The organism is Clostridium sp. HMP27 (assembly GCF_000765165.1).
Classification (GTDB): Bacteria; Bacillota; Clostridia; order Clostridiales; family Clostridiaceae; genus Clostridium_AK.
Map to the genome: position 1 here is coordinate 1 of NZ_JMFY01000001.1, position 57,671 is coordinate 57,671.

Below are 57,671 nucleotides of genomic sequence, written 5' to 3' on the forward strand. Positions count from 1 at the left end.
GGGAGAGTAGGTCGTTGCCAGGTAGGAAACACATCAGTTAATCTGATGTGTTTTTTAGTTTTTTGTTGTCACTTTAAAGCCGCTGGGTATATAATATTTATACTAATATATGCTGGGAGTGATTTTATTGAATAGCACTGAAAAGTTAAAAGAGATTATTAAAAATAGTTCCAATATAGTATTTTTTGGAGGAGCAGGTGTTTCTACAGAAAGCAATATACCAGATTTTAGGTCTTCACAGGGACTTTATGAGATAAAGAATAACTATAAGTATTCTCCAGAGGTAATGTTAAGCCATAGTTTTTTTAAAAAACATACAGATGAGTTTTTCCAGTTTTATAAGGAAAAGATGATATATAGAAATGCTAAACCTAACAAGGCACATTATAGTTTAGCTAAATTAGAGGAGTTAGGAAAACTAAAGGCTGTTATAACTCAAAATATAGATGGATTACATCAAGAGTCAGGTTCCAAAAATGTTATAGAACTTCATGGGAGTGTACATAGAAATTATTGTACTAAATGCAAAAAAAGTTTTGATTTAGATTATGTAATGAACTCTGACCAAGTAATTCCACATTGTGATGAGTGTGGTTCTATTGTAAAGCCAGATGTAGTTTTATATGAAGAGGCTTTAAATATGGATGTTATAAATAAGGCGATATATCATGTAAGAAATGCAGAAGTACTTATAATAGGGGGAACATCTTTAGTCGTATATCCAGCAGCCAGCTTAGTTCAATATTTTAATGGAAAGCATCTTATATTAATTAATAAGACAACAACTGATTATGATAATAGAGCATCCTTAGTTATATATGATAGTATAGGTAAGATATTAGGTGAAGTAATAGAAGAGGTGTAATTTATAAATACCATCTAAAAGTTGTTGACAAGTGAGCATTTAGATGGTATCATTTATAAGTAATGTAAATGATATATGGCGCTATGGCCAAGTGGTAAGGCAAAGGTCTGCAAAACCTTTATTCCCCGGTTCAAATCCGGGTGGCGCCTCCATAGAAGAATCCCAATCAATATGATTGGGATTTTTTATTTAAAGATATGTTTTAATATTATTAAAACATATCTTTTTTATTAAGAATAATTATAGCAATTAGTGATATAAAACTCATTATTGCAAATACTGCCCAAAATCCGTAAGCATACTGACCAAATGGAACACCACCTACATTCATACCAAACATACCAGAAATCATATTTGGAATGGACATTACTATAGTTACAGAAGCTAATAACTTCATCACAATATTTAAGTTATTAGAAATTACCGAAGCAAAGAAATCCATGGTTCCTGTAAGTATATTACTATAGATATTAGCCATTTCTATTGCCTGCTTATTTTCTATAATAACATCTTCTAATATGTCTTGATCCTCTGGATACTTTTGCATTATTTCTAACTTTAACATTTTTTCTAAGGTTATTTCATTAGATTTCAATGAAGTTGAAAAATATACTAGAGATTTTTCCAGAGAGAGCAATTGAATTAGTTCTTTATTCTTCATAGATTTATGAAGTCTTTTTTCAACCATTGAGCTTTTTTTATCTATTTGCCTTAGGTAAATTAAATAATAACCTGCAATTTTATATAATATTTGAAGTATAAATCTTGAGCGTTTAAAGGTGAAGAAAGACTTTACTTTACCATCTATAAAATCAAGTAGTATTTTACTATTTTTAAGGCAAATTGTTATAAGCATAGTTTCTGTGTGTATTATAGCTAGTGGATAGGTATCATAGGTTAATGAATTCTCTTCCATTTCAGTAAATGGAATATCTAAGAGAAGTAATATATTTTTATTTTCATCACTATCTATACGAGATGTTTCTTCATCATCCATTGCTGCTCTTAAGAATTCTATAGATATATTAGCCTTTTTAGAAATTAACAATAACTCTTGATCTGATGGAGCAACAATATTTACCCAACATCCTGGTTCTATATTATCTAATTGGTGTAAGGTACACATGTTGTTTTCCTCAGAAGTTTTGTATATTGATATCATGTTATCCCTCCTTATGCTGAAGTCTAGTTGTAATTATATTATAACTAAAAGTTAAGTTATGTCTATAACCTAATGTCATAATGAATAAATTTATTCATTTAAGTGTCAATAAGAAACTTTTAATTCATAAAAAATATTAAACTCTATAGATAAGCTTAGCATATTCAAGTTAATATGTACAACTCTATATCATGCTAACATAGTTGTCCTATATGACAAATTAAGAATAATTATAGCGTAATATGGACATGGATTAAACTTTAAATCCCTAGTATAATCTGTATGTTAAATCAATTAAGAGGACAAAGTGTATGGAGGTTTATTATGGGCAATATGCATAAAGAAACAATTTGTAGAAGAAAGCTTGCTTCTTTAATTAAATTGTTTACTTTAATCTTAATAGTATTGTTCTTTACTGAAGTAATTGAAAGATTGTATATAGGAAGTATATTGATTGTGCTTACAAGTGCTTTAGTTACATTAGTTTTAGTGTTAGAAGTAACAAAATGTAGAGTTAGATATACCTATTCATTAATAGCAGATCAATTTATAATTCATAGGATTAAGGGTAATGATGATAAGGTAGTTGAAAATATAAAAGTTAAGGATATCGAATATATAGAAAAACAAAAAACTATTAGTATAACAACTATAAATAATAAGAAGTATATATGTTCCCTATTAAATTTTAATCCTTATTGTTGCGTTTATAGGCAGGGAGATAAATTAAAGAAATTTTACTTTGAGCCTAGTAATAATTTGATTGAAAAGTTAAAGTTTAATAGAAATAAAAGATTAGCCTCATAATGAAGGCTAATCTTTTCGTTTTTCTAAGGAATTATTAAGTACCTCTCTAGATTCTTGAAGTAAGGTTTCCTTTTGTATAATATCTATTGCAGTAAAAGCTAAGGAATGAGATGCTTTTAATCCTATGTTTTTAGCAAAGTCAGATATAGTTGCTAGAGCAAATTCTTTAGATGAATATTTAATACTATTATCTTGTACTATAGATATATAAGGATGTATACATGGAACTGAATGACTAACAGTACCTAAACTAAGACCGGAATAAGTATCCTTGGGCCCTTGAATGTCTATAATACCTGCTTCTTTTAGGTTATGGGAGAATAACCTTGATAATGTGGAATTGGTAATAAGCTCATCATAGGGTATTTCATAAATAGAACACTCAGCATTTATATTCATAATTTCACCCAGACACTTAGAAAGTGAGCGAATTTTATATTCAACAGCTTCAGCGTAGTGCATTTTTGTAGCTCTTATATAAAATTTTGATTCAGCTTCATTAGGAAGCAAGTGAGGATCCTTGCCACCCTGAACTATAACCCCATCAATACTGCAAGCAGGACCGAAACCCTTTGATAATATGTTTAGTGAGTTAAAGGTGAGCATACAAGCATCTAAGGCAGAATAATTACCCTTTCGCCTGTAACTTAATCCATAGTCGCTTTTATAATTTATTTTTAGTGGAATAAGCGCCATAGAAGTGCCACTTTCAGCTGTAATTATATCTGGATGTGCAACTAGCACCACATCAATATCTTCAAATATACCCTGTTTTGCCATTGTAACTTTAGAACCACCTAAAAACTCACCTGGACAGCCAAGAACTATTATGCTTCCTCCAAGTTTTGATATTACCTTTGATAGCCCTAATGCTGCGCCCGTGGATATAGCAGATAACAAATTGTGGCCAGTTATATGACCAAGATCCTTTACTGCATCATATTCGCATATAAAACAAATTTTTGGATGACCGCTTCCAATCTCAGCTGAAAAAGCAGTAGGCATGCCTATAATATTTTTTTTAACCTTAAACCCAAATCTCTCATAAACATTGCATAGGTACTCACAAGAGCTATATTCTTTAAAACTTTCTTCAGGATTGTTATATAAATAGGAACTAATTTCAAATAGATCTTCTTTTATGGATTCTAAGTAACCAATAATTTCTTGTTTCATAATATATTACACCATCCTTTAAAATTCAATATATATTATTTCCTAAAAATTTATATATATTTATGTGGACAAAATAAATTTGGACAATGTAGTGAATAAAATATATTATGAGAGGCAATAATTAAGGCAAGAAATCTTAAGGGGGATATTTATGAAAAAATTACATTGTATAATATGCGGAAAGCCTCTGGGTAATGGTATAATGATAAATGGAAATGGTGTTTGTTTAGATTGTGAGAAAAGAATAATTAATACTGATATGAATACAGATTTTTATAGATACTATAAGAACTGTATAAGAAAATATATGATATACCCTATGATAAGAGGAGAGGATAATAATTGTCAAAATTACCACTTGTAGAAGGGGTTTTAAGTTATGTAAAGGAAAATAATGCTTCATTTTGTATGCCTGGACATAAAAATGGCCGGGGTTTTTTAGCCACTGATATAGGAAATGAAATGGCAAGCTTAATTATAAATTGTGATATTACCGAAGTAGACGGTTTAGATAATCTTCACAATGCTGAAGGAATTATAAAGGAGGCAGAAGACCTCCTATCACAATTATATAATAGCAAAAGATCCCGCTTTTTAGTTAATGGAAGTACTAGCGGAAATTTAATAATGATATTTTCCGCACTCCAAGAAGGCGATAAAGTAATAGTAGATAGAAATTGTCATAAATCTGTTTATAATGGAATTATTTTAAGAAAGCTAAATCCAATATATGTAGGAAGTAAACTTCATAAGGAATTTAATTTGCCAGTATGCATGGATATGGAAGAATTAAAAGGAGCTATAGAACAAAATACAGATGCTAAAGCTATAATTCTAACATATCCAAATTATTATGGTATAGCTTGTGATTTGAAATCAATAACCCTTATGGCAAAAGAAAATAATATGTATTTATTAGTAGATTCAGCTCATGGAGCACATTATGGTATTCATGAAAAATTACCAACTAATGCAGTACATTTAGGAGCTGATATGGTAGTTATGAGTTGTCATAAAACGTTGCCGAGTTTTACTCAAACTTCATATTTACATATAAATAATAGTAAGCTGATAGATAAGGCTCAGTTCTATTTTACTATATTTAATAGTACAAGCCCTTCTTATATGCTTATGGCATCTATGGATTATGCGAGATATTATATGCAAAGTTATGGAAAGGAAGCATATAGGAACTTGATTAATTTATCTAATAAGTATAAGGAAAAGCTAAAAAGGTTAAATTATCTGCGTATATTAGAGGATAAGGATTTAGGTATATATGAGTCCAATTTAGATACAACTCGTTATGTTATAAACTTTAAAAACAATGTAAGTGGAAATTTAGTTTTAAATTATTTAAGAAAAAATCGTATACAGGCAGAAATGAGTGACTTATATAATGTAGTACTTATATTTTCACCATTTAATACTGAAGAAGAGTTTCAACATCTTTATGAAGTACTTTCCACGATGCCATATAAAGAATTTCTTATGAAAGATGTGCCATTGCTATCATATAAGATTCCAAAGGCATATATGGCACCATACGAGAGCTTAGATAAGGATAAAAAACTGATAAAAATAGAAAATTCAGAAGGACATATATGCGGGGAAAGCATCATACCATATCCCCCAGGAGTACCGATTCTAATGGCAGGGGAGTTAATAGATAAAGAAGCCATAAATGTGTTAAAATATTATATAGAAAATGATATAGAAGTAATTGGAGTACAAAATGGATATATAAAAATTTTGCATATGTAAATTTAATTTGGAGGAATATATGTTGAAAAGTGAGATGTATAAGGGAAAACTAATAGTGCTTGAGGCAGGAGATGGTAGCGGTAAAGCTACGCAAACCAATAAATTATATGAAAGATTACTTAAAGAAGGATATAAGGTGTTAAAAATAGAATACCCTAATTATAAAAGTAATTCATCAGCACTTATAAAGATGTATTTAAATGGAGAGTTTGGTCAAAATCCAGAAGATATAAATGCCTATGCAGCATCTACTTTTTATGCAGTAGATAGATATGCGTCATTTAAAAAGGAATGGGAACAGTTTTATAAAGAGGGAGGCATAGTACTCGCAGATAGATATACTACCTCTAATATGGTACACCAAGCATCTAAAATAAATGATATAAGTGAAAAGGAAAAGTTTTTAGATTGGCTATGGGAGTTAGAGTTTAAATTAATGGGGCTACCAGTGCCAGATAAAGTATTGTTCTTAGATATGCCGCCTGAATATAGCTTTAAGCTTATGATGGAGAGAAAAAATAAGTTTACAGGGAACAAAGAAAAGGATATACATGAAAGAAATAATAGTTATCTTATACAATCTTATAATAATGCCTGTTATATTGCAGACAAGTATAATTGGGATAAAATTAAATGTGTAGAAAACGAAAGTATAAAGACCATAGGTGAAATTCATGAAAGTATATATAAATCATTAGCAGAAATAATTTAATATTTCTATAATAATGTTAAAAGGGTATAATAAAGTATATATAATTTTATTATGAGGGGGTTGGTATATATGAAACTTGTAATTGCAGTAGTACAAGATGATGATGCAATAGATCTAGTTGATGTATTAACTGAAGCTAATTATAGGGTAACAAAGCTTGCAACAACAGGAGGCTTTCTAAAGTCAGGAAATACTACTTTAATGATAGGTGTGGAAAAGGAAAGAGTTGATGAGGTAATAAAAATTATAGAGGAAGTTTGTAAGACAAGAAAGCAGATTGTGACTTCTCCATCACCTGTGGCAGGCTCTACAGGTGTATATGTACCTTATCCTATAGAAGTTCAAGTAGGTGGAGCTACAGTATTTGTTATAGATGTAGATAGATTTGAAAAGATCTAATGGAGGAATATATATTTGTTATTTAAGGATATTATAGGACATGAAGCTATAAAGAAACAGATAATGCATTCTATAGATAATGGACGTTTTTCACATGCATCCATTATTACTGGAGAGGATGGATTAGGAAAGAGTTTAATTGCCAGAGATATAGCATATGAATTATTGAATAAGGATAGAAATAGACAATGTGTAGATATTATAGAGGCAAGAATTAGTGGAAACAAAAAATCCATTGGAGTAGATGAAATAGAAAAGTTAATAGAAGAAATTAACTCAAAGCCTTATGAAGGCAATAAAAAAGTAATAATTATATATGAAGCTGATAAGATTACCAATCAAGCTCAAAATGCTTTTTTAAAGACAATAGAAGAGCCACCAAGTGGGGTGTATATTATGCTATTGTGTGAGCATTTAGATTCATTGCTTGATACAATACGTTCTAGATGTCAAGCCTATAAGTTACATCACTTAACATGTGAAGAAATGGAAAGGTTTATAATAGGTAGGTATTCAAACTTAAATAAAGAAGAAGTGCATTCTATGATGGCATTTAGTGATTGCATTCCAGGAAGGGCAGAAAAGTATATTGAAGATAAGTCTTTAAAGGAAATAAGAAGTTTAGCCTTAGATATACTATTAAATATAAAAGGTAAGGATTTTGATATATGGCATTATGAAGATATACTTGTAAAGTATAAAGGCCAGTGGAATGAAGTGCTTACGTGGTTTCTTTCCTTTATAAGAGACTCTTTGATATATAAAGAAATAAATAATATAGATATGATTATTAATGTAGATAAGATAGAGGACATAAAGAAGTTATCTGAAATGTTTTCTTTTAATGAGTTAAATGATATTATAGATATAATAAAATCTACAAGGGTTAAACTTGAGAAAAATGTAAATGTAGGATTAGTATTTGAATCAATGCTACTTGATATACAGGAGGTATAATCATATATGGTAAAGGTTGTAGGAATACGTTTTAAAAAGGCTGGAAAAATATATTATTTTTCCCCTGGAGAACTTAAGATAAATCAAGGAGAAAATGTAATAGTAGAGACTGCAAGAGGAGTAGAATTCGGGGAGTGTGTTATAGGAGAAAAGAGAATTGGTGAGGATGAGATAGTAAGCCCACTAAAGAATGTTATAAGAAAAGCTACAGAAGAAGATGAATTAAGACACTCAGAAAATAAGACTAAGGCTTCGGAAGCATTTAAGATATGTGCAGAAAAGATACAAGGGCATAATCTTCAAATGAAACTTATAGATGTAGAATATACTTTTGATAATAATAAGGTGATATTTTACTTTACTGCAGATGGAAGAGTGGATTTTAGAGAGTTAGTAAAGGACTTGGCGTCTATATTTAGGACTAGAATAGAACTAAGGCAAATAGGAGTAAGAGATGAAGCAAAGATGATAGGTGGACTAGGACCTTGTGGTAGAACTATGTGTTGTTCATCATACTTGGGTGATTTTGTTCCAGTATCTATAAAGATGGCTAAGGAGCAAAATTTATCATTAAATCCTACTAAGATATCTGGAATATGTGGGAGACTTATGTGTTGCCTGAATTTTGAACAGGAGACTTATGAGGGAATTAGAAAAAGGCTGCCTAAAATAGGATCAGTAATTAATAGTGAATATGGCCAAGGAGAGGTTATTGGGAATAATACAGTTAAAGAAAGTGTAAGAGTGAAGATAAAGCCTCAAAATGGAGAAGAATTTATAAAGGACATTTCAATAGATGAAATTACTTTAATATCAGGTGCCTATGAAGGAACTGTAAGTGAAGAAGACATAAAAATAGAAGTAGAAGAAGAGGATAAGGATATACTTAAGGAATTATTCAAGGAAAACTAGGAGGCAATTATGAAAGCTGCTTTAAAGATATGTAATATGAAAACCATGGTAGACGTGAACAAGATTAGAAATGGTATTTCTAATAATGAGGGAGTCATAGCTTGTCAAATAAATCTAGAAAATAAGGAAGTTAATGTAGTCTACGATGAGTATTTTTTATCTTTAGACAATATACTGGAATCAGTAGAAGATTTAGGGTATACTATTTTGTAAAAATCTCTTTAAAAATTTTAAGGAACGTGGTAAAATAGAATTCGGATATACTTGTCCAAATTATTAAGGAGGTGTTTACATAATGGCATACGTAATTAATGATACTTGTATAAGTTGTGGAGCATGCGCACCAGAATGTCCAGTTAACTCAATAAGCCAAGGAGATTCAATATTCGTTGTAGATGCTAACACTTGCATCGACTGCGGAAACTGTGCTAATGTTTGTCCAGTAGGAGCTCCAGTAGCAGAATAATAAAAAAGACCACTTTGAAGTGGTCTTTTTTTTATTTATAATATATTTGACATTTCAACCTTCTTAATAAATAATTATCTAGAGAAACTTTTCTATGGAGAGGAATTTAGGATGAAAAATTATAATTTAATAAAAGATGATGAAACATTAGATGATCTTAATTTAAAGGGTATATATGTGATACAAAAAAAACATGGATTTAGATTTGGAGTAGATGCGGTACTTTTAGCTAATTTTGCAAAGATAAAAAGAAATGATACAGTAATTGATTTTTGTAGTGGAACAGGAATAATTCCATTTGTAATAACAGGAAAAAATCAATTAAAGTCTATTAAAGGTATAGAGATACAGGAAGAAATGGTAGATATGGCCTTAAGAAGTGTTGAGTATAATAACTTACAAGATAAGGTATCTTTTTTATGTGGAGATTTAAAGGATGAAGCAATGCTAAGTGGCTTAGAAAAGGTAGATGTAGTTACAGTAAATCCTCCATACAAAATTTTAAATACTGGTATTATAAACTTAAGTAATAAAGATGCTATTGCTAGGCATGAAATATGTTGCACATTAGAAGATGTTATTAAGGCTTCAAAGGCAGTACTTAAACACAGAGGAAGATTATATATGGTACATAGGCCAGAGAGAATAGCTGACATACTTTGTATTATGAGAAAATATAAAATAGAGCCTAAATCTATCAGGATGGTTCAACCATCAGTAAACAAAGCTGCAAATATTGTTCTTATTGAAGGGCAAAATAATGGAGGAAGGTTTCTAAAGTGGGAAAATACCCTTTATGTTTATGATGAAAAGGGTGATTATACAGAGGAAATCAATGAAATATATGGAAGAGAGAATGATAGAAATGAGTAAAGGCAAATTATTTATAGTTCCTACGCCTATAGGAAATTTAAAGGATATAACTTTTAGAGCCCTAGAAGCCTTAAAAGAAGCGGATATAATAGCTGCAGAGGATACAAGACAAACTTTAAAATTATTAAATCATTATAATATAAAAAAGTCACTTATAAGCTATCATATGCATAATGAAGAAGATAGAAGCGGTAGTATTATAGAACGCTTAAATGAAGGAAATACCATAGCGTTAGTAAGTGATGCAGGTACTCCAGGAATTTCAGATCCTGGAAGCGTAATAATTGGGAAGTGTATAGAAAAAGAAATACCTTTTGAGGTACTTCCAGGGGCTACAGCTATTACAACAGCATTAGTTTCGTCAGGTATGGATACTACAAAGTTCTTATTTAGAGGTTTTTTGCCAAGGGAAAACAAGGATAGAAAGGTTATAATTGAGGATTTAAAAGGTAGAACTGAAACACTTATATTTTATGAAGCTCCACATAGACTTTTGAACACTTTAACATTTCTAAGAGAAAGCTTAGGTAACAGAAAAATTGCTTTATGTAGGGAGCTTACAAAACTACATGAAGAAGTATTAAGACTAACATTAGAGGAAGCTATATGTCACTATGAAAAAATATCTCCGCGAGGGGAATATGTATTAGTGCTACAAGGAAAGACCGTAGAAGAAATAGATAGAGAAGAAAAAGCTTTATGGGAAAATATGAGTGTAGAAGAACATATAAAAAGTTATATAGATCAGGGGCATATAAAAAAGGAAGCAATAAAAATGGTAGCTAGGGATAGAAAAATGCCAAAATCAGAAGTATATAAATATTCTTTGGATGTTTAGTATACTAAATAAATATATTACGGGAAATTAGTAGGTAGATTAAGATTAATATAAAAAGATCCAGCTCTTTAGGAGCTGGATTTTTACGGTTAGAGTTATAGATGATAATAGAATACCTATGATTTTAATTTTTATCCTTATTAAGAATGTTTAAATAGCGATAAATACTTGGCTCTGAACAGTGGAGTTGTTTAGCAACTTCACTAACTGCTCCTTTTAACATAAATATTCCCTTTTGATTTAATACATCTACTATATTAAGGCGTTCATCTTGAGTAAGACGATTAACAGGAATGTTTTTGTCAGATAAAACTTCATTTAAAACAGTTTCTGTGACCTCTGCAATGGACTCAGAGAAATTCTCAGGAACATCGCTTAAAACTGAATTAACTGAATCATATGACTTATTTTGTAGGATTAACTCATTAGGGTGGCAGAGTTTTAAAATTTCTTCACTGATGGCCACATATTTGCTATCATCGAAATTAATGCATAGCATTGCAACAATCTCTCCAGTATGGTCTTTAATAAACATAGTAGATGAACGCAAAACTCTATTGGTCTTTGAAGCACCATTATAATTAATAACATAATCACTATTTTTGTAACTTCCCATTGCCATAATCTTTAACCCAAGGTTTGTTAAAGGGGCACCTATATTTCGTCCACTAACATGTCCATTTGCAATGGCTATAATAGAATATTTCTCATCTGTTAAATCATGAAGCACAATTTCATAATCGGGACCTAAGACTTTCCCTAAAAACTCAACAAGTTTAATATATTGATCTAAGGTAGCTTTATTCATTTTATCCACCTACTTTATTACTTTATATATTATATTATACAATATCATGAACAGTAATGTATTTCAAGAGGATAAATGAAAAAATTATTATGATAATAAAATATTATCTGTAAGATAAAATGCATTCATTAAGAAACCGTATACAAGTCAATAATTCAGAACAAAATATTAAAAAAATGGTTTTTATTAGAAAAAAATGATAAAAAATAGATTATAGTATTGACTGAAAATTATAATGGTGATACAATTCTATTAACGGATAAATAATTTGAAAATTTAAATTATATAAATTATTTATTACATATTAATTTATCTATAATTAAGATAAATTAAAATTAGATGATGGGGGTTTGTTAATATGGCTATTAAATATGTACCAGAACCATTCAGAATTAAGATGGTAGAAACAATTAAAATGCTTACTCGTGAAGAAAGAGAAGAAAAAATTGCTGAGGCCAAGTATAACTTGTTTAATCTTAGAGGTGAAGACGTATATATCGATTTATTAACAGACAGTGGAACAAATGCAATGAGTCAAGAGCAATGGGCTGGAGTAATGAGAGGTGACGAAGCATATGCAGGAGCTTCTAGTTACTTTAAGTTAGTTGAAGCAGCGCAAGATATTTTTGGATATAAGTACATTCAGCCTGTACATCAAGGCCGTGCAGCAGAAAAGGTTCTTTTTGGATTAATGATGGGTAAAGGAGAATATTCTATATCTAATATGCATTTTGATACAACAAGGGCACATGTTGAACTTGCAGGTGCAAGAGCAATTGATTGTGTTGTTCCAGAAGCTGCAGATCCATCACTTAGAGTGCCATTTAAAGGAAATATGGATGTTGTAAAGCTTGAAGAATTAATAAAGGAATATGGAGCAGAGAAAGTTAGACTTGTTATTATGACAATTACAAATAACTCAGCAGGGGGACAACCTGTATCTGTTCAAAATATAAGAGAAACATCTGAAATTTGTAAGAGATATAATATAAAGTTCTGTATAGATGCGGCACGTTATGCAGAAAATGCTTATTTTATAAAGCAACGTGAACCTGGATATGAAAATAAATCTATAAAAGAAATAATCAAAGAAGTATTTAGCTATGCAGATATGTTTACAATGAGTGCTAAGAAAGATACTATTGTAAACATGGGTGGCTTAATTGGAATTAAAGAAGATGAACAATTATATCAATTATGCAAAGGTCGTACAATTTCATTTGAAGGATTTATTACTTATGGAGGACTTTCAGGCCGTGACCTTGAAGCATTAGCAATTGGTCTCTATGAGGGATTAGATGAGAATTATTTAAGATATAGAATAGGACAGATGGAATACCTTGCAGGACGCTTAGATGAAGCAGGTATAGCTTATCAATCCCCAGTAGGAGGACATGGAGTATTTGTAGACGCAAAAGCTATGTTCCCACATATTCCATATAATGAGTTCCCAGGACAAGCTTTAGCAATAGAACTTTATAAAGAAGCAGGAATTCGTACATGTGATATAGGATCTTATATGCTAGGTAATGACCCTGATACAGGAAAACAGCTTCATGCAGAATTTGAGTTTACAAGACTTGCAATTCCACGTCGTGTATATACTCAAGCTCATATTGATATCATGGCAGATGCTCTTATTGAAATTAAGGAAAGAGCAAATACCGTAAGTGGTTACAGAATTACATGGGAACCACCAATTCTTCGTCACTTCCAAGCAAGTCTTGAGCCAGTAAAATAATAAAATATACCCGTAAAATAGCAGGATATATATTTTACGGGGAATATTTAAATTATAGCTAGATATTTTTCACTTTTCTATATCACTACTTTCGCTGCTATTAGCAATGAGAGGAGTGATAACAAAAAATATCAGATTCATTTTGTAGAAAGTGGAAAAGAGATAAGAGGTACAATCAGTATCCGACATGAAAAACTAAATTTTCATGCTAAACTCTTTTTCGCTTTCTATATTTATGTAATTCAATAATTTAAAAACCCCAACTAATACCTATCTAAAAAACCTTTCGTAAATGACGTCAAAAGCTATTGTCTCACAATTATATATTACATGAAAAAAGTTAATGATAATGTTAAATTAACAGGATTCCTGTTAGGTGTTATAATTATATTATGAGGAGTGAGGTTATGGGAAATAACAATCAAGAAAACCTTTCCACCCAATTGAACAATGAGATTAATCGTGATACCTTTGATTCGAAGGTTGGTTTTATTTTAGCATGTATTGGATCAGCAGTAGGTATGGGTAATATTTGGATGTTTCCTTATCGTGTAGGACAGCTTGGAGGAGCAGCATTTCTAATACCATATTTTATATTTGTTATAGTTATTGGATTTACAGGAGTTATTGGCGAGATGTCCTTTGGTCGTGCAATGGGAACGGGGCCGCTAGGAGCCTTTAAAAAGGCATTGGAGAGAAGAGGAAAGAAACACGGAGATCTTATTGGACTTATTCCGGTAATAGGGTCACTAGGGATTGCTATAGGTTATTCAGTAGTTGTAGGCTGGATACTTAGATTTACTGTAGGATCAATTACAGGTTCTTTAGTAAAGGCACAGGATAGTGGAGCATACTTTGGAGCTATAGCTGGTAATATGGGAAGTCTTAGCTGGCATATGATGGGACTAGCTTTAACGTTTATTATCATGCTTGCAGGGGTTTCTAATGGAATAGAAAAGGTTAACAAAGTGATGATGCCTGCATTCTTTGTATTATTTTTAATACTTGCTATTCGTGTTGCAACACTACCAGGAGCTATGGAAGGGTATAAGTATCTATTTATTCCAAGATGGGAGTTTCTTGGCAATCCCAAAACTTGGGTATATGCTCTAGGACAAGCGTTCTTCTCTCTTTCATTAGCAGGTTCAGGAACTGTAGTATATGGAAGTTATCTAAAGAAAAGCGAAGATGTTGTGGGAAGTGCGAAGTATGTAGCTATCTTTGATACAATCGCAGCAATGTTGGCAGCACTTGTAATCATACCGTCTGTATTTGCATTTAAAATGGATCCAGCAGCAGGACCTCCACTTATGTTTATTACAATGCCAAGCGTATTTAAACAAATGCCAATGGGACAAGTATTTTCGATTATATTCTTTATAGCTGTTTTATTTGCTGGAGTTACATCTTTGATGAATTTATTTGAAACTCCAATAGAAACATTGCAAGCAAAGTTTAACCTTTCTAGAAAGGTTTCAGTTGCTGCTATTGCATTAGTTGGAGCAGCTGCTGGAATAGTACTTGAAGATGGAAATAAGCTTAGTGTTTGGATGGATGTAATATCAATTTATGTTATTCCTTTAGGAGCACTTCTTGCTGGAATTATGTTTTTCTGGGTTTGTGGACCAAAATTTGCAAGAGAACAGGTACAGTTAGGTTGTAAAAAGGAATTAGGCTCTTGGTTTGAACCAATGACTAGATATGTATTTTGTGGACTTACTATAATAGTTTATATATTTGGCATATTCTATGGTGGAATTGGCTAAAATTTAGTATATCATTAATATGAATAGTTTAAAGGAGGAAGAAGAAATGGAAAAGATTATTTCAACAGATTTAGCACCTAAGGCTATAGGCCCATATTCACAGGGAATAATGGTTGGAGACCTAGTATTTCTATCAGGTCAAATACCAGTAGATCCAAATACAGGAGAAATAGTTACAGGTGAAGATGCAATCGTTGCTCAAACGCATCAATCAATGACAAATGTGAGAAGCATATTAGAATCTCAAGGATTAAATTTCAATAATGTTATAAAAAGTACAGTTTTTATAACAAATATGGATGATTTCCCAAAAGTAAACGAAGTATATGCGCAATATTTTCAAGAAACTTATCCAGCACGTTCCTGTGTACAAGTGGCTAAATTGCCCAAAGGTGCATTAGTAGAAATTGAAGTAATTGCACACAAATAATAAATTAAGTATATATATCATAGTGTGAGTAGTATATAAATTTTTTATTAAAAAACTAAGGATGCCTTTGGATGAAGGCATCCTTAGTTTTTGATAAATGCATATAAGATTATGGTAATACAAGTAAGAAATAAGATAAATTATTATAGCATATTATTTGTAATAAAATGTAAAAAAAGTTGCAAAATAATATAAAAAATTGCATGAATTAAACAAGAAAATGTCTAAGTATTCCACAGTATCTTGTCCAAGTTATCAACAGGGTAAATGTGGACAATGTTTACAAGTGCCTATATAATTGGAAGTACAGTTGTTTAAAAAACAAAAATTATGCACAAAAATTGTGGATAAGCTATAAGGAATTGTGGACAAATATGAAAGATAGAATAAAACAATCCATAAGAGGCACTATTCAGTGTTAAAAACCCCATTTTAATTCATATAAAATGTTAAAAGATAGACACAGAATTAATAAGTTCTATGTCTATTTTTGCTATTGAGATGGTATATTTTTAGAGTGAATATTGTTGTAATTTCTGTTTGTTAATCTTCTTTCAAATTCCGTTAAGTCAAAATTAGAACTTATATATACTCTATCTAATTTATATATACCATCTGATTTATCTGTCCAAGTTCCGCTTGTAGAAAATGCCATAGTATAACCAGAATTTTCAGCAGCTTTTATAGTGGTTTTATTCCATCGACCATAAGGGTAAGCGATATAATTAACCTTTTTATCTAAGATTTTTTCTAAAAATTTCTTTGAGGTCTTCATAGTATATAATTGATTATCATAATTAAGCGTTGAAAGGTCTTCATGTTTTTCAGTATGACTCATAATATCTATCCCATTTGAGGACATTTCTTTAATTTGATAGGAATTTATAGTATGACTATATTTATCTACATTATCTGTAATAACAAATATGGTCGCTCTAAAGTTATATTTTTTTAATATTGGATAAGCGTTTAAATAATTATCAACATAGCCGTCATCAAAAGTTAGTACAACGGATTTTTGGGGAATAGGTTTATTGGAAGTAATAAAATCATAAAGTTCATCTAAAGATAAGGTAGTATAATTTTTATCCTTTAAAAATTTCATTTGAGCTTCAAATAGATCTTTAGACAGTTGAATTTCATTACCCTTTTTATTAGAAATGGAATGATACATAATAACAGGTATTCCTTCATTATTATGTTTTAAATTAGGTCCAGAGAAACTTCGTTTTAAATAAGTATTTTTTGTATCTGCTCGAGGAGGCATGATATTATTAGAATTACTAATAGGATTGTCATTATTTTTGTGGATAAACTGTTGATTATTTGTTGAGTTATTAATATATAAGTATTGGTTAATTACTAAATAAATCAGAGGAAGTATAAGAAATATTAGTATAGTTAAGTATAATGAAGATTTAAGGATTTTATATTTTTGCATTATATTTACTCCTTTTAAATTATTTATTAAAACGTACGAAGTCCCTGTATTTTAAAGGGTTCGTAGATTTTATTATAATTAGAATAATCAAGCAGTTTAATACTTATACACATTGTCCACATTTTGCCTGTGTATAACTTGTGAAATTTCTGTTGATTTCTATATATCTTCAAATATATACAAAAGGTTACATTTTTAATTATAGTTATTAACTATAAAAAGTTACAAATTTTTGAAATTAACAAGTGATTATATCAACATTATCCACAGAAATGTGGACAAATTGTTGATAACTATTTGAAAATATATAATATAATAAACATTTTAACATATTTTATTTGAATTAGTTTTAAATATTAAGTAAATAATATAAAATGAAATAGCAAATTATAAGTATGATGAATATAATGTAATATGTGTTACTAGCAGGTCCTATTTTTGTAAAATAATTTCTCCTCAAATCATATGTCTAAAAGTTTCGTTAAAAGAAGCTTTTAGGCATAAAATATATTTAGAATTTTCTTAACAATTCATCTATTTTATGGTATTATATTAATATAAATAAATTATAAAGGGTGTGACGTGGATGAAAGATAATGTTGTATATGTTGATTTTTCTAAAAGGCACAAAAATAAAAAAAGTATGGAACCCTTGTATATAAGAATTATTAATAGTGTAAAAAGCTTTTTTCATTTAAATAAAAAAAGTCATAAGGAAAATGTAATCAATTACAGAAAAAATATATCATAAATTATATAGTATAATATGCCTGGGATACCAGGCTTTATTTTTTTGTTTAATTGAGGAAAGTATTATTATAAAATATTATAAAAGATATATTAGGAGGTAATATGATGAGAGTAGGAATAGGATATGATGTACATAAGTTGATAAGTGGAAGAAAACTTATTTTAGGTGGAGTTCACATACCTTATGAAAAAGGACTTTTAGGGCATTCAGATGCAGATGTATTGATACACGCTATTATGGATAGTATATTAGGCGCTTGTGCTTTAGGGGATATAGGAAAACATTTTCCGGATACAAAGGAGGAGTATAAGGGAATTGATAGCTTAAAGTTATTAAAAGAAGTAAGTAAACTAATAATGGAAAGAAACTATAAAATAGTAAATATAGATTCTATAATTATTGCTCAGTCGCCTAAAATGGCCCCATATATTGAAACTATGAAAGAAAATATAAGTAATATATTAGGCATACATGAGAATCAAATAAATATAAAGGCTACAACTGAAGAGGGGTTGGGTTTCACAGGCAGAAAAGAAGGGATTGCAGCACAAAGTATTTGTATGATAGAGGAATAATTTTTGGACCATAGCAAAAAAATTTACAGAAAAGAGAGTCCTTATTAAAGGGCCCTCTTTTCATTTAGAGGCTTCTTCAGTTTTGAGAGAATTCTTTACTAATTCATTTATGGTGTCAACTTCATCTTTAGTAAGGTATCTCCATTTGCCAAGGGGGATGTTATCTAGCTTTACATTCATTATTCTAATTCGTTTAAGCTTTGTTACAGTATAACCAAGGGCTTCGCACATTCGCCTAATTTGCCTATTTAATCCTTGGGTAAGTATAATTCTAAATATATTAGAGCCTTCCTTATATATTTTGCAAGGCTTTGTTATAGTACCAAGTATCCTTACGCCGGAGCACATTCTTTGAAGAAAGTCTTGAGTTAATGGTTTATCTACAGTTACTATATATTCTTTTTCATGATTATTACCAGCTCTAAGTATTTTATTTACTATATCACCATCGTTGGTTAAAAATATAAGGCCCTCTGAATCCTTGTCTAATCTACCTATATGAAAAATTCGTTCAGGATAATTAATAAAGTTTACTATATTATTTTTTTCTTTTGGATCAGTAGTGCTTACTATACCTTTAGGCTTATTTAAGGCTATATATACTGATTTAGGTTTTTCAGAAAGAAGTTTACCTTCAAGTTTTACTTCATCTGTAGAAGTTACTTTAGAACCCATGGTAGCTACTTCACCATTTATTGTAACTTTACCTAAAGAAATAAGCTTATCTGCCTCTCTTCTTGAACATACACCTTTTTCGCTTATAAACTTATTTATTCTAATTTCTTCTACTTTAAAATTATCAGCAAGGTCAATTTTTTTCATTCTTATACCTCTCTTTTATTAATGTACAGTTAAAATTATAGCAAAATATTAAAATAAATTAACTTTTTTCATAGAAAAAAGTCTTAAAATTTTATATAATCTAATTATAGTAAACAACGATGAAGTGAGGGGATTATTTTGAAGAAGTCTTTTGCAGCGCTTATGCTTGCAACTTTTTTTACGCTTACAACAAGTAATTATAACATATCACATGCAGCAACAAGTGTAAAAGAATTTCAAAGCCAAACAACTATTTCTCAAGATAAAGTATGGACAGTAAAGTTTAATTTTAATCTTAATGAAGAAACTATAAATAATTCTAATATAACAGTGACAGATGATAAGGGTGCTGCTGTACAAGCTACTGTAATGCCAGGTGATACAGCTAACACCATAAAAGTCCTTCCTAAAGTGGAGGGCTATACACCAGCAAAGTCTTACTACGTAAATGTAAGTACAGAAGTGGAATCTTTAGGTGGTAAAAAATTAAACCAACCTGTGAAAATGAAATTTACAATAACACCTAGATTTTCAGATGGTTCTGCATATGTAAATGGAGCTGAAGTTAGGACGCTTAAAATGCAATATGAACCTATAATAAGTAATCAATATCAAACTTTCAATCTATCTTCGAATGTTGATAATGCTCAGTATAAAATATATGTAAGTAGATACAACAAGAAACTTTGGAAGTATGAGGATTTTCAGGAATGGACTAATGGATATACAACTGCTTCTTTGGGAAAGATTACCATAAATAAAAGATTTACTAGTGATGAAAATGGGGATAAGTATAAAATTCTTGTTTATGTGAAAAGATCAAATGCTAAAGGAAATTATAAGGATATAAATACGGATTATGATAATTATTACATAGATTATCTAAGATGCATAAACAGCATATCAAATACTGATATAGTTAATAAGAGTTATGTAACAACTTTTGTAGATGCAATAAGTAAGCAAGCGAAGCCAGGTGTTTCAACTACTAGTGAAGGTGGCTCAGGCTGGGTAGGCGCGAGTTATAATCAAATAAAATATCATCTTAATCCTAAGAATTTTATGGATCAAGATGGGAAATATGCGTTTATGAAATTAAGCTATACAAATGATAGTATAACAGTTGAGGATTTAAATAATATTTTAATGGGCAGAGGAATATTGGCAGGTAAAGGACAAGCATTTTTCGATGCAGCTAAAACAAATAACATAAATCCAATTTATCTTGTATCACATGCCTTGCTTGAAACGGGAAATGGAAGTTCTAAACTTGCTAACGGAATAGAGGTTGATGGAGATAATGGGAAGAAATTAGTTTATAATATGTTTGGTATAGGTGCTCTGGATAGTAATCCAGATGAGCTTGGATCAAGATATGCATATGTGCAAGGGTGGTTTACTCCAGAGGATGCTATAAAGGGTGGAGCAAAGTTTATTGGTTCGGGATATATAAATAATACAACTAATAATCAAGATACACTTTATAAAATGAAGTTTAATCCGGGTGCACCGGCAACACATCAATATGCAACGGATATCAATTGGCCCTATGCGCAAATCAGAAATATAATGAATTTAGTTTTACAATGCAAGGATCCTAAAATTACATTTGAAGTTCCTGTGTATAAATAACAAAAGAAGCCTAACATATGGGCTTCTTTTTAATTTAAGTTTTGTTTCCATTTACTATTGGTTAGTTCATCTATAAAGGGAGCATAAAATTCAAAAGTTTTTTCATGGCCACATTTTGAACATGTACAATCGCAGACATCATAAGGATTTCCATTAATTATATCTATATCTAGACCATCAGCTAAATATTCACCGCCGCATACTTCGCAGGGAGTACTATTTATAATATGGTATTCACTTTCTATATATTTCATTATCTCTTTTAAAGTCATGTATAGCCTCCATAATTTATATTTAAAAACATTATATATGGTAACATTAATAAAATTTATTTGCAATACAATAGAGTTCATTAACATATAAATTAATATACAAATAATCCATGGAGGGTAAAATGATAAATTATATTTGGTTCGCAATATTAACTTTGGGTATAATTTGGGGAATGATTACAGGACGAGCAGATATAATGACACAGGCAATACTAGCCTCAACAAATAGTACTGTAGAAATAATTATAAAGCTTGCAGGGGTTATGTGTTTATGGTGTGGAGTAATGAAAATTGCAGAAAGAAGCGGTATGACAGAAATGTTAGCAAAGCTTTTAAGGCCCATTCTAAAAGTTATATTTAAAAAAGAAGGAAGAGATAAGGAATCTTTAGGTAGTATTGTTATGAATATTACTGCTAATATGATGGGAATATCCAATGCTGCCACTCCTTTTGGTATAAAGGCTATGGAAAATATGCAAAAGTTAAACCCCAATAAGGATACAGCTTCTAATGACATGGCATTATTTTTAGTTATAAATGCTGCATGTATTCAATTTATACCAACTACTGTAATTTCCATACGAGCAGCTACAGGCTCACAAAACCCAGCAGAGATAATAATTACAGCCATAATAACTACGGCTTCAGCAGCTATAGTGGGAATAATTTCATGTAAGATACTTCAGAAATATTTTTAGGAGGGAATTATGAATTTAGGTAATTTTCTTATTCCAGGGATTATAGGGCTAATAGTAACCTATGGAGTGATTAAAAAGGTAGAGGTATATAATTGTTTTGTAGAGGGAGCTAAAGACGGATTAAAGATATGCTTAAGGATTTTCCCTTATTTACTTGCTATGATACTTGCAGTATCTGTGCTTAGAGAAGCTAAGATATTAGACTTTATAACACAAATTAGTAATCCATTACTAAAGTATGTGGGTATTCCAGGAGAGATTTTACCTCTTCTGCTTATAAAGCCATTATCGGGGAGCGGAGCTTTAGGAGTTTTTACAGATGTTTTAACAACCTATGGACCAGATAGTTTTGTAGGAAGAGTGGCATCAACTATAATGGGTTCTACAGAAACAATATTTTATACAGTGACTATTTATTTTGGAGCAGTAGGAGTAAAAAAAATAAGACATACTCTATGGGCTGCGATACTTGCAGATTTAACAGCTGCTATAATGGCAGTAATTACTGTGAAATTGTTTTTTTATTGAAAAACATAAACCCCTACTTGACTAAGTAGGGGTCATAAGTTTTTTGAATTTCCTTTTAAATAGCATAAAAATTACTATGCCTTCAAAGGACCATTGTATGGCAGTTATCCACCAAACGTATATAACTGATAGGTTCAACTTGTATATGAAAATGAGAAGCAATGGAAATCTTATAACCCAACTAGATATTAAGGATACTATAAATGGGGTTTTGGTATCACCCATACCTTTTAGGGCCCCGCCAAGTATCATTGAGATTGCCATAAATGGTTGTTCTATAGAAGCAATCATAAGGCAAAGGGTGCCAAGACCTATTACTTCAAGTTCATTTGGCTTTATAAATAAGCTTATTAAAAATCTAGGAAATAGTAAAAAGGCTATGGAGCATATAACCATTATGCTTGTTCCAATTAATGTGCAAGTATAAGCGTATTCTTTTGCCCCGTTTAAATCTCTTTCTCCAATTTTATGCCCAACCAAAGTTGTAGCAGCTATGGCAACTCCATTTCCAGGCATAAATGATATAGATTCTATAGTAGTTGTAATTTGATTAGCTGCAAAGGCTGTTTTCCCTAAATACATAATTAATATAGTACCTAGCAGGCGTATCATAGAGAACACTCCTTCTTGCATTGATGAAGGAATTGAGAGCTTAATAAGCTCTTTAGCTCTGTAAGTATTTATATTTCTTATAAATTTAAAATGAGGTTTTATAGGAGACTTTTTTAGCGTATAAAAAGTTATAAATATAAAGCCAACTATATGTGCCATAGCTGTAGCTATAGCTGCACCTCGTATTCCGAGCTCTGGAAAACCAAGCTTTCCAAATATTAAAACCCAATCTAAAAATAAATTTATTATATTAATTAATCCAGATGCTAAAAGAGGGATTTTAGTATTTTTACCTGCTCTAAGAATTGAATTTAACACATTCATAAGCATATTAAAGAACAATCCTATAGAGGTGATTTTCATATATATTATTCCATTATTTAGCACAATATCCCTAGCACCAGAATAAAATAAAATTTTGGGTGCAAATATAAATGCTACAGATGAAATAGTAAGTGCTAGCATAGAGCCTATGGCAAGTCCTAAAGTTGCAAATTCTTCTGAAGCAGTGTTATCCTTGGAGCCAAGTTTTCTTGAGATAAGAGATACGGTTCCAACAGATATTCCCACGGAAATAAATACATTTACAAAGCTGTACATTATCTCTGAACTAAGGCCTACAGTACTTACAGCAGTTTCTCCACCATATTTGCCAACCATCATTGTATCAAGTACCCATATCATCATGTACAAGACCATTTCGCCAACTGCAGGAAGGGCTAATTTTAAAACATCCTTTATTATATCCTTGCGTATCAAATAAGTACCTCCTTTTAAGTAATAACATTGAAGCAAAGTTTATTAAAGCAATACACCACTAATTATAATACATTGTAAATAAGATAAGCAAAAACATATAAGTATATTTAAAAGAAATAAGTGAAATAATAGGAAAATCAACTAGTTGACATGGCAAAATATATGTATTAATATTAAAATTGAAATGCAATGATGGGAAGAGTAGTAAGTGGAAATGCTAAAAGAGAGTCGGATAAGGTGAAAGCCGATAGCATTTAGATTTATGAACATGGCCCCAGAGCAAAATATCTGAAATATTAAGTAGGATATTTCGGGTGCAGCCGTTAAAATGCAAAGTGAGTTTTCTCACTTATTGAGTCCTTTTTTGAGAAGAAAAGGAAAATTAGAGTGGTAACGCGTAAAAATGACGCCTCTATAAAGCATATAAGCTTTATAGAGGCTTTTTATTATATAAGAACTTTATCTAAGGAGGAATAGAAATTGAATAAAAAAACCTATTATATTACAACACCAATTTATTACCCATCAGCAAATTTACACATAGGAAATACTTATACAACAGTAGCAGCAGACGCCATGGCAAGATTTAAGCGTCTTACAGGCTATGATGTAATGTTTTTAACAGGCACAGATGAACATGGGCAAAAGATACAAAGACTTGCAGAAGCAAAGGGTGTAACACCTAAAGAATATGTAGATGAAATAGTTGCAGGTATAAAAAGCCTTTGGGGTATGATGAATATAAGCTATGATAAGTTTATAAGAACTACAGATGATTATCATATAAACTCTGTACAGGAAATATTTAAAAAACTTTATGATCAGGGAGATATATACAAGTCAGAATATGAAGGATGGTATTGCACTCCTTGTGAATCATTCTGGACTGAAACACAATTAACAGATGGGAAATGCCCAGATTGTGGAAGACCTGTAGAAAAGGCAAAAGAAGAAGCCTATTTCTTTAAGATGTCAAAGTATGCAGATAAACTTATAGAGCACATAGAATCCCATCCTGAATTCATACAACCAGAGTCCAGAAAAAATGAAATGATAAATAACTTCTTAAAACCAGGACTTCAAGATTTATGTGTATCAAGAACCTCTTTTGATTGGGGAATTCCAGTAAGTTTTGATGAAAAGCATGTTATATATGTTTGGATAGATGCTTTAGCAAATTATATAACAGCACTAGGATATAATACAGGTAATGAAGACATGCTAAATAAATATTGGCCAGCAGATGTTCATTTAGTGGGTAAAGACATCTTAAGATTCCACACTATTTATTGGCCTATAATGTTAATGGCACTTGGAGTTCCTCTTCCTAAACAAGTTTTTGGTCATGGATGGCTTTTAGTTGATGGAGGAAAGATGTCAAAGTCTAAAGGTAATGTAGTAGATCCAGTAGTCCTTGTAAATCACTTTGGTACAGATCCAGTAAGATACTATCTTTTAAGAGAAATTCCATTTGGTTCAGACGGAATATTTAATAACGAGTTATTTATAAAGAAAATTAACTCAGATCTAGCAAATGATTTAGGAAACTTATTATCTAGAACTACCGCTATGATAGAAAAATACTTTGACGGAGTGATCCCAAGTCCTACAGCAAAGGAAGATATAGATAACGATCTTATTTCTATAGCAACGGGTATATACTTAAAGGTTGAAAAGCACATGGATGATCTAAGAATACCTGAAGCTTTAGATGAGGTTTGGACACTTATAGGAAGAGCTAATAAATATATAGATGAAACCACTCCATGGATACTTGCAAAGGATGAAAGTAAGAAAGAAAGACTTGGCACAGTATTATATAATTTAGCAGAGTCATTAAGAATAATCTCAGTATTAATTTCTGCGTTCTTACCAGACACAAGTAAAAGAATAAATAATCAGCTTAATGTAGAAATCATCACTTGGGATAGTATTGCATCATTTGATGGAACAAGTGCAGGAACAAAGCTTGTGAAAGGAGACAATTTGTTCCCAAGAATAGATGTTGATGCTAAAATAGATGAATTAAATAAGTTAAAAGAAGAGCAAATGAAAAATACAGCTCCAGCTAAGGTGGAAATCCAGCCTTTAAAAGAAGAAATAACTATAGAAGACTTTGAAAAGGTAGATTTAAGAGTAGTTAAAGTAATAGAATGTGAGCCAGTTAAAGGTGCTAAAAAGCTTTTAAAGCTAAAGGTTGATTTAGGTGGAGAAGAAAGACAGGTAATATCAGGAATAGCAAAGTTTTATAAACCTGAAGAACTTGTGGGAAAATATGTAGTTTTAGTTGCAAATTTAAAACCTGTAAAATTAAGAGGGGAACTTTCTCAGGGGATGATACTTGCAGCTGCTACTGAAGATGATAGTAAATTATTTACTGTAGGGGTTCCAGAAGAACTTCCAACTGGAAGCATAGTAAGATAATAAATAGTTGTAAAAGGTTCAGGGTTATAATTGACCCTGGACTTTTTAATATCTAAGGCTTTTGGCAAAAATGTATACAAAAATTAAAATGTGGTATAATTTTAAAATAAGTATTTTCAAAGGAGATAGTATATGTATATTTTTGATTCTCATGCTCATTATGATGACGATTCATTTGATAAAGATAGAGAAAAACTAATAGAGGAAATTAGAAGTAATAATGTAATAGGTGTATTAAATTGTGGTGCATCCTTAGAAGGAGCTATAAAATCTGTTGAGCTATCAGAAAAATATGATTTTTTCTATGCAGCTGTAGGAATCCATCCAGAACATGCAGATGAGATAAATGATAGTACTATAAGCAAGATAAGAGAGTTAGCAAAGTCTAAAAAGGTTAGGGCTATTGGAGAGATAGGCTTAGATTATTATTGGGAGGAAAACCCGGATAGGGAAGTGCAAAAACAAGCTTTTATAAAACAAATGGAGTTAGCTAGAGAATTAAGTTTACCTGTAATAATACATGATAGAGATGCCCATAAGGATACCTTAGAGATAATGAAAATGTTTCCGGAGGTAATAGGGGTAGTGCATTGCTTTTCAGGAAGCGTGGAGTTTGCAAAGGAATGCCTAAGTTTAGGTTACTATATAGGGTTTACTGGAGTGGTAACATTTAAAAATGCAAAGAAAATTTTAGATGTAGCTAAGGTGGTTCCAGATGATAAAATATTAGTTGAAACAGATTGTCCGTATATGGCACCTGCTCCTTTTAGAGGAGAAAGAAACAGATCAGATTATATAAAATATATAATAGAAAAACTAGCAGAAATAAGAGATATCAGTGAGGAAGAAATTGGAAATTGGCTTATTTTGAATGTGAGGAAGTTGCTTAAAATATAATAATAGTGTAAAATTTGTATATATCAAAGATTAGATAACTTTTAATACCTAGAAGTAATGGTAATAATTCAAAGCGATGTATAATATAATTATATTAACATATTTTACCATTATATCCATCGAGAGGACTGTCTATATTAAATAAAACGCTATCATTAATTTTTATAAGGTTATTTATGTACAATGCTACATTTTAGATGGTCAAAGTACGAAAATTTGACAAAATGCGCCAAGTAAATTATAATAATCAAATGTTTGTGCATTTTGCCAATAGGAGGTTTTTGTGATGGAAAAGGTAAAAAGGTATCTAAAAAATCATTTTTCCAATGGTCCTAAGGCAGCATTTCTTGTATTACTAGTAGTAATAGGCGCAGCTATATTTATAACTAATACAAGAAAGACAGTTTATGTTTATATTGACGGAAAAGAAAATAAAGTAACTACTTTTAGACATACTGTAAATGATGTTTTAACATCTAATAACATAATACTAGGACCAAAGGATAAGACGTCAATTGGGATTGACAGTAAAGTAAAAAATCAAGATAAGATATATATTAAAAAAGCAATGGATGTACAGATCGAAGTAGATGGAAAGACATTAACTATGAACTCTGCAGAAAGTGATATAGAATCTATGCTTAAGGTAGAGGGGATAAAAGTTAATGAAACCGACAAAGTATTACCATCAAAAGATCAGCCATTAGAAAAGGGCTTAAAAGTTGCTATAATCAGAGTTGAAACTAAGACCATTAAGGAAGCAAAGGCTTTAGCTTACTCAACAGTTACAAAAAATGACGGTGGTTTGGATAAGGGTAAGCAAAAGATAGTTCAGTCTGGAAAGGCTGGAGAAAAATTAGTAACTACTAAGGTTACTTACGAAAATGGGAAAGAGGTTTCAAGAAAGGTTATAAGTGAAGCAGTAACTAAAAAGCCTGTACAAAAGGTAGTGGCTATGGGAACAAAGCCTAAGGTACAACCAGTATCTACTAAGTATTCTGCTTCTCGTGGATCAAGTAGTGAAGGTGGTAAAAGAATAATAAGTGTTAGATCTACAGCATACTCACCTAAAAAAGATTATGGAAGAGCCCTTACAGCATCTGGTATGGTTGCAGTAAGAGATGCTGATGGAACAAGTACTGTAGCAGTGGATCCAAGAGTGATTCCAATAGGTACTAAGCTATATATAGAAGGCTATGGTTATGCAATTGCTGCAGACACAGGACTTGCAATTAAAGGAAATAAGGTGGATCTTTTCTTTAATACACTTAGTGAAGCTAGAAATTGGGGAGCTAGATACGTAAATGTTCATATAATTAATTAAAGGAGCCTATGGCTCCTATTTTTATACTTTTAGGAGGAAAAAATGATTAAAGAAGTAATCGTAGTAGAAGGAAGAGACGATATTACTGCAGTGAAAAAGGCAGTGGATGCAGAAATGATTGCTGTAGGTGGATTTGGTATAAATGAAAGGGTTATAGATAGAATAAGGGAAGCTCAGAGAAGACAAGGAGTAATTGTACTTACAGATCCAGATTATGCTGGCCAAAAGATAAGAAACTTAATATCTAGAAAGGTTCCAGGGGTAAAGCATGCTTATATATCAAGAGATGAGGGAACAAAGGATGGAGATATAGGAGTAGAAAATGCAGCTCCAGAGGCTATAATAAAAGCATTAAATTCAGCTAAGTGTGAAGTTAAGGAAAAGAGGGAGGAATTTACCTTACAAGATTTGATTTTCTTTAAGCTAACTGGAAATAATAATGCTAAAGATAGAAGAGATAAGCTTGGCAAGATATTAAGAATAGGATATTGTAATACTAGTCAATTTGTTATCAGATTAAACAATTATGGAATAACAAAGGAAGAGTTTATAGAGGCGATTAAGCAAATGGAAAGGGAGAATAACAATGGATAATACAACACAACAAGTAGTAAATAAGTATAACTTTAAGTTTTCAAAGAGTTTAGGACAAAATTTTTTAATAGATGATCAAGTTTTAAGAGACATAGTAGCAGGTGCAGAAGTAAATAATGAGGACTTTATAATAGAAATAGGTCCAGGAGTCGGTACTCTTACAAAGGAACTACTTCAAGTAGCTAAAAAGGTTTGTGCAATAGAATTAGATAAAGACTTAATACCAATATTAAATGAAGAGCTAAGAGAGTTTCAAAATTTTGAGTTAATAAATAAGGATGCATTAAAGGTAAATTTTGATGAAATAATTGGGGAAGAAAAGTCTGTAAAGCTTGTGGCTAACTTACCATACTATGTAACTACACCCATAATTGTAAAGCTTCTTACAGAAGGATATAAATTCAAATCTTTAACAATAATGATCCAAAAGGAAGTAGCAGAGAGAATTGACGCAAATCCAAGTACCAAAGAATATGGAGCATTATCATTATTAGTTCAATATTATTGTGATACTGAGCTCGTTAGAAAGGTATCACCAGCTTCATTTATACCAAGACCTAAGGTAGATTCATCAGTAATAAAACTTAGTAAATTGGATAGTCCAAGAGTGAAGGTAGAGGATGAGAAATTATTCTTTAAAATTATAAGAGCTTCATTTAATATGAGAAGAAAAACACTTTGGAATGCTTTGAAAAGCCTAGGGCTTAGCAAAGATTTATTAGAAAATGCACTGCAGGAATGTGATGTGGATCCAAAAAGAAGAGGAGAGACACTCTCAATATATGAATTTGCTAACCTTTCTAACTCTATACATAGAAATAAATAAAAAATATTTATAAGTTTTATGTTAAATGGTCACTTTTTGAATGGAACCTCATATATTATAATGAATATAATATATGGGGGTACGTTAATTGGTACAGAAAAAGAATTATAGTAGGTACTTCATAATACTTCAGGAAGACGAAAAGGGTTTTGCTATAGCTTCCGATAAACCTCCTACAGGTTATGTAAAACTTGAAGTGAAAAATAATAAATGTAAGGTTTCTTATTATGTACAAAATTTAAAGAAAGAAACTACACCTTACTTTATGGCACTAGTTTCAGGGAAGAAGAATGGAAGCAGAATAATTAAGGTAGGAGAGTTAAACATAGATGGTTATGGAAGAACCGATGTTTCCTATGAATATCCTATAGAAGATATAGCATATGTAGGATTAAATGTAGAAAATGTTATAGGAGCAGCAATAGTTAAACTGCCTGATAAAAACATAGTGCCTGTACTTAGCGGATTTTTAACCACTGATATTCCAAAATGGAAAGAATTCTTGCTGCTGGAAGGAAAAACAAGAGCGGATGAGGAAGTTTCAGAAGAGAAAGATATATTTGATAAATATGAAGAAAATATTGAAACGGCTAAAAGGGAAGAAAACATAGCGGTTAAAGAAGAGGACCTTAAGGAAAATTTATCAGAAGAATTGAAGGTTACAGAAGAAGTTATAAAAGATGAAGAAAAAGTTAGGGCAGATGAAAGTATAAAAGATGAACCTGAAGTTATAGAAAGCAGCAAAGAACCTGAACTACAAGATGTAGATGATCATGTAAATGTTAGAGTAGAGAAAGAAGAAGAAAAGCCAATAGATAATCCAATGGATAATATAGAAGTTATAGTTGAACCTAATGAGGAATTATTTAGAGATAAGGATGATTTACCAAAGGGAAGAACAGGAGAGTTTTTCAAAAACTTAGTTAAGGACTATGATGAGGTAAAAGATATATCTAAAATAAAAAGATGTAAGTGGTATAGAATCCCTATAAAAGATATTAATAATATGTGTGGATTAAAAGACTATAATAAGTATGCGGTTATATACTACCCCATGATGAATTATTATCCTTATATTAAAAAACATGGATATTTCTTATTAGGATATAAATGCGACAGGGATGGAAAGTTAAAATGCTTAGTTTATGCGATTCCAGGAAAAAGAGATAGATGTGATCAGCCTTATGGAGGTAAATCTGGATTTGTTACTTGGGTTCCAGGTAGAGTAAAAGAAGATGAGGGATATTGGTTAATGTTTTACGATTTTAGAAAATCAACTATTCTGATTCCTGTAAAGTAGGTATGCAAATTTGCATACCTCTTTATATTAAATATATTTTTATAAAAATTAATAAATACAGCTTTCTTCACATATATTTTATTATTGATAAAGTATGTGGAGGTGAGAGATAACCTTTTAAGGTTTGAAGGTATGAGACTTATAATTGTAAATAAAAAGAGACTAGGTGTCACCATAATTATAGTAGGGCTTATGATAACTATGTTTGGTATTCAAAGTATATTCAAAGATAGTATAAAACTAACCTCCCTTATGCAAAGTAATATACATTCTTTAAAGGAATACTCTGCTTTAAATGGCAAGGTAACCTATAAACTTCCTTATGATTGGATTTCAGAAAAAAGAGATTTTGGTGGAGAAGAAATAATATACCATAACGATTTTCAAGCTAAGGATTTTAAGGTATATGGTTTTGTAGAAGTGTGGAACTTAAATCAAGACTTAAAAACTTTTATAGAAAGAAGTAAAGATATATCATTTAAACAAAATATTATAGAAGGATATAAGTTATCTAATGTAAAGATTAATGATAAGGATGCCTATTATATTGAATATACTTTAATAAATTCACAAAATATAAAGTATAAGGCATTTGAATATTTTATACCAGATAGTAACAAGTTTATAAGATTTTCTTTTTTCACAAGGGAAGATAATTTCAAGGAAAATATGCCCACTATATTCAAAGCTATAGTGGAAACATTAAAAATAAGTTAAAGCTGGTCTATTATTTTATAGACCAGCTTATTTTTTATAAATATATTTATATGCTATAATAATGGATAATGGAGGTGATAGGAAGTGAGGCCAGTATTGTTTATGTTATTTGCAAGGCCAATTTATGGATATGGCACAATGATAGCAATAGGCATATTAGCTGCATTGGCACTTTTAAATTCAAGAGTAAAAAGGAATAGTAATTATAAGGAAGATTATATTTATAATATGTCTTTAATAGCTATACTTTCAGGGATATTTGGAGGCAAGCTTTTATACATAATAACTGAGATAAGAAATGTAATAGAAAACCCTTTTATATTAAGGAATATTGGAAGCGGATTTGTCATATATGGGTCCATAATTGGGGGAGCTATATCAATATTTTTTTATTGCAAAAGAAAGAAGTGGGATGTGTTAGATACTTTTGATTTAATAATACCTTCAATACCTTTAGCACAAGGTTTTGGAAGAATAGGATGCTTGCTTGCAGGGTGTTGTTATGGAAAACCTACAAAGCTTCCTATAGGGATTGTATTTAACAATTCACCCTTTGCACCTTCAGCAGTACATCTTCACCCTACACAAATTTATTCATCTATATTTGATTTTTTATTAGCGATATTTTTAGTTTTGTATGATAAAAGAAATAATAAAAAGGGAAGTACGTTTGCATTATATATAATAATTTATAGTATAGGAAGAATAATAGTAGAAGTATTTAGAGGAGATTCAAGAGGTGAAATTTCAATATTATCTACATCTCAATTTATAAGTGTCTTTACACTAATCATTGGTGTGTTTATATTTAATGTAAGAAAGTCTAAAGCAAATTTTAATAATTAACCTAGGAGGTTAAGAAATTGATAAAGTTAAAAAAGTTTTTCAGGTTTAAATCTATGATTATTACACTTGTCTTAGTAAGTACTCTTTTTTCAGGATGTAATACATTAGAAAATATGAAGGTAAAATTAGGATTAAAAAATACAAATTTTGAATATATAAAGCAAAATAAGGTGCAAAAGATTGTAATACAAAATACCAGAGATCAAGGATATAGATTTATAGTAACAGATAAGAATGTAATAAAAGAATTATATGATATGCTATCTTCTGCAAAGGAAGTTGATGAAAAATCTACCCTTCAGCCAGATTACATATTTGAAATGCATGAGGCGCATGATAAAGTACATAAGTTTAATTATGTTGCAGGGTTAGATAAAAAAAGTGGTGGTAATCTTTATAGTGAAGATAAGACTTATATTGTATCAAAGAGAATAGATAATGATATTATAAAAAGTTTTTGGAACATAAGGATTCCCAAAGACTTTACAGATATATATTACGGTTCACTTATAGAAACTCTAAATAGCTATATAAAGGATACAAAAACAACAAAAAAAATAGGAGTGAACTTAGATGAGGATAGAGAAATTGCAAAATTTATTTTATCTACAGATTTAGAAGACTTTAAAAATAAGTTAAATGATAAAAATATAAATGGAGAACTAGTAAAAGCTAATCCTACAGAATATGATGTGCTAATGACAGTTAAAACCCAGGGATATAATAGGTTAATGTATAAGAGTATAATTACATTTTATAATAGGCAAGAAAAAAATACAGAACAGTATTATGTAGTTGCAAACTATGAAAATAGAAGTTGGCATTTGAATGCAACTAAAGACAAACCTAGTAACTTTTAGATATTAATATAATTTTTATAAGGGTTTTTATAACATTTTTTTAGTGCTATAATAAATAAAGTTTTACAATACATATTAAGGAGGAATAGAAATGAGTGATTGCAATAGTTGTCCTAGCAAAGGAAGCTGTAATAGTAATTCATCTACATGTTCTAAAGATGTGCCAAAGCACGGAAATATAAAACATATTATAGGAGTAATAAGTGGAAAAGGTGGAGTTGGTAAGTCAACAGTAACTGGTATTTTAGCGGTACAACTGCAGAAGGCTGGATTTAAAGTTGGAGTACTTGATGGAGATATAACAGGGCCTTCTATGCCAAGGTTTTTTGGCATAAACGAAGAACGAGCAGAAATACATCAAGTAGAAAATAGTGAAGAAGTAAAGTTTATACCTGTCCAAACATCTTTGGGTATAAAGGTAATATCCTTAAATCTTTTAACAGAGGAAGAAGAACAGCCGGTTATATGGAGAGGACCTGTAATAACTGGTGTATTGAAGCAAATGTATTCAGACACAGTCTGGGGAGATTTAGATTATCTTTTAATCGATATGCCTCCAGGAACAGGAGATATAGCATTAACTATAATGCAAAGCATGCCTGTAGAAGGAATGGTAGTTGTATCTACACCTCAAGATATGGTATCCATGATAGTTAAAAAGGTTGTAATAATGGCAGAAAAAATGGATGTAAAGGTATTTGGTGTAGTAGAAAATATGTCTTATGTACAATGTAATAATTGTAGTGAAAAGATTAGAGTATTTAGCAAAAAATCTGCTGAAGAGCAAGCTAAATACTTAGGAGTGCCTTTAATGGCAGAGATGCCTATAAATTTAGATTTAGCTGAAAGCTTAGAGAGCGGTCAAGCGGAAAGATTTGTGTTATTAAATGGGGATTATGATAAATTATTAGATAATTTTATAAAGCTAAGCAAGTAACTACTGCTAAAATTTAAATTTTAAAATTTAATAAAATAGTAATAAAGAATGACGAGTGGGGTAAAATATATATAGTTCAAAGTAAAAGGAGGAATTGTATTATGCAAGCATATGTTGATAAGGATCTTTGTATATCATGTGGACTATGTCCAGCAATAGCTGGGGATGTATTTGAAATGGATGACAGTACTGGAAAAGCAACAGTTGTAGTAGATGAAGTTCCATCAGGTTCAGAAGATGCTGCAAAAGAAGCAGAAGGAAGTTGCCCAACTAATGCCATAAAAGTAGAATAATAAAAATAATAAAAGCATGTAATGATTTTCATTACATGCTTTTCATTTAATGACTATGAATTGAATTTTTATTTAAAATGGAATATATTTGATTAACAGGAATTAGTGTAAGTATTACAATACAAATTAACCCATCTATTGCTAAATAAGAAGCATTGTATATAAGGGAGTATAAATAAGGTGACATTCCCTCTGGAGCATTACTTCCCCAAAATACCACACCTGAAATAAAGTGGAATGTAAATCTTCCTAATACAGCTATAACTGTGGCAATTAATTTTTTGTCTTTAAAAAAGCCTGCAAGACCTAGTGCCATAAATGGTAAAGGATAATCAAATAATACCTGTACAGGATGGAGGATATAAGGTCCTAAAATTAAGCTTAATATACCATACATAAAACCAGTTAGAAATCCTATTTCAGGTCCATAAAATAATGAAAGAAGAATAATAGGTACCATTCCACCTAATGTAATAGCTCCTCCGCTAGGTAATTCTGCGATCTTAAATAAATTAAGGAGTACAGATAATGCAAGACCAATACTTAATTGAGAAATTATTCTTACGGTTAAGGTAATCTTCTTAAGTCTTATAAATACCAGTATTATTAAAATTACTCCTGCAAGGGTTAATAAGGTTAGAGGATACTTAGATAATTCTAAGATTCCACTTTGTAAAGTTTTCATAATAGCCTCCTTTGTGCTAAAGGATATAAAAAATAAAAGTATTCCAGCACTGGAATACCTTATAAAGCGAGTCGAGACTGCTTCCCTACGCTGGTATTATCCAGATCAGGTGATAAGAGTTAATGACTAAATCATTTCTCAGCCGAGTTCGGCACCTCTAGCACGGTTTATTAATTTTATATAACTTATTATATAGTATTATATATGTATTTTCAAGAACGTTGTACTTATTAAAAGAAGTCTACAAGTTTATCATTTCCAGGATGAAGGGGACTAGGATCTACATTTACCATATCTCCGAGCTTTATATGCTCAGATAACGTAAGTCTGTTAATTTCCATAGTAGTACCATCTTCTAAAGCAACTAGGGCATCTGAGCCTATTAAATCTATTATCCGACCTTTCATGGGCAATACCTCCTTTTTAGTTAGTATTGCCTATAATTAAGTAAATTATTTTATTTTAATGTTTGCTTTTTTATCTAGTATGTGCCACCAAGTATTTCCTATATTTAAAGGGATAGGATTTCCGAGATTATCTAGAAGCTCTGTACTGGAATCTAAGCTAGATTGTTTCCACTTTCCCTTAACTACTTTACCGTTGCTTATAACTAGGCAATCTCCTTCACCAATTAGTCGTATATCAACATGTAAATTATCAGTTTGAAGTGTTATGTTTGTAAGCTGAATAACGATATTCTTTGCTTGTATAGGAATATTATTGTCTCTATTTACAGAAGGGGTACCATCCATATATTTAACATATAAGCCATCTTTAAGTATATAAGAAGTATTGTAATATTTATTTACTTTTATAGTAACTGAACTAGAACTATCAAGATTTGAATTTTCCCAATAGGATTTATTAAAATTATAAGTTGATGTAGGTTTAGCTATAAGATTTTTTTCTGAAATTAAATTTCTCATATTTTCTGTGGATGTATATAAGCTATGTTCATACTTTCTAGACTTATCCCGCCAATAATACTTTTCATATATAAATTCATTTAAGCTTGGCAAATTTTCAGTCTCAATTTGAGTTTTAGCTTCTTCGCTATATCCACAATGTCCAAAAGGTAATTTATGAAGTTTAGATAAGTCTAAAAAGTAAGGTCGCGCACTTCGAACTGGACCAATTTTTTCAGGACTATTTTTGTGAAATAAGGCAATGAATCTTGGAATTCCTCCTTCGGCCATGGTTTCATATACTATATCAGCATCTACAAGGCCAGATTGTGGGCGAGCATCCTTAGAATTTTCTACAATAACCATAAAGGGAATATTATTCAAGGCATCTTTAGAGACTTGTTCTCCAGTATAAGGCGATATATATTTTTCTGCCTTTTCAACTATGTTATCTTTTGATTTATCTTGGATATTTTTAGTGTTTTGAGTACAACTTGATAATAAAAGTATAAGAATTATTGAAATAAAAGATATAAGCTTTTTCATAATACCGCCCCCACCATAAAATAAATTCATTTTAGAATAATTTTACATTTTATGGATTTTATAATCAAACTTATAAACCTTATATTTAGGCGTATTTAATGTTAATTATTCACTTTTAAGTGATTTTACTGCAAATAACTCTCTTTTAAAAAATAATAAACTTATTATTAGAATAACAGTAAAAAATATAAGAAGAAGGAGTTAAACATGGAGATAGCTTTTTATAAACTGGTTTTATAAGCTGGTATAAAAACATTTTGCATAGTATAATGGGTTAGTGTTTGCGCAATATATAGTAGGGGAGGATTATGTGTATGCTACATGTTGTAAAAAGGGACGGAAGAAAGGTCTCTTTTAATTCTATGAAAATTACAAGTGCCATAAAGAGAGCGGCAGAGGAAACTGGATATAAAATAAGAGAAAGTGAGTTTATAGATTTAACTCAAAAGATAATTTCTAGTTTGGAGCAAAGAGAAGTTCAAGAAGTTACTGTAGAAGAAATACAAAACATAGTAGAAAAAGTTTTAGTTGGAAGTGAATATAAAGAAATAGGTTTTGTATATTCAAATTATAGAAGAGAAAGAACAAATATACGTGAAATAAAGTCAGATTTAATGAAGGCTATAGAAAAAATTGGAGTGGAAACCGATAGAGATAATGCCAATGTAGGAAATAACTTCTCATCTAAGCTTTTAAGAATAGCTAGTGAGTCAAATAAGTGGCATAATCTTGCAAGTATGCCTAAACATTTAGCTAAAGCACATGAGAATGGAGATGTATATTATCATGATCTTGATAGTTACAATTTGACAACAAATTGTTTACATATACCTACTAGAGAAGTTTTAGAGAGAGGGTTTAATACAGGATATGGAACTATAAGACCTCCTAGGAGAATAGAGTCAGCAGCAGAGCTTTCATGTATATTATTACAATCCACACAAAATGATATGTTCGGTGGGCAATCTCATCCTAATTTTGATAATGATATGGGAGTATTTGTAGATTATACTAGACAGGAGATCGCGAGAGAATTAAGGGAATATGGTATGGATGAAGATAAGATTGATTCTATAGTACATAAGAAGCTTAGAAAAACCATAGAGCAGGCTATGCAGGGTATAGTGTACAACCTAAACACTATGCATTCTCGTGCGGGATCCCAGGTTCCATTTAGTTCAATTAATATAGGAATACCAGAAAATGATGATGCAGCATTAGTATGCGAAATATTCCTTTTGGAGTATGAAAAGGGATTAGGTAATGGAGAACAACCAGTATTTCCAAATATAATATTTAGGGTAAAGGATGGAGTAAATAAAAAGAAGGAAGATCCATACTATTATCTATTTAAACTTGCATGTAAAGTAGCAAGTAAAAGAATGAATCCAACTTTTATGAATATAGATGCAGACTTTAATCTTGAATACTATAATCAAGGATATATTCCAGCAACTATGGGATGTAGAACTCGAGTTCAATCAAATATAAATGGAGAAGCAGAGGTAAAGGGAAGAGGGAACATTGCACCCACAACTATAAATTTACCTAGAGTAGGGATACTTGCAAAGGGTGACTTAGATAAGTTCTTTGAACTTTTACAAGGTAGATTAGAATTAGCTAAGGAATCATTAATCCATAGATATGAGATACTTAAGAGATTAAAGGTCAAGGATCTTCCATTTGTAGCAGGGCAGGGACTTATGAAGGGCTCAGAAGGATTGCTTCCTGATGATTCTATAGAACCAATATTAAAGCAAGGTACTTGGGGAATAGGGTTTATAGGACTTGCAGAGACATTAATTGCCTTAACTTCACATCATCATGGTGAAAGTGAGCATGCAAGGGAGCTAGGAATAAAGATAATATCATATATAAGAAACTTCACAGACAAAGCTACAGAAGAGACAAAATTGAATTGGAGTGCTTATGCAACTCCAGCAGAGGGTTTAAGTGGCAAATTTGTATTACAGGATAAAAAGATATTTGGAGAAATAAAGGGAGTTACAGATAAAAAGTACTATACAAACAGTTATCATATACCAGTTGGATTTCCAATATCTATAAAGGATAAAATAGATATAGAAGCGCCTTATCATGCAATATGCAATGGCGGGCATATAACATATATAGAGTTAGATGATTACCCAACAGAAGATGTAATAATGGATATTTTAAGCTATGCTTATAGTTATACTAATATAAATTATTTAGGGATAAACTTTCATATTAAATATTGTAAGGAATGCGGAACTTATTTAAATAATGAAGAAGATAATTGCCCTAAATGTGGTAGTGAAAATATTCAAGGGATTTCTAGAGTTACAGGATATTTAAGTCTAGATGAAAGATTTGGAGCAGGAAAAGTAGCTGAAAGAAATGACAGGTTATCTCATACTAATCATATTTCATTTTACAATAAGGGTAATTTATAATGAACTATTTGCAAATAGCAGGTTTTTTAGATAATTCACTTACAAATGGAGAAGGGTTGAGGTCAGTGGTATATGTTTCAGGATGCAACCATAAATGCAAGGGTTGTCATAATGAAGCTATGCAGGATTATGACTACGGAGATAAAGTTTTAATAGAGGAAGTTCTTCAAAGAATTAAAAATAATATTCCAGTGGTTAAAGGAGTTACTTTTTCTGGAGGAGAACCCTTTGAGCAAGCACAGGTTTTATCAAGATTGGCTAGTGAAATAAGAAAACTTGACTTAAACATTTGGTGTTACACTGGATTTACCTTTGAAGAGATTACAAATGATATATCTAATAATAAACAGTGGATGGAATTGCTAAATCAAATAGATATATTGGTAGATGGAAGGTTTGAAGAAGGCAAGAAGGACAGAAAATTAAAGTATAAGGGATCTTCAAATCAGCGAATAATAGATGTTAAAAAATCACTTGAAAAAAGGGAAGTTATATTATTCATTCCTTGAAGTATTAATATAAAACATATATAATACATATTAACGAATTTCATTTGTAGGGGTGAAAAAATGAAAGACACAAGAGATATAGAAGTTTGTGGATGCTGTGAAATACATAGCGATTGTGTGCAATGTGTAAAAAAGGATATGCTTGATAATAATACATTTATGGGACTTGCGGAGTTATTCAAGGTTTTAGGGGATTATACTAGAATAAAAATCATATATGCTCTTTTAAAAAAGGAATTATGCGTTTGTGATATAGCAGAGCTCTTAGATATGAGTCAATCATCTATATCTCATCAACTTAGAACATTAAAGGCTGCAAGGCTTGTTAAGTTTAGAAAAGAAGGTAAGGTTGTTTATTATTCTCTTGATGATGAACATATAGAGCATATACTAAATGCTTCTTTAGAGCATGTAGAACATAATTAAAAAAGGGGGCTGTCGCACAAAGAATAAAAGCTACAATATATTGTATTAGATTTTTAAATTCTAAAACAATATATTGAGGTTTAATTTCTTAATGCGACAGCCCCTTTTATTTGTAATTTAATATGAAGACTTCATTGGTCATGTCAGAAATGTCTCCAGTTATATTTATAAAGTTGTCATTTGACTTTTTTACATTTTTCATAAATGTTAAAAAGTTCTCCACGCCATCTAGTGGGAAAGAAAGTGCAGGAGTTTTGTAATGCATGGGTATAATTATACGGCTTTTTAAGGATTTTGTAAGTTCATAAGCTGTTTTAGCGTCAATGGTGTAATTTCCTCCTACAGGTATCAGCAGGATATCGATATTTCCCAGGGAAATAATTTCATCTTTACTTAGAGTGTGCCCTAAATCCCCCAAATGGCATATTTTATAACCATCTACAGTAATTACATATATAGTGTTTTCTCCGCGCTTAGTACCCTTTGTTTCATCGTGAAAAGATGGGAACCCTATAATGGGAATATCGCATAGGTTAAATGCTCCAACCTTGTCTAGTATATGAACTTTTGATGAGTCTAGGTTTTTCGTGAAATCATGATCAAAATGATGATGACTTATTGTTACAACATCTACATCTCCATTGAAAGTTTTATATCCTACACTTTCATCAAAGGGGTCGGTAAGAATCTTCCTGCCTTTAGAATCTTCAATTAAAAATGAAGAATGGCCTAGCCAAGTAATTTTCATGTATAGCACCTCTTTTAAAATTATAGTAGTTATATTATAACTCTATTTATAGTTCTTTATTTTATATATTTAAGAAATTTTTAAAAACGTACATATGAGAGATATTTTTCTGAAAATAAGAAAATAAGCTTTTTGTTGACAAGCTGATTTTCTATTGTTATAATATTCTCATAAAACGAATTAAATAATTACTGTTCATTATAGCGGTATGCAGACGAATATTAAAAATTTGTATACATAAGTATGATGAAGCCGGTTTTCTTAAATATTAAGAGAACCGGCTTATATTTTTTGAGGAGGATGGTTATATGTTAACAAAAAATAACCCTATTGGAGTAATGGATTCAGGAGTAGGTGGACTTACTACAGTAAAGGAACTTCAAAAACTAATATCAACAGAGAACCTAATATACTTTGGGGATAATAAAAATGTACCTTATGGAAATAAAACAGAAGAAGAAATAATACACCTTACCAGAGGAGCTATAGAATTTTTAATTAGTGAAGGAGCTAAGGTGATAGCCGTAGCATGCAATACAATATCAACTATCATAGATAAGATAGCAGCAGATTATGATGTGAAAATAATAAAGGTTATAGATCCAGTGGTAGATTACATTAAAAATAGTTTAAGTGTAGATAAAGTGGGATTAATAGCTACCAATTTTACTGTAAAAAGTGGATATTATGATAGAATGCTAGGAGATATAAAGGTATATGGAAAAGGTTCACCAGAGCTTGCTGCTATGGTTGATAGTGGAAAGATAGATAGGGAAGAGGCTAAAAGAGCTATAAGAATTCATATGGAAGATGTGTTAAAGGCTGGTGGAGATATTAAACATGTAATACTTGGTTGTACTCATTATCCTATAATAAAGGATATATTTGAAGAATGCTATCCAGAAATAAATTTTATAAATCCTGCATATGAGCAAGCTGTAGCTGTTATAAATTACTTAAAGGAAAATTCTCTTTTAAAAGAAGAAGGGGATGGAAGCTTTAAAGTATATACTACAGGAGTATCAGAGCCATATAATGTAATAATGAATATGTTAAATATGAAAATGCCTGAAGAAATAATTAAATATGAAAAAGAGCTAGCTTTAGTTTAATTTTAAATTCAGACTGTTATTTTAAATAACAGTCTGAATTTTTGTGTAAAATATTTAATTTTTTAACAATTCCGTAATAAATTATTGTATAATTTTAATATAAGATTTTCCGTAATATCTAAGAGGAGGAAAGATGATGAAATATGAAAAGAACACAATATACATCACGGGAATTGCACATTCTAATAGCAGTGATCCAATCACAGTGCAGTATAACATTTTTTTCCTAGGAGTAATAATAAATAAGGACACATCACAGATAGTTGATATAGCATGTAATGCTATAAGCCCCATTACTGTAGAGTTTATAAAATCTATTATAATTGAACACAACATAGTAGATGACATTCAAAAAATTATTTGTGAAATACAAGAAAGATTTTTTGGGACTTCACAAAAAGCTCTTATTGTAGCCCTTAAGGATGTACATAACAAGTATTTGGTAGAATTAAAAAAACACAAAAAGTAACAATAAAATAAATATAAAAGGAGAAAAGATGGGTGGACATTATAGTAACCTTTATAATTTGTTTTGTGATTCTTATAGGTAGTGTACTTAAAGGGGTATATATAGGGTATCCTCTTATACTAAGCCTTATGTTATTTATATACACTGCAACAAGAAAAGGATTTCCTATAAAAGATGTATTAAAAATGGCGTATAAGGGTGGAAAAAAATCTCTCGTGGTAGTAAAGATATTTTTAATTATAGGTGGGATAACAGGAGTTTGGATGGCTAGTGGTACTGTACCATCACTTGTTTTCTATGGTATGAAGTTTTTAAAGCCACAACTTTTCATATTATTTGCATTTTTAATAAGTTCATTTGTATCCTTTCTTATAGGTACATCTCTTGGAACTGTTAGCACTGCAGGTTTGGCTCTAATTGTAGTCGCAAGAGGAGGAGGAGTAAATGAAGTAATTACAGCAGGTGCAATTATTTCTGGAATATATTTTGGTGATAGATGTTCCCCTATGTCCTCTAGCGCTAGTTTAGTTGCTACTTTAACAGAAACAGAGCTTTATACAAATATAAAAAACATGTTTAAAACAGCCATAGTCCCATTTGCATTAGCCGTAGTATTTTATACATTTTATTCCTACAAATATCCTCTAAATACAATTGGATCCACTATAGCAGATGAAATTGTAAAGGTTTTTAATGTTGGAATTATAGTACTATTACCAGCATTTTTAATTTTACTACTCTCACTTTGTAGGGTTAATGTCAAGGCATCCATGTTTATAAGTATAATTGCGGCAATATTTATAAGTATGATAGTGCAACATAACAGTTTTGTTAGTTCTCTTAAATATGTATTTTTAGGATATGTTATGGAAAATGATAGCCCTCTTAGAACTATAATGAAAGGTGGAGGGGTAATATCTATGTTAAAAGCATCTATAGCTGTATTCATATCCTCATCTTTTACCGGAATCTTTGAGGGAACTGAAATGTTAAAGTCTGTAGAGAGCTTAATTAATAAGGCCCAAAATAGGCATCAGCTATTTTTGGCAACTGTTGCTACAAGCACAATAACTGCAGCTTTTGGGTGTAGCCAGACCTTATCGGTTATATTAACTCATATGTTAGTAAGGGATGCTTATGAGAAAAATTCCATAAGTAAGTATGATTTAGCTATAGATTTAGAAAACACAGCTATAGTTATTTCAGCCTTTATACCTTGGAATATTGCATTACTAGTTCCTCTTACTACTCTTAATGTAAGCGTGAGCTCAGAACTTTATGCAAGTTACTTGTATTTTATACCACTAGTAAGTTATGTTTTTTATAAAGTTGGTAGTTTAAAGTTAAATAAAGATATGAATATAACTACCTAATTATAGATTTAGATGAATTTTTAATATATTTTAAATTTTATGTGGAAAACTGAAGTAATCCTAATTATAATATAATTGTAGCTTAAGATAATAAACTTGCTACATATGAATGTGAGTATAAATTTTGGGGGTGGCGAGTTGAGAAGAAACAAAATGCTGTTTTTAATAATATCATTTATGTTAAGTTTCTTGTTTTTAAGTAATGCTGTTGTATATGCAGCAGAAGACTATATGCAATGGAAGACTACGTATAGTATTTCAGATTTAGGTAAAAGTTGGAATGTAAAGTTTAATTATCCTATAAATGCGAGTTCAGTGAATGAAAGTAATTTCAAAATGATAGATGATTCTGGGCAGAATATTGGAATAAATCCTGTTTTAAATTCGGATAATAGGTCCGTAACAGTAGCTTTAAAATCAGGAGTAAAATATGAAGTTGGAAAAACCTATACTTTGACTATAAGCAAAAATGTAAAAAAGACTTCGGGAGATACGTTAAAACAAGATGTAAAAATGAATTTTACTGTAAAGTCTTCACCAGTGGATCCACCAGTAAGTAATGATTTCAAGGTGGTATTAGATGCAGGCCATGGTGGCCAAGATGATGGAATAACCGGACTTAATGGATTGAAAGAGAAGGATTTAGCTTTAAGTGTAGCATTAAGAGCTGGAGAAATTTTAGAACAAAAAGGTATCGAAGTAATCTATACTAGAATAAATGATGATATAAATTGGGCAGCTGATGATATGAATTCACGTTTTGCACAGCTTAGTACATCTGGTGCCAGCTATGTAGTAAGTATACATGCCAATTTAGCAGGAAGTATGGATGCTTCTGGTCTTGAAACGTTCTATATGTCGGGAAATAGCAAATCTCAGACGCTAGCAAGCTTATTACAAAGTAACATGGTCTCAAAAACAGGTGCTATCAATAGGGGGATTAAGACTGGATCAATGCCAGAGTTTACAGCACTTCCTAACATGCCTACTGCTAAGGTGTTTTTGGGATTTTTAAGTAATCCAGATGAGGAAGATAAGCTTTCTGATTTAGCTACTCAATATAAGTATGCAGAAGGAATAGCAAATGCTATAATGCAAGTTAAAAGTTCTGCATCAGCTATTACAGATATCGCAGAAAAAGATGTTATAAAGTCAGTAACTGAGGGAGGCACAATTATACTTCCAACTACCGTTACTGCAACAAGAAATAATGGAACTAAAGAACAAGTTGCTGTGAAGTGGGACAAGCCTTCAGTGAATACAAGTACGGCCGGTACATATACTCATATAGGAACTGTCGATGGATATTCGGGAAAAATTGTATGGACTATTTTAGTAACTAAAAGCGGTAAATATACTGTGGTTGTAGACCCGGGACATGGAGGATATGATCCTGGGGCTGTAGGACCTACAGGACTTAAGGAAAAAGATGTTGCTCTATCTGTAGGTTTAAAACTTGGCAAGCTACTAGAAGCTAAAGGAATAAGAGTTGTATATACACGAAGCAGTGATGTTGTATCATGGCCATCTAATGTTTCTCTAGATTTACAAAAGAGGGTATTAATATCAAATCAGGCTAATGCAAATTACTATGTATCTATTCATTGTAATTCAGCTACACCTGCTGCCAATGGAACAGAAACCTACTGGTGGGATGGAGGAAGTACTGCAAGTCAAAGACTAGCAAGCTATGTTCAACAGGAACTTCTAAGTAAACTTGGGACTGTAGATAGAAAGGTCAAAACAGCAGGATTTTATGTTATTAAGTATACAGATGCTCCTGCAATACTTGCAGAACTTGAATTTATAAGTAATCCTACAGGGGAAAAAAATCTAAGAAGTGTAGAATTTCAGGATAAGTCTGCTCAGGCTTTGGCAAATGGAATATTTAAAGCACTAGGAATGTAGTAAAATCAATTGACAATAAAATTTTAATATACTATAATATAATAAAATTTCACTTAGATTAATATTATTAGTTAAAAGCAGTGAAAAGGAAAAGTATTTAAAGTCTATAGCTTACAGAGAGTGGAGATTGGTGAAAATCCATAGTTTATAGTTTAAAGAAAATCACCTTGGAGTTGAATGCTGAAATTATAGTAAGCTTATCCGTAATCTCGCGTTAAGAGATAGGGCATGAAAGTGCTTGAAATTTATATCCATAGGTGGTATAGCGAGTTTAACTTCGTCCTATTTGGGCGAAGTTTTTTGTTTTTTAGTATATAAATTGTTTATTATACAAAATGAAGGTCAACAATAATAACAGGAGGGATTGCTTAATGTATAAGAAAATTGACAACTCTAAAGGCTTTGTACAAGTGGAACGTGATGTATTAAGCTTTTGGGAAAATGAAAAAATAGTTAATAAAAACTTTGATCTAAATAAAGAAGGGGAATATTTTACTTTTTATGATGGGCCGCCGACCGCTAATGGGAAGCCACATGTAGGCCATGTATTAACAAGGGTAATAAAGGATTTGATTCCAAGATACAAGGTAATGAAGGGGTATAGAGTTTTAAGAAAAGCAGGATGGGATACCCATGGACTTCCTGTAGAACTTGAAATAGAAAAAAAACTTGGGATTTCTGGAAAACAAGACATAGAAAATTATGGTGTAGAAAAATTTATAGAACAATGTAAAGAATCTGTATTTACATATTCAACTATGTGGAAAGATATGTCCGAAAAATTAGCCTTCTGGGTTGATATGGATAATCCTTATGTAACATATCATAATAATTATATAGAATCTGTATGGTGGGCATTAAAACAGATGTGGGAAAAAGAGCTTCTTTACAAAGGACATAAGGTTATACCTTATTGCCCAAGATGTGGAACGTCTCTTTCATCTCATGAAGTTGCACAAGGATATAAAGATGTAAAAGAAGCTACGGCTATAGCAAAGTTTAAGGTAAGGGGAGAAGAAAATAAATACATATTAGCTTGGACAACTACTCCGTGGACTTTACCAAGTAACGTAGCATTAAGTATAAACAAGGCTTATGATTATGTAGAAGTGTTAAATAATGATGAGTACCTAATACTTGCTAAGGAACTTGTTTCTAAGGTTATAGAAGGGGAATATGAAATAGTAAGAGAATTTAAGGGCGAAGAATTACTTGGCACAGAATACGAGCAGCTCTTTAAGTTCGTAACTCCAAAGGAAAAGGCATTTTATGTAGTGCATGCAGATTACGTAACATTATCAGATGGTACAGGGGTTGTACACACTGCACCAGCTTATGGTGAAGATGATAATCAAACAGGAAAAAAATACAATTTACCTCTTATAAATCTTGTTGATGGAGAAGGTAAGTTTGTAGAAGCTGTCGAGCCTTGGAGAGGTATGTTTGTAAAAAAAGCCGATCCTAAAATTCTTGAAGAACTAAAAGAGAGAGGATTACTTTATAAATCAGAGAAGTTTACTCACTCATATCCACATTGCTGGAGATGTGACACAACTCTTTTATACTATCCAAAGGATAGCTGGTTTGTTAGAATGACATCACTAAGAGATAAGCTTTTAGAAAATAACAACAGAGTAAATTGGTATCCTGATAACGTAAGAACAGGAAGATTTGGAAAGTTCTTAGAAAATGTAATAGATTGGGGTATTTCAAGAGATAGATACTGGGGAACTCCGCTACCAATTTGGGAATGTGAATGCGGACATAGAGAATGTATAGGAAGTGTAGCAGAACTTAAAGAAAAGGGAATAAATGTACCAGAAAATATAGAACTTCATAAACCATACATAGATGAAGTTAAATTAAAATGTCCTCATTGTGAAAAGGAGATGAAGAGAACAGGAGAGGTTATAGATTGCTGGTTTGATTCAGGTTCTATGCCTTTTGCACAGCATCATTATCCTTTTGAGAACAAAGAAATATTTGAAAGTAATTTCCCAGCACAGTTCATTTCAGAGGCTGTAGACCAAACAAGAGGATGGTTTTATACTTTAATGGCTATATCTACATCCTTATTTGATACAAATCCATTTGAAAATTGTATAGTGCTTGGTCATGTACTTGATAAACAGGGACTTAAAATGTCAAAGCATAAGGGAAATGTAGTAGATCCATTTGAAATATTAGATAAGGTTGGAGCAGATGCTTGTAGATGGCATTTCTATACTGCAAGTGCGCCATGGCTTCCAACTAGATTTTCTGTGGAAGACGTAGAAGAAACACAGAGAAAGTTCTTAAGTACTTTATGGAATGTATATTCATTTTATGTGTTATATGCAGAGATAGATCAGTTTAATCCATTACAATATAAAGATTTTGTAAGTGAAAATGTAATGGATAAATGGATAATTTCTAAATTAAACACACTAATAAAAACTGTAGAAAGCAACATGGATGGTTATGGAATAACTCAAGCAGCCCTTGCTATTGAAGAGTTTGTAGATGAATTATCTAATTGGTATGTAAGAAGAAATAGATCAAGATTCTGGAGTGAAACTTTAACAAATGATAAGATAGGAGCTTATGTAACTTTATACAAGGTTCTTACTACGCTAACACTAGTAGCGGCTCCATTTGTACCATTTATCACTGAAGAAATATATCAAAACTTAGTACTAGAATTAGATAAGACAGCTAAAGAAAGTGTACATTTATGTCCGTGGCCAAAATATGCTGAAGAATTAATAGATAATGAGCTTGAAGGAGAAATGGAAGAGGCTTATAAGATGGTTAAGCTCGGAAGAAGCGCTAGAAATGGGGCTAATATAAAGAATAGACAGCCACTTTCAAAGATGCTTGTAAGTTCTAAATCACTTCAAGAATATTATGGGGATATTATAAGAGATGAACTTAATATAAAAGAAGTAATATTCGGAGCAGACCTTTCAAGTTATGTTAACTTTGATATTAAGCCAAATTTACCTGTACTTGGTAAGGCCTATGGTAGATATATACCTGTAATCAGAAAAGAACTTGGAGCTATGAATCAAATGGAACTAGCTCAAAAGATTCAAACTGGAGAAAGTATAGTAATAAAAGCTAACGATATAGAAATAGAGTTAAATCAAGATAATTTACTTGTTACAATGCAGGGATTAGAAGGATTTGCTTTTGCAGGTGAAGGTACTATGGGTGTTGTACTTGATACAACTTTAACAGAAGAGCTAAGAGAAGAAGGACACCTAAGGGAAATATTAAGTAAAGTTCAAAATATGAGAAAAGAAAACAATTTTGAAGTATCTGATAAGATAATTCTCTATGTAGGTGGAAATGAAAAGCTTGAAAATGTAGTTAAAAAGTTTGAAGATAATATTAAAAAAGAAACTTTATCTATAGAAATAAAGTATAATGAAAATGTACAATATGTAGATACTAAGATAAATGGGGAAGACTTCAAACTTCAAGTACAAGTGATAAAGTAATTTAAACATAGCATGTAGATAAAAATCGTATCTACATGCTATTTATATAAAAATATTTTTAGGGGTGATATTATGGCAGCATCTATAAAAGACGTTGCGAAAGAGGCAGGAGTCTCCATTGCAACAGTTTCAAGAGTTTTAAATGACGTAGACGTTGTAAACGATGATACAAAGAAAAAGGTCGTAGATGCAATAAAAAAATTAGGTTATAGACCTAATATAGTGGCAAGAAGTTTAAAAACGCAGAAAACTAGCACTATTGGCATAATAATTCCAGATATATCAAATCAATTTTATCCTGAGATAGTAAGAGGGGCAGAAGATGTAGCTAATATATATGACTACAATATAATTTTGTGTAATACAGACATGGATGTAGAAAAGGAGATGGAATATCTAAAAGTCCTAAGGGAAAAAATGGTAGACGGGGTTCTTTACATGAGTAATTCCCTTGAAAAAAATACAATTGAGCTTATAAACAAATTAGAAATTCCTACAGTATTAGTAGAGACCATAGATAAAGATAATAGTTTTCCAAGTGTAGTAATAGATAATGAACAGGCAGCTTATGATGCAGTGAAATATTTAATAGATAAGGGAAATCATAAGATTGCCTATATTGGTTCAGACGAAGAAAATTTTAACGCAGCAGCACTTAGGTATGTTGGATATAAAAGAGCATTAAGAGAAAAAGGTATAAATTTAAATCCTCATCTTGTGCATTTTGGGGGAATGAAACCTAACGATGGATATGAAGGTATATTGGATATACTAGATAAGGCAGAGGTAGATGCAGTATTTTGTGCTGGAGATGAAATTGCCATGGGAGTTATAAATGCATTAAGAGAAAAGGGAATAGATGTGCCAAATAACATAGAAGTAGTAGGTTTTGATAACATATATGCATCGGAAATATTTTATCCTAAACTTACAACTGTAGCACAGCCAATGTACGATATGGGATCTGTAGGAATGAGAATGCTTATAAAAATAATAAACAAGCAGCCTGTAGAAGAAAAACATTATGTTCTACCATATAGGATGATTGAAAGAAACTCCACTAAAAAATAAAATTAAAAATAAAACCATGTAGAAAAATCTACATGGTTTTATTTTTTGTGTATTATTTTATGCTTAATAATTAAAATAAGTGTTTAATTATGTATTTAGTCTGTATATTAATGTAAATTCAGAACAAATATTGTATTATAAAAATTTTGAAAAACATTTACATGGGTGTTATAATTTAACATACAAGTAATATACTTATAGTTTATAGCAAGGACAAGCATCTAGTATAAATTATGGGGGTAAAAGTTATGAGTTTAAACACAAGAGAAAAGGTAAGAAATGTATTTAATTACCTAGGAAATTTAAAAAAATCTCAAGAAAAAAGGATAAGGCACATAGGGGAGTATGAAAGGGTATTTTTTGAAAAGGAGCTTTTAAGTCATACTGGATGCAAGATAAGTACTGATGAAGGTTGTATATTAGAAATAAGTAAAGCGGATAAAGAACTATATGGTTATTTCTTTAATTTACATCAGCAAATTGAAAACAAATCAAAGAATCTAGAAATTATTTTAGGTAAAGGACTTATTACATGGATAAAAGAAAAAGAAACTATAGTGCATACAATGTTTTCTATGCCGTTAGAGCTGGAGTTTAAAGTAGAAAAGGCAATATTTTGTTTAAAAAGTAAGGGTAATATGGATATAGATACTAGCTTTCTAGAAGGGCTTAATATACATAATTACTCTAAACTTGTAGAAATACAGGAAGAAGTAAGAAGTAAAAATGTTAAAGTCAGTGATTTGGAATATATTAATACTTATTATGATCCTATAATAAACATATTATCTGTGGATAATGATAAAGAATTTAAAGTGTGTAATGAAAAGGTATTTAAAGAAAATATAGAAGTAACTTCTAATGTAAATGTATTAAATAAAATTGCTATTATAGTTAGAGAATATGATTTAAAAATCTGGAATGAGGAAATAAATCACATACTTGAGCAAATAGATAAGGGATATGAAATACCAAAAACTATACAGGCGTTGGTTACAAATGAGAAGATAGAGCATACAGATAGTGAAAAAGAGGAATGGAAGGATTTAGAGAAGGATTTATTATTTCCTCTTCCATATAATACAGAACAAAAGGAAATAGCAACTAGACTATTAAATAACTTTGGACTAGTAGTTCAAGGACCTCCAGGGACAGGTAAAAGTCATACTATAGCAAACCTTATATGTCACTTATTGGCTCATGGGAAAAGTGTGTTAGTTACTAGTGAAACCGATAGAGCACTTAAAGCATTAAAGAATATGATTCCTGAAGAAATAAGTTCACTATGTATGAGTGTTATAGGTAATGAAAATAAGGATATGGATAACCTTGAGAATGCTGTAAAGAATATTACAGATAATTTATCCATAAATCCAGTACAACTCCAGCAAGAGATAGGAGTATTAAGGATTAAATTAAATGAATGTAAGAGAAATCAAGATAATATAATAGATAAACTTAAATATATATGGAAAAATGAAAATGCCACTATTTCATATCATGGAAGAGATTATAGCATAATGGAGATATCTAAATGGCTTAAAGAAAATGAAGAAGAATATTCTTGGATAGAAGATGATATAAACTCTCATATAAAATCCCCAATTTCAGAAAGTGAATTTGAAGAGGTAATAGAATTTTTAAATGAAGTCCCAAATAAAGAAAGGGAAATGATTAGTAAGGTATTACCTATTTTAGATAAGATGCCAAGCTATGAGGAGCTTTATAATGTATTTACTAAGTATAAAGAATTAAAAGGTAATTATGATTACAATAAAAAAGCATTAGAAAAATGGAACATATCTGATAACAAAGGATTTGATTATGAAGAGCTTATTCAGCTATTAGAAGAAGGATATAACAAGCTTAATATATGTGAGGAGAGAGAATTAGATAGTTTTGTAAGAGACTTTAACAATAGTGCTTTATTAAGAGACTCCTCAATAGATCTTTTATTAAGGTGGAAAAGCTATATAAAGAGAATAAGTGTTATAAGAAAGGAATTAAGTGAGCACTGCATAACGCTTCCAAAGGAAGTTGATCTGTCCAATTTAGAAAAGGACTTTCAAATAGTATTTAATGAATTAGATAAGAAGGGTAAGATTAGTAAGTGGTTTGCATTAAAAAATAAATCACAGAAATATGTTGTTGATAAATGTTTAGTAGATGGTAATCCAATAAGTGATATATATCAAGCTACAATATTAAAATTATATTTTGAAAAGGGGCAAATAATTAAAGGTGTTACAAAAGTTTGGAATAGTACCTTTAAAAGCTATAAAAACATATGTGGCATTTCTGAAAAGGAAGAAGATTTAATAAAAGCAGAAAGGTATATATATAAAATAGAAAACTTATGTCAGTGGACCAATAATATAAAACCAAATATAATAAAAAAATTTGGAGCAATCGTTATTCCAAGTGATATTGATTTAAACGATAGAGAAGATTTATTAAATATAAAAGAATGTTGCAAGTCAATTAAAGAGGTATATGAGTTGCAGGAAATTGAAATTTTCTTAGATAGTATTATAAGAATTATGAATAGTTCTGATTTCACTATTCTATGTGAAGCCCTAGAAAAAAGAGATGCTTTAAAACTTCAAGAAAGTTTTAAAGAAGTAGAGAGGCTAAGAATTATAAGAAATAAGTTAAATGGGATAAATGAAATATTATATAAGATAAAGGGAGTATGTCCTAGATTATATATAAAGTTAACTACAGAAGAATCATTAAATATGAAAAGCTGGAATAATGCCTGGAAGTGGAAAGAGTGGGATAGCCTTCTTAAGGGAGTATGGAAGCAAAATGAGGAATGGCTAGAAGGAAGATTACAAGAGGAAAAACAAAAAGAAAAGGTATTAATTAGGCAGATTGTTTATAAAGAAACTTGGTTTAGACAGATATGTAGTATAACAGAAGAAGGAAAGAGGAGTCTTTTTTCATGGCTTCAGGCAGTAAAAAGAATTGGAAAAGGAACGGGTAAGTTTGTAAATGATTATATACAAATTGCACAAAAGGAAATGGAGAACTGTAAGGAAGCTATACCTGTATGGATTATGCCTTTAAATAGGCTTTTAGAAAATGTAAAGCTTTCAGATAAACAATTTGATGTTATTATTTGTGATGAGAGTAGTCAGAGTAATATTTATACCCTATGTGCTCTTATGAGGGCTAAGAAGGCTATAATAGTTGGAGATGATAAGCAAATAAGCCCAGAAGTTGTGGGAATATCACATGGTGAGGTACAAAAATATATAAGGGCTTATCTAAGAAATATACCTAATAAAGAATGGTTTGATTTAAGTACAAGTTTATATGATACTGCACTCAGGGTGTTTCCTGATAGGGTAGTATTAAGGGAACATTTTAGATCAGTACCAGAGATAATACAATTTAGTAATAAGCTTTGTTATAATAACGAGATAACAACATTAAGGTTTGCTCATAAAAATGAAAAGTTTGACCCACCTGTATGTGCAGTTAAGGTAAATGGGATTAGAGAAAAAAATAGACCTCTTAATATAATAGAGGCAGAAGCCATAGTAGATAGGATATGTAAAATATGTAATGATAAAATATACAATGGAATGTCCATAGGGGTAATATCTCTACTTGGGGATGTGCAAACAGAATTTATACAAGCCCTTTTAAGAGATAAAATCGGTGAGGAAGAAATTCTTAAAAGAAAAATAGTATGTGGTGATGCTTATTCTTTCCAGGGAGATGAAAGAGATATAATGTTTCTCTCTATGGTAGTGGCTAATAATGTAAAATACACTGTACTTAATCGTGAATCGGATATAAGACGATTTAATGTAGCTACAAGTAGGGCTAGAAATCAAATGTGGGTATTTCATTCTGTAGATTTAGAAGATTTGAATAAGGAATGCGTAAGATATAAACTCTTAGATTATTGCAAAAACTATGAAAAATATAAGAGAGAAGAAAAGGTCATAGATAATATATTTTATTCTACATTACAAAAAGACATATATGGAATATTGAAGAGTAAGGGATTTAATCCCTTATCAAATATACCGTTGGGGAATTATGCCATAGACTTAGTGCTAGAAAATGGACAGGATAAGGTGGCTATATTATGTCAAGATGAAAAGAGCGAGTATACCAGTAACTACCACGAATTTTATAATATGCAGCTGAAACTAACGGAATGTGGGTGGAATGTTATAAAAGTAAGAGGAAGTAAGTTTTATAGATATCCAGATAAGATGATACCTGCATTATTAAAGAGGTTACAAGGTTTCACTATAACAAAAAACTCCTTAGAAGATACCAAGAAGTATATAAAACACGATGGCCTTAGAGTTGTGTAAATAGATTTTATAAAACTTTTACAGAATCATAAAGAGAGGTTGTTCACAAATAAGTGCTTTGATTCATACTATAGAATTAAAGCACTTATTTACGGAGAGGTTTTTGTGTTATATGCATTAATTTTAGCTGGTGGAAAAGGAACAAGGCTATATCCATTATCAAGGGAAAGTAATCCTAAGCAGTTTCTAAAAATAATAAATAATAAGAGCTTTTTAAGAAATACTGTAGACAGGATAAAGCCTTTAGTAAATAAAGAGAATATATATGTAGTAACTAATGAGATATATTTAAATAAGGTGTATGAGGATTTGCCAGATATTAATAAAGAAAATATATTTGTAGAGCCTGCAAATAAAGAAACTGCAACTTGCATTGGACTTTCAGCAGTAAAGCTTTTAAAAAAAGATAAAGATGCAATAATGATGGTGCTTCCTTCAGACCATTATATAGAAAATGAAAAACTGTTTACAGATACTTTGAGTCAAGCTGTAGAAATTGTAGAAAGAAAAAGAGGGCTAGTTACAATTGGAGTTAAACCAACTCGACCTGAAACAGGATATGGTTATATAGAAATAGGCGAGAGAATTATTGGAGGAATACCTTCGTATAGGGTAGAGAGATTTTTAGAAAAGCCTAATTTAGAGGTGGCTAAAGATTTATTAATGAAAGGTACGTATTTGTGGAATAGCGGTATGTTTATTTGGAGAGCAGATATTTATCTTAGGGAAATGGAAAAGTATTTACCTAAAATGTATAAAAGTATGATGAATATATATTCTGCATTAGATACCGAACAGGAAGACGAAGTGGTAAAGGAAGAATATAACTTAATTGATGGAATTTCAGTAGACTTTGGGATAATGCAAAAAACTAGGAAGGCATTTGTTATAAGATGTGAATTTGCCTGGGATGATATAGGCAACTTTATGTCACTTGCACGATTTTTAAAGAATTTCCGTGGAAATAATATAAGCGGAAATATATACATGGATCAAAGTCAAGATTGTATAGTGCTTGGTGGAGAAAAACTTGTCATAGGTTTTGGAGTAAAGGATTTAATAATAGTAGATGCTGGGGATGTACTGCTTGTAATGGATAAAAATAAGGATCAGGAGATAAAATATTTAGTAAGTGAACTGAAAAAAGATAATGAATTTAAACACTATATATAGATTTATTATAAGGATCTTCTATAGGGGTAGTTTGATTATCATATAGAAGATCTTTTATGTTTTATTTCAAATTATAAAATTGTATATATTTTCATTTGATAAGAATAAAAAAAGTACACATACTAAGTATAATATAAAATTGAATATAAGGAGTGATGGATAGATGATAAAAAGAAGTTTTGTATCGCTCATAATAGTTATAATAAATTTATTAATTGTTATAAGTTTTTGGGGATGTTCATCTTTAAGTCACGTGGAGGATAAAGTATATCCTAAGATAGTTATAAATGATATAGATATGACAGGAAGGACAAAGAAAGAAGCCATAGAAATATTGGAAAGTAAGAGTATAGTTCCTGATAAACAGATAATAATAAATGCTAACAATAAAAAGTACATCTTAAATACAAAGGATTTAAAAAGTCATAATAATATTAAAGAAATAGTAGATAAGGCATTTTCCTATGTTAGAGATTTAAGTCCAGCAAAGAAAGCAGAGTTGATAAAAAGTTCTAAGGAGAGAAAATTTAGTACTACAGAGACTTTCAATAAAGATATAATAAATAACTTGTTGAATAAAATTGAAAAGGAAGTAAATCAAAAAGAAAAAAATGCTTCAGTAAAAGGTGTAAAGTCGGGTAAGCTTATAATTAATGACCATATTGCCGGAAGAAAATTAAATAAGGAAAGGCTACATAAAGATATCTTAACTGAAATAAAAAATAAAGATAATAGTATTATAAATGCAGAAGTTAAGGATATATCCCCGGCTATTACCAAGGCGCAGCTTTCAACAATGAATGCAATCATTTCATCTTATGAGACTAAATATAGCATAACTGAAGCAGAAAGGGTATATAATATAGGATTGGCAACAAAGGCTATAAGTGGTGCATTAATTATGCCAGGAGAAACCTTTAGTTTTAATAAAATAGTTGGTAAGAGAACACCGGAAAGAGGCTATAAACAAGCACCGATTATTATAGACAACAAGCTAGAAAAAGGTGACGGTGGGGGGGTGTGTCAGGTATCTACTACACTTTATAATGCAATAATAAGATTAAACATTATGTCTTTAGAAAGAAGTAATCACACATTAGCTCCACTTTATATACAACCTGGATTTGATGCAACAGTTTCTGAAGCAATAGATTATAAATTTAAAAATACTTTAAAATATCCAATTTATATAGAAGGAATAATTTCTAAGGGTACAGTAAAATTTAATGTATATTCAAACTCTTCTTTAAATAATATGAAGTATGATTTAGTAAATGAAATATACGAAAAAGCTATACCTAAAACTATATATAGAGAAGATCCAAATCTTAATTTAGGAATAAAAAAGCAAGAACAAAAACCACACATAGGATATAAGGTAAAGGTGTATATTGTTGAAAAAAAATCTGGTAAAATAACAAACAAAAAGCTAATTTCAAATGATAATTATGATATGACAAATGAAGTTATAAAGGTAGGAATAAAAAAATAACTAGCTGTCAAAGCTAGTTATTTTATGTTATTATAATGGTTAAAATAAATTCATAAATTTTGTAAAATAATAATATTTAATTATGATATACTATATTTACATGAACTTATAGGATATAAGACATTATAGAGTATGGAGATGATGTTATGAAATTGTGTTCAATATGTCATAAAAATGTAGCCACGATATTTACTTCTAAAATAGAAGGAGGAAAGC

The 57,671-nt window shown here is 30.7% G+C and carries 54 protein-coding genes, 1 tRNA gene, 1 riboswitch and 2 other annotated features (1 of these 58 running past the window's edge); of the genes, 44 read left to right on the plus strand and 11 right to left on the minus strand.

The window, feature by feature from the left end:
• Positions 1 to 109: 109 nt before the first annotated feature.
• Positions 110 to 865, plus strand: coding sequence for an NAD-dependent protein deacylase (locus DP68_RS00005; protein ID WP_035304538.1), 756 nt, complete (start codon positions 110 to 112; stop codon positions 863 to 865).
• 77 nt (positions 866 to 942) lie between these two features.
• Positions 943 to 1,017: transfer RNA gene (locus DP68_RS00010), tRNA-Cys, on the plus strand.
• A gap of 59 nt (positions 1,018 to 1,076) precedes the next feature.
• Here the strand turns inward: DP68_RS00010 and DP68_RS00015 are convergent.
• Entirely contained in the window at positions 1,077 to 2,027 is a 951-nt protein-coding gene (locus tag DP68_RS00015; protein WP_035304548.1) for a magnesium transporter CorA family protein, read from the minus strand.
• Positions 2,028 to 2,351: 324 nt separating this feature from the next.
• On the opposite strand from DP68_RS00015, the gene DP68_RS00020 reads away from it, so the two are divergent.
• Complete coding sequence (locus DP68_RS00020; RefSeq protein ID WP_035304551.1) at positions 2,352 to 2,834, plus strand: hypothetical protein; 483 nt, start codon at positions 2,352 to 2,354, stop codon at positions 2,832 to 2,834.
• 6 nt (positions 2,835 to 2,840) lie between these two features.
• Here the strand turns inward: DP68_RS00020 and DP68_RS00025 are convergent, their stop codons facing one another.
• The gene (locus DP68_RS00025) at positions 2,841 to 4,010 is read right to left on the minus strand and encodes a M20 family peptidase (protein ID WP_035304553.1); all 1,170 of its coding nucleotides are present in this window, start codon (positions 4,008 to 4,010) and stop codon (positions 2,841 to 2,843) included.
• A gap of 151 nt (positions 4,011 to 4,161) precedes the next feature.
• Between DP68_RS00025 and DP68_RS00030 the strand changes: the two genes are divergently transcribed.
• The 10 genes from DP68_RS00030 (at position 4,162) to rsmI (ending at position 10,931) form a co-directional block, all read left to right on the plus strand.
• Positions 4,162 to 4,374, plus strand: coding sequence for a sigma factor G inhibitor Gin (locus DP68_RS00030; RefSeq protein WP_035304556.1), 213 nt, complete (start codon positions 4,162 to 4,164; stop codon positions 4,372 to 4,374).
• Entirely contained in the window at positions 4,353 to 5,774 is a 1,422-nt protein-coding gene (locus DP68_RS00035; RefSeq protein WP_035304557.1) for an aminotransferase class I/II-fold pyridoxal phosphate-dependent enzyme, read from the plus strand. The genes DP68_RS00030 and DP68_RS00035 overlap by 22 nt, the downstream gene beginning before the upstream one ends.
• 34 nt (positions 5,775 to 5,808) lie before the next feature.
• Entirely contained in the window at positions 5,809 to 6,486 is a 678-nt protein-coding gene (locus DP68_RS00040) for a thymidylate kinase (RefSeq protein WP_035304953.1), read from the plus strand.
• Between the two features lie 69 nt (positions 6,487 to 6,555).
• Complete coding sequence (locus tag DP68_RS00045) at positions 6,556 to 6,885, plus strand: cyclic-di-AMP receptor (RefSeq protein WP_035304559.1); 330 nt, start codon at positions 6,556 to 6,558, stop codon at positions 6,883 to 6,885.
• Between the two features lie 15 nt (positions 6,886 to 6,900).
• Entirely contained in the window at positions 6,901 to 7,842 is a 942-nt protein-coding gene (locus tag DP68_RS00050) for a DNA polymerase III subunit delta' (RefSeq protein WP_035304561.1), read from the plus strand.
• A gap of 6 nt (positions 7,843 to 7,848) precedes the next feature.
• Entirely contained in the window at positions 7,849 to 8,754 is a 906-nt protein-coding gene (locus DP68_RS00055; protein ID WP_035304563.1) for a stage 0 sporulation family protein, read from the plus strand.
• A gap of 9 nt (positions 8,755 to 8,763) precedes the next feature.
• The gene (locus DP68_RS00060) at positions 8,764 to 8,967 is read left to right on the plus strand and encodes a heavy-metal-associated domain-containing protein (RefSeq protein WP_035304565.1); all 204 of its coding nucleotides are present in this window, start codon (positions 8,764 to 8,766) and stop codon (positions 8,965 to 8,967) included.
• Between the two features lie 82 nt (positions 8,968 to 9,049).
• A complete protein-coding gene (locus DP68_RS00065; protein WP_035304567.1) occupies positions 9,050 to 9,220 on the plus strand; it encodes a 4Fe-4S binding protein in 171 nt (56 codons plus the stop codon).
• Between the two features lie 111 nt (positions 9,221 to 9,331).
• Positions 9,332 to 10,093, plus strand: coding sequence for a tRNA1(Val) (adenine(37)-N6)-methyltransferase (locus tag DP68_RS00070; protein ID WP_035304569.1), 762 nt, complete (start codon positions 9,332 to 9,334; stop codon positions 10,091 to 10,093).
• Positions 10,077 to 10,931: a 16S rRNA (cytidine(1402)-2'-O)-methyltransferase gene (gene rsmI / locus DP68_RS00075; RefSeq protein WP_291546820.1), complete on the plus strand. Its 855-nt coding sequence runs from the start codon at positions 10,077 to 10,079 to the stop codon at positions 10,929 to 10,931. Before DP68_RS00070 ends, rsmI begins: the two co-directional genes overlap by 17 nt.
• A 124-nt stretch (positions 10,932 to 11,055) precedes the next feature.
• Here the strand turns inward: rsmI and DP68_RS00080 are convergent, their stop codons facing one another.
• Positions 11,056 to 11,739: a PAS domain-containing protein gene (locus DP68_RS00080; RefSeq protein WP_035304572.1), complete on the minus strand. Its 684-nt coding sequence runs from the start codon at positions 11,737 to 11,739 to the stop codon at positions 11,056 to 11,058.
• A gap of 358 nt (positions 11,740 to 12,097) precedes the next feature.
• Here DP68_RS00080 and DP68_RS00085 point away from each other — a divergent pair, with 358 nt between their 5' ends.
• The 3 genes from DP68_RS00085 to DP68_RS00095 all read left to right on the plus strand — a co-directional run bounded on the left by DP68_RS00085 (position 12,098) and on the right by DP68_RS00095 (position 15,676).
• Positions 12,098 to 13,480, plus strand: coding sequence for a tryptophanase (locus DP68_RS00085; RefSeq protein WP_035304574.1), 1,383 nt, complete (start codon positions 12,098 to 12,100; stop codon positions 13,478 to 13,480).
• Between the two features lie 407 nt (positions 13,481 to 13,887).
• Positions 13,888 to 15,246, plus strand: a complete 1,359-nt coding sequence (locus DP68_RS00090) for a sodium-dependent transporter (protein WP_052085566.1) — start codon at positions 13,888 to 13,890, stop codon at positions 15,244 to 15,246.
• Between the two features lie 46 nt (positions 15,247 to 15,292).
• Positions 15,293 to 15,676: a RidA family protein gene (locus tag DP68_RS00095; RefSeq protein ID WP_035304576.1), complete on the plus strand. Its 384-nt coding sequence runs from the start codon at positions 15,293 to 15,295 to the stop codon at positions 15,674 to 15,676.
• Positions 15,677 to 16,169: 493 nt separating this feature from the next.
• Here DP68_RS00095 and DP68_RS00100 read toward each other — a convergent pair whose 3' ends face one another.
• Positions 16,170 to 17,117, minus strand: a complete 948-nt coding sequence (locus DP68_RS00100; RefSeq protein ID WP_081957032.1) for a polysaccharide deacetylase family protein — start codon at positions 17,115 to 17,117, stop codon at positions 16,170 to 16,172.
• 855 nt (positions 17,118 to 17,972) lie between these two features.
• Here DP68_RS00100 and ispF point away from each other — a divergent pair.
• Entirely contained in the window at positions 17,973 to 18,443 is a 471-nt protein-coding gene (gene ispF, locus DP68_RS00105; protein ID WP_035304580.1) for a 2-C-methyl-D-erythritol 2,4-cyclodiphosphate synthase, read from the plus strand.
• A gap of 60 nt (positions 18,444 to 18,503) precedes the next feature.
• On the opposite strand, the gene rluF is transcribed toward ispF, so the two are convergent.
• Positions 18,504 to 19,265 (minus strand): 23S rRNA pseudouridine(2604) synthase RluF, encoded by a 762-nt coding sequence (gene rluF / locus DP68_RS00110; RefSeq protein WP_052085567.1) that lies wholly within the window; start codon positions 19,263 to 19,265, stop codon positions 18,504 to 18,506.
• Between the two features lie 138 nt (positions 19,266 to 19,403).
• On the opposite strand from rluF, the gene DP68_RS00115 reads away from it, so the two are divergent.
• Positions 19,404 to 20,897: an N-acetylglucosaminidase gene (locus DP68_RS00115; RefSeq protein ID WP_035304582.1), complete on the plus strand. Its 1,494-nt coding sequence runs from the start codon at positions 19,404 to 19,406 to the stop codon at positions 20,895 to 20,897.
• 29 nt (positions 20,898 to 20,926) lie between these two features.
• Here the strand turns inward: DP68_RS00115 and DP68_RS00120 are convergent, their stop codons facing one another.
• Entirely contained in the window at positions 20,927 to 21,169 is a 243-nt protein-coding gene (locus DP68_RS00120; protein ID WP_035304585.1) for a hypothetical protein, read from the minus strand.
• A 122-nt stretch (positions 21,170 to 21,291) separates the two neighbouring features.
• On the opposite strand from DP68_RS00120, the gene DP68_RS00125 reads away from it, so the two are divergent.
• Positions 21,292 to 21,867 carry a nucleoside recognition domain-containing protein gene (locus DP68_RS00125; RefSeq protein WP_035304588.1) on the plus strand — a complete coding sequence of 192 codons (576 nt, stop codon included), beginning with the start codon at positions 21,292 to 21,294 and terminating at the stop codon, positions 21,865 to 21,867.
• Positions 21,868 to 21,876: 9 nt separating this feature from the next.
• A complete protein-coding gene (locus DP68_RS00130; protein WP_035304591.1) occupies positions 21,877 to 22,395 on the plus strand; it encodes a nucleoside recognition domain-containing protein in 519 nt (172 codons plus the stop codon).
• A gap of 21 nt (positions 22,396 to 22,416) precedes the next feature.
• Here DP68_RS00130 and DP68_RS00135 read toward each other — a convergent pair whose 3' ends face one another.
• Positions 22,417 to 23,766: an MATE family efflux transporter gene (locus DP68_RS00135; protein WP_035304594.1), complete on the minus strand. Its 1,350-nt coding sequence runs from the start codon at positions 23,764 to 23,766 to the stop codon at positions 22,417 to 22,419.
• 180 nt (positions 23,767 to 23,946) lie between these two features.
• Positions 23,947 to 24,183, plus strand: a binding site (T-box leader).
• Positions 24,184 to 24,246: 63 nt separating this feature from the next.
• Here DP68_RS00135 and metG point away from each other — a divergent pair.
• The 11 genes from metG (at position 24,247) to DP68_RS00190 (ending at position 34,784) form a co-directional block, all read left to right on the plus strand.
• Entirely contained in the window at positions 24,247 to 26,190 is a 1,944-nt protein-coding gene (metG, locus tag DP68_RS00140; protein ID WP_035304596.1) for a methionine--tRNA ligase, read from the plus strand.
• Positions 26,191 to 26,322: 132 nt separating this feature from the next.
• Complete coding sequence (locus DP68_RS00145; protein WP_035304598.1) at positions 26,323 to 27,087, plus strand: TatD family hydrolase; 765 nt, start codon at positions 26,323 to 26,325, stop codon at positions 27,085 to 27,087.
• Between the two features lie 286 nt (positions 27,088 to 27,373).
• Complete coding sequence (locus DP68_RS00150) at positions 27,374 to 28,411, plus strand: G5 domain-containing protein (RefSeq protein ID WP_291546733.1); 1,038 nt, start codon at positions 27,374 to 27,376, stop codon at positions 28,409 to 28,411.
• A 42-nt stretch (positions 28,412 to 28,453) separates the two neighbouring features.
• Positions 28,454 to 29,005: a ribonuclease M5 gene (gene rnmV, locus DP68_RS00155; RefSeq protein ID WP_035304604.1), complete on the plus strand. Its 552-nt coding sequence runs from the start codon at positions 28,454 to 28,456 to the stop codon at positions 29,003 to 29,005.
• Complete coding sequence (gene rsmA, locus DP68_RS00160) at positions 28,998 to 29,831, plus strand: 16S rRNA (adenine(1518)-N(6)/adenine(1519)-N(6))-dimethyltransferase RsmA (RefSeq protein WP_035304608.1); 834 nt, start codon at positions 28,998 to 29,000, stop codon at positions 29,829 to 29,831. The genes rnmV and rsmA overlap by 8 nt, the downstream gene beginning before the upstream one ends.
• 88 nt (positions 29,832 to 29,919) lie before the next feature.
• Positions 29,920 to 31,131: a hypothetical protein gene (locus DP68_RS00165; protein ID WP_035304612.1), complete on the plus strand. Its 1,212-nt coding sequence runs from the start codon at positions 29,920 to 29,922 to the stop codon at positions 31,129 to 31,131.
• 132 nt (positions 31,132 to 31,263) lie between these two features.
• Entirely contained in the window at positions 31,264 to 31,848 is a 585-nt protein-coding gene (locus tag DP68_RS00170) for a hypothetical protein (RefSeq protein ID WP_035304615.1), read from the plus strand.
• Positions 31,849 to 31,932: 84 nt separating this feature from the next.
• Positions 31,933 to 32,694 carry a prolipoprotein diacylglyceryl transferase gene (locus DP68_RS00175; RefSeq protein ID WP_035304617.1) on the plus strand — a complete coding sequence of 254 codons (762 nt, stop codon included), beginning with the start codon at positions 31,933 to 31,935 and terminating at the stop codon, positions 32,692 to 32,694.
• Positions 32,695 to 32,711: 17 nt separating this feature from the next.
• Positions 32,712 to 33,554 carry a hypothetical protein gene (locus DP68_RS00180; protein ID WP_291546737.1) on the plus strand — a complete coding sequence of 281 codons (843 nt, stop codon included), beginning with the start codon at positions 32,712 to 32,714 and terminating at the stop codon, positions 33,552 to 33,554.
• Positions 33,555 to 33,645: 91 nt separating this feature from the next.
• The gene (locus DP68_RS00185; RefSeq protein ID WP_035304618.1) at positions 33,646 to 34,491 is read left to right on the plus strand and encodes an Mrp/NBP35 family ATP-binding protein; all 846 of its coding nucleotides are present in this window, start codon (positions 33,646 to 33,648) and stop codon (positions 34,489 to 34,491) included.
• Between the two features lie 101 nt (positions 34,492 to 34,592).
• Positions 34,593 to 34,784 (plus strand): ferredoxin, encoded by a 192-nt coding sequence (locus DP68_RS00190; protein WP_035304620.1) that lies wholly within the window; start codon positions 34,593 to 34,595, stop codon positions 34,782 to 34,784.
• Between the two features lie 46 nt (positions 34,785 to 34,830).
• Here the strand turns inward: DP68_RS00190 and thiT are convergent, their stop codons facing one another.
• The 3 genes from thiT to DP68_RS00200 all read right to left on the minus strand — a co-directional run bounded on the left by thiT (position 34,831) and on the right by DP68_RS00200 (position 36,920).
• A complete protein-coding gene (gene thiT / locus DP68_RS00195; RefSeq protein WP_035304622.1) occupies positions 34,831 to 35,469 on the minus strand; it encodes an energy-coupled thiamine transporter ThiT in 639 nt (212 codons plus the stop codon).
• Between the two features lie 65 nt (positions 35,470 to 35,534).
• A riboswitch (TPP riboswitch) is annotated at positions 35,535 to 35,638 on the minus strand.
• A gap of 61 nt (positions 35,639 to 35,699) precedes the next feature.
• Positions 35,700 to 35,876, minus strand: a complete 177-nt coding sequence (locus tag DP68_RS19395; protein WP_186428701.1) for a hypothetical protein — start codon at positions 35,874 to 35,876, stop codon at positions 35,700 to 35,702.
• 45 nt (positions 35,877 to 35,921) lie between these two features.
• Positions 35,922 to 36,920 carry a DUF3048 domain-containing protein gene (locus tag DP68_RS00200; protein ID WP_035304625.1) on the minus strand — a complete coding sequence of 333 codons (999 nt, stop codon included), beginning with the start codon at positions 36,918 to 36,920 and terminating at the stop codon, positions 35,922 to 35,924.
• Between the two features lie 314 nt (positions 36,921 to 37,234).
• On the opposite strand from DP68_RS00200, the gene DP68_RS00205 reads away from it, so the two are divergent.
• Genes DP68_RS00205 through DP68_RS00215 form a run of 3 tightly spaced genes read left to right on the plus strand, consistent with a single transcriptional unit; the run spans position 37,235 to position 40,290 of the window.
• Positions 37,235 to 39,355, plus strand: coding sequence for an anaerobic ribonucleoside triphosphate reductase (locus DP68_RS00205; protein WP_035304628.1), 2,121 nt, complete (start codon positions 37,235 to 37,237; stop codon positions 39,353 to 39,355).
• The gene (gene nrdG, locus DP68_RS00210) at positions 39,355 to 39,864 is read left to right on the plus strand and encodes an anaerobic ribonucleoside-triphosphate reductase activating protein (RefSeq protein ID WP_035304631.1); all 510 of its coding nucleotides are present in this window, start codon (positions 39,355 to 39,357) and stop codon (positions 39,862 to 39,864) included. Before DP68_RS00205 ends, nrdG begins: the two co-directional genes overlap by 1 nt.
• 60 nt (positions 39,865 to 39,924) lie before the next feature.
• Positions 39,925 to 40,290 carry a metalloregulator ArsR/SmtB family transcription factor gene (locus DP68_RS00215; RefSeq protein WP_035304634.1) on the plus strand — a complete coding sequence of 122 codons (366 nt, stop codon included), beginning with the start codon at positions 39,925 to 39,927 and terminating at the stop codon, positions 40,288 to 40,290.
• 106 nt (positions 40,291 to 40,396) lie between these two features.
• Here DP68_RS00215 and DP68_RS00220 read toward each other — a convergent pair whose 3' ends face one another.
• A complete protein-coding gene (locus DP68_RS00220) occupies positions 40,397 to 41,038 on the minus strand; it encodes an MBL fold metallo-hydrolase (RefSeq protein ID WP_035304637.1) in 642 nt (213 codons plus the stop codon).
• 308 nt (positions 41,039 to 41,346) lie between these two features.
• Here DP68_RS00220 and murI point away from each other — a divergent pair, with 308 nt between their 5' ends.
• The 10 genes from murI to DP68_RS00270 form a co-directional block, all read left to right on the plus strand.
• Complete coding sequence (gene murI / locus DP68_RS00225) at positions 41,347 to 42,150, plus strand: glutamate racemase (protein ID WP_035304638.1); 804 nt, start codon at positions 41,347 to 41,349, stop codon at positions 42,148 to 42,150.
• Between the two features lie 136 nt (positions 42,151 to 42,286).
• On the plus strand, positions 42,287 to 42,619 hold the full coding sequence (locus tag DP68_RS00230) for a DUF3870 domain-containing protein (protein ID WP_035304641.1): 333 nt from the start codon (positions 42,287 to 42,289) through the stop codon (positions 42,617 to 42,619).
• A 32-nt stretch (positions 42,620 to 42,651) separates the two neighbouring features.
• Positions 42,652 to 43,992 (plus strand): Na+/H+ antiporter NhaC family protein, encoded by a 1,341-nt coding sequence (locus DP68_RS00235; RefSeq protein ID WP_035304643.1) that lies wholly within the window; start codon positions 42,652 to 42,654, stop codon positions 43,990 to 43,992.
• 138 nt (positions 43,993 to 44,130) lie between these two features.
• Positions 44,131 to 45,900 carry an N-acetylmuramoyl-L-alanine amidase gene (locus DP68_RS00240; RefSeq protein WP_052085568.1) on the plus strand — a complete coding sequence of 590 codons (1,770 nt, stop codon included), beginning with the start codon at positions 44,131 to 44,133 and terminating at the stop codon, positions 45,898 to 45,900.
• A gap of 71 nt (positions 45,901 to 45,971) precedes the next feature.
• Positions 45,972 to 46,188, plus strand: a binding site (T-box leader).
• An 83-nt stretch (positions 46,189 to 46,271) separates the two neighbouring features.
• Complete coding sequence (ileS, locus tag DP68_RS00245; RefSeq protein WP_035304646.1) at positions 46,272 to 49,382, plus strand: isoleucine--tRNA ligase; 3,111 nt, start codon at positions 46,272 to 46,274, stop codon at positions 49,380 to 49,382.
• Between the two features lie 72 nt (positions 49,383 to 49,454).
• The gene (locus DP68_RS00250; protein ID WP_035304648.1) at positions 49,455 to 50,453 is read left to right on the plus strand and encodes a LacI family DNA-binding transcriptional regulator; all 999 of its coding nucleotides are present in this window, start codon (positions 49,455 to 49,457) and stop codon (positions 50,451 to 50,453) included.
• Between the two features lie 248 nt (positions 50,454 to 50,701).
• Entirely contained in the window at positions 50,702 to 54,790 is a 4,089-nt protein-coding gene (locus DP68_RS00255) for an AAA domain-containing protein (RefSeq protein ID WP_035304650.1), read from the plus strand.
• A 105-nt stretch (positions 54,791 to 54,895) separates the two neighbouring features.
• On the plus strand, positions 54,896 to 55,963 hold the full coding sequence (locus tag DP68_RS00260; RefSeq protein WP_035304652.1) for a mannose-1-phosphate guanylyltransferase: 1,068 nt from the start codon (positions 54,896 to 54,898) through the stop codon (positions 55,961 to 55,963).
• 163 nt (positions 55,964 to 56,126) lie between these two features.
• The gene (locus tag DP68_RS00265) at positions 56,127 to 57,455 is read left to right on the plus strand and encodes a VanW family protein (RefSeq protein WP_035304654.1); all 1,329 of its coding nucleotides are present in this window, start codon (positions 56,127 to 56,129) and stop codon (positions 57,453 to 57,455) included.
• A 146-nt stretch (positions 57,456 to 57,601) separates the two neighbouring features.
• Positions 57,602 to 57,671, plus strand: partial view of an ATP-dependent Clp protease ATP-binding subunit gene (locus DP68_RS00270; protein WP_035304657.1) — the 5' end (the start) only. Its footprint extends 2,264 nt past the window's final position; the window shows 70 of its 2,334 coding nt (coding positions 1-70); the start codon lies at positions 57,602 to 57,604; the stop codon falls past the right edge of the window.

Bases quoted from the DNA above. Each gene is read 5' to 3' on its own strand.
- DP68_RS00005 (WP_035304538.1), top strand. From the start codon at position 110: ATGCTGGGAGTGATTTTATTGAATAGCACTGAAAAGTTAAAAGAGATT.
- DP68_RS00015 (WP_035304548.1), bottom strand. From the start codon at position 2,027: ATGATATCAATATACAAAACTTCTGAGGAAAACAACATGTGTACCTTA.
- DP68_RS00020 (WP_035304551.1), top strand. From the start codon at position 2,352: ATGGGCAATATGCATAAAGAAACAATTTGTAGAAGAAAGCTTGCTTCT.
- DP68_RS00025 (WP_035304553.1), bottom strand. From the start codon at position 4,010: ATGAAACAAGAAATTATTGGTTACTTAGAATCCATAAAAGAAGATCTA.
- DP68_RS00030 (WP_035304556.1), top strand. From the start codon at position 4,162: ATGAAAAAATTACATTGTATAATATGCGGAAAGCCTCTGGGTAATGGT.
- DP68_RS00040 (WP_035304953.1), top strand. From the start codon at position 5,809: ATGTATAAGGGAAAACTAATAGTGCTTGAGGCAGGAGATGGTAGCGGT.
- DP68_RS00045 (WP_035304559.1), top strand. From the start codon at position 6,556: ATGAAACTTGTAATTGCAGTAGTACAAGATGATGATGCAATAGATCTA.
- DP68_RS00055 (WP_035304563.1), top strand. From the start codon at position 7,849: ATGGTAAAGGTTGTAGGAATACGTTTTAAAAAGGCTGGAAAAATATAT.
- DP68_RS00060 (WP_035304565.1), top strand. From the start codon at position 8,764: ATGAAAGCTGCTTTAAAGATATGTAATATGAAAACCATGGTAGACGTG.
- DP68_RS00065 (WP_035304567.1), top strand. From the start codon at position 9,050: ATGGCATACGTAATTAATGATACTTGTATAAGTTGTGGAGCATGCGCA.
- DP68_RS00070 (WP_035304569.1), top strand. From the start codon at position 9,332: ATGAAAAATTATAATTTAATAAAAGATGATGAAACATTAGATGATCTT.
- rsmI (WP_291546820.1), top strand. From the start codon at position 10,077: ATGATAGAAATGAGTAAAGGCAAATTATTTATAGTTCCTACGCCTATA.
- DP68_RS00080 (WP_035304572.1), bottom strand. From the start codon at position 11,739: ATGAATAAAGCTACCTTAGATCAATATATTAAACTTGTTGAGTTTTTA.
- DP68_RS00085 (WP_035304574.1), top strand. From the start codon at position 12,098: ATGGCTATTAAATATGTACCAGAACCATTCAGAATTAAGATGGTAGAA.
- DP68_RS00090 (WP_052085566.1), top strand. From the start codon at position 13,888: ATGGGAAATAACAATCAAGAAAACCTTTCCACCCAATTGAACAATGAG.
- DP68_RS00095 (WP_035304576.1), top strand. From the start codon at position 15,293: ATGGAAAAGATTATTTCAACAGATTTAGCACCTAAGGCTATAGGCCCA.
- DP68_RS00100 (WP_081957032.1), bottom strand. From the start codon at position 17,117: ATGCAAAAATATAAAATCCTTAAATCTTCATTATACTTAACTATACTA.
- ispF (WP_035304580.1), top strand. From the start codon at position 17,973: ATGAGAGTAGGAATAGGATATGATGTACATAAGTTGATAAGTGGAAGA.
- rluF (WP_052085567.1), bottom strand. From the start codon at position 19,265: ATGAAAAAAATTGACCTTGCTGATAATTTTAAAGTAGAAGAAATTAGA.
- DP68_RS00120 (WP_035304585.1), bottom strand. From the start codon at position 21,169: ATGACTTTAAAAGAGATAATGAAATATATAGAAAGTGAATACCATATT.
- DP68_RS00125 (WP_035304588.1), top strand. From the start codon at position 21,292: ATGATAAATTATATTTGGTTCGCAATATTAACTTTGGGTATAATTTGG.
- DP68_RS00130 (WP_035304591.1), top strand. From the start codon at position 21,877: ATGAATTTAGGTAATTTTCTTATTCCAGGGATTATAGGGCTAATAGTA.
- DP68_RS00145 (WP_035304598.1), top strand. From the start codon at position 26,323: ATGTATATTTTTGATTCTCATGCTCATTATGATGACGATTCATTTGAT.
- DP68_RS00150 (WP_291546733.1), top strand. From the start codon at position 27,374: ATGGAAAAGGTAAAAAGGTATCTAAAAAATCATTTTTCCAATGGTCCT.
- rnmV (WP_035304604.1), top strand. From the start codon at position 28,454: ATGATTAAAGAAGTAATCGTAGTAGAAGGAAGAGACGATATTACTGCA.
- rsmA (WP_035304608.1), top strand. From the start codon at position 28,998: ATGGATAATACAACACAACAAGTAGTAAATAAGTATAACTTTAAGTTT.
- DP68_RS00170 (WP_035304615.1), top strand. From the start codon at position 31,264: ATGAGACTTATAATTGTAAATAAAAAGAGACTAGGTGTCACCATAATT.
- DP68_RS00185 (WP_035304618.1), top strand. From the start codon at position 33,646: ATGAGTGATTGCAATAGTTGTCCTAGCAAAGGAAGCTGTAATAGTAAT.
- DP68_RS00190 (WP_035304620.1), top strand. From the start codon at position 34,593: ATGCAAGCATATGTTGATAAGGATCTTTGTATATCATGTGGACTATGT.
- thiT (WP_035304622.1), bottom strand. From the start codon at position 35,469: ATGAAAACTTTACAAAGTGGAATCTTAGAATTATCTAAGTATCCTCTA.
- DP68_RS19395 (WP_186428701.1), bottom strand. From the start codon at position 35,876: ATGAAAGGTCGGATAATAGATTTAATAGGCTCAGATGCCCTAGTTGCT.
- DP68_RS00200 (WP_035304625.1), bottom strand. From the start codon at position 36,920: ATGAAAAAGCTTATATCTTTTATTTCAATAATTCTTATACTTTTATTA.
- DP68_RS00205 (WP_035304628.1), top strand. From the start codon at position 37,235: ATGCTACATGTTGTAAAAAGGGACGGAAGAAAGGTCTCTTTTAATTCT.
- nrdG (WP_035304631.1), top strand. From the start codon at position 39,355: ATGAACTATTTGCAAATAGCAGGTTTTTTAGATAATTCACTTACAAAT.
- DP68_RS00215 (WP_035304634.1), top strand. From the start codon at position 39,925: ATGAAAGACACAAGAGATATAGAAGTTTGTGGATGCTGTGAAATACAT.
- DP68_RS00220 (WP_035304637.1), bottom strand. From the start codon at position 41,038: ATGAAAATTACTTGGCTAGGCCATTCTTCATTTTTAATTGAAGATTCT.
- murI (WP_035304638.1), top strand. From the start codon at position 41,347: ATGTTAACAAAAAATAACCCTATTGGAGTAATGGATTCAGGAGTAGGT.
- DP68_RS00230 (WP_035304641.1), top strand. From the start codon at position 42,287: ATGAAATATGAAAAGAACACAATATACATCACGGGAATTGCACATTCT.
- ileS (WP_035304646.1), top strand. From the start codon at position 46,272: ATGTATAAGAAAATTGACAACTCTAAAGGCTTTGTACAAGTGGAACGT.
- DP68_RS00250 (WP_035304648.1), top strand. From the start codon at position 49,455: ATGGCAGCATCTATAAAAGACGTTGCGAAAGAGGCAGGAGTCTCCATT.
- DP68_RS00255 (WP_035304650.1), top strand. From the start codon at position 50,702: ATGAGTTTAAACACAAGAGAAAAGGTAAGAAATGTATTTAATTACCTA.
- DP68_RS00265 (WP_035304654.1), top strand. From the start codon at position 56,127: ATGATAAAAAGAAGTTTTGTATCGCTCATAATAGTTATAATAAATTTA.